We start from the raw sequence: 55,381 nt of genomic DNA on the forward strand, positions 1-55,381 counted from the left end.
CGGCTCCGTGCCCGCTGTCCTTGCCCGGCGGCGCTGCGCTTGCGCGGGCCTACTGGCAGTCAGACCCGGACAGGTAGGCCGGGTAAGGCGCAGCCGCCACCCGGCACAAAACCGGCTCCGTGCCCGCTGTCCTTGCCCGGCGGCGCTGCGCTTGCGCGGGCCTACTGGCAGTCAGACCCGGACAGGTAGGCCGGGTAAGGCACAGCCGCCACCCGGCACAAAATCGGCGCACGTGCTCCATGCCTCTGCGGAGGCATTTTTTACGTCCGTCTGGCAAACCTGACAAATAACCTGGCAAGAGCAAACAAACGCCCCGGCGCCGCGGGCTGGTAGCTTAAGGGTGACAAAGCCGACATTCGCAGCGGCAAAAGACAACACAACTATAAGATGAGGTCATCATGGCAAACGGCTTGAAATTTTCCCCTCGTAAAACCGCGCTGGCGCTGGCCGTGGCGGTGGTTTGCGCCTGGCAATCCCCGGTCTTCGCTCACGGCAGCGAAGCGCACATGGTGCCACTGGATAAAACGCTGGAGGCGTTTGGCGCTGACGTGCAGTGGGACGACTATGCGCAAATGTTTACCCTGATAAAAGACGGCGCTTACGTCAAAGTGAAGCCCGGCGCTAAAACCGCGATCGTCAACGGCAAAACCCTTGATCTGCCGGTGCCGGTGGTGATGAAGGACGGTAAAGCCTGGGTCTCCGATACCTTTATCAACGACGTGTTCCAGTCCGGTCTCGACCAGACCTTCCAGGTGGAAAAGCGCCCTCACCCATTAAACTCGCTCTCGGCAGCGGAAATCAGCGACGCGGTGACCATTGTCAAAGCCGCGCCGGAATTCCAGCCTAATACCCGGTTTAGTGAAATTTCCCTGCATGAGCCGGATAAAGCGGCGGTATGGGCCTTCGCCCTGCAGGGCACGCCGGTGGATGCGCCGCGCACTGCCGATGTGGTGATGCTGGATGGCAAACAGGTGATGGAGGCCGTGGTCGATCTGCAACACAAAAAAATCCTCTCATGGACGCCGATCAAAGGTGCCCACGGCATGGTGCTGCTCGATGATTTCGCCAGCGTGCAGAACATCATCAACGCCAGCAGTGAATTCGCGGCGGTGCTGAAAAAGCACGGGATTACCGATCCTGGAAAAGTGGTCACCACCCCGCTCACCGTTGGCTACTTCGATGGCAAAGATGGCCTGCAGCAGGATGCGCGCCTGCTGAAGGTGGTCAGCTATCTCGATACCGGCGACGGCAACTACTGGGCGCACCCGATTGAAAACCTGGTGGCGGTGGTCGACCTGGAAGCGAAGAAAATCATCAAAATCGAGGAAGGCCCGGTGATCCCGGTGCCGATGGAACCGCGGCCGTATGATGGCCGGGACCGCAACGCCCCGGCAGTGAAACCGCTGGATATTACTGAACCGGAAGGCAAAAACTACACCATTACCGGGGATACCATTCACTGGCGGAACTGGGATTTCCACCTGCGTCTTAACTCGCGCGTCGGGCCTATCCTCTCGACGGTGACCTACAACGATAACGGCAAAAAACGCCAGGTGATGTATGAAGGTTCCCTCGGCGGGATGATCGTCCCCTACGGCGACCCGGACGTCGGCTGGTATTTCAAAGCCTATCTGGACTCCGGCGATTACGGCATGGGCACCCTGACCTCGCCGATTGTACGCGGCAAAGACGCGCCGTCGAATGCGGTGCTGCTGGATGAAACCATCGCCGACTACACCGGCGCGCCGACCACCATCCCGCACGCTGTCGCCATCTTCGAGCGCTACGCCGGGCCGGAATATAAGCACCTGGAGATGGGCAAGCCCAACGTCAGTACCGAGCGCCGGGAGCTGGTGGTGCGCTGGATCAGCACCGTCGGCAACTACGACTATATCTTTGACTGGGTATTCCACGACAACGGCACCATCGGTATCGACGCCGGCGCCACCGGGATTGAGGCGGTGAAAGGCGTGCTGGCGAAGACCATGCACGACCCCAGCGCCAAAGAGGATACCCGCTACGGAACGCTGATCGACCATAATATTGTCGGCACCACCCACCAGCATATCTATAACTTCCGCCTCGACCTCGACGTGGACGGCGAAAACAACACCCTGGTGGCGATGGACCCGGAGGTGAAGCCCAACACCGCCGGCGGCCCGCGCACCAGCACCATGCAGGTGAATCAGTACACGATCGACAGCGAACAGAAAGCGGCGCAGAAATTCGACCCGGGCACGATTCGCCTGCTGAGCAACACCAGCAAAGAGAACCGCATGGGCAACCCGGTCTCTTACCAGATCATCCCTTACGCCGGCGGCACCCATCCGGCGGCGACCGGCGCAAAATTCGCCCCGGACGAGTGGATCTACCATCGTCTGAGCTTTATGGATAAACAGCTGTGGGTGACGCGTTACCACCCGAGCGAACGCTATCCGGAAGGCAAATACCCCAACCGCTCCGCTCACGATACCGGGTTAGGCCAGTATGCGAAGGACGATGAGTCGCTGACGCACCAGGATGACGTGGTGTGGATCACCACCGGCACCACCCACGTGGCGCGGGCTGAAGAGTGGCCGATCATGCCCACCGAATGGGCGCACGCCCTGCTGAAGCCATGGAACTTCTTTGACGAAACGCCGACCCTCGGCGAGAAGAAACAGTAATCTTAACCCACGGTGAAATCGAGCAGGATTTTACCGCCTCTTCCCGGCTGGCCGGCGGCGGCAATCGCCTCCCGCCAGTCGTTCAACGCCACCCGCCGGGCCGGCGGTTGCGTGGTCGTCGGCAGCCGCTGCCAGATCTCCTCGAACGCCGCCCGCCATGCCGCCACGCTGAGGCCAGGCAGCGCCTCCCGCAGATGAAACTTGCGCACCGCCGCGCTGGCGCGCGTCTGGATCAGCGGCCGTCCGGATAATAAGCCATAGGAGATCAGGATCGACGATGCGGGCAGCACCGACAACAGCGTGTTCCCCAGCTCCCCGCCCACCGCGTCAAACACCAGATCGCTGTGCTGGCTGACCTTCTCCACCAGCGCCCGGTCGGCCTCGAGGATCGGATAGATCCCGGCCTGCTCCAGACGCGCCCGATGCTGCGGCGAGCGAATAATCCCGCTTACCGAACGGGCGCCCATGGCCAGCGCCCACTGCCCCAGCAGGCTGGCGCAAGAGGAGGCGGCGGCGGTCAGCACGATCTGTTTCCCGGCAACCGGCCAACGTCTGAGCATCAGCATCGCGGTCAGCGGATTGATATACCCGCGGGCGGCCAGCAGATCGTCCACCGCCGCGGGAACCGGCACCAGCCAGGTCTCATCCAGATCGATAAACCGCTGCCAGGTGCCGCCCCCGCGCAGGGGCAGCACCCGCTGGCCCGCGGTCAGCCGGCTGCCGAATGGCGCGGCGACCACCTCGCCAAGGCCTTCGTAGCCGGGCACGGCCGGCAGTCGGGTACGGTGGCGATAGGCGCCGGTAATGGGGATCAGATCTGAGGGATTCACCGGGGCATAGCGCATCCTGACCCGCACCCGTCCGCCGGCCAGCGGCGCCAGCGGGGTGCGTTTCAGCGATAGCACCGCGGCCGGCGGCCCGTAGCGGTCATAAACAATGGCGTCATTGAACATCGACAGGCTCCAGACAACGAAAGGCGGGATCATAGCAGATCCCGTCCGCAGCCGCTTACGCCGGTGGCCAGACCTGGGGGAACAGTGGCGAATCCAGCGGGTCGCCGTCCCGCAGAGTCAGTTCGGGGAACGGCGGCGAGGTCACGCCGCCGCGGTCGGCAAACGCGGCGTCATCCCCCACCCAGCGGGCGGAGAAGACCCGTCGCGCCCGCGCCCCGGGGTTGCCGCGGGCGCCATGGACGGTGCGAAAATGGAAGGCCACCGCGTCCCCCGGCTCCAGCGCCCAGCTGACGATATCGTACTCATCCTCATGGGCGTCGATATCCGGCAGCGCGCTGAACCGGGTGTGCTCGTAGAGCTTTGTACCATTGAAGCGGGTGGGACTGTACTCCGCCTCCCAGCGATGCGACCCGCGAATGCAGCGCAGCGAGGTGGCCTCCGCTACCGGGTCCAGCGGGATCCAGAAGCTGACATTCTGCCGGCCGGAGACGCAATAGTACGGCTGATCATGATGCCAGGGGGTGACCGTGCTGCCTCCGGCGGGTTTGACCAGCGTATGCTCATGGAAAAATTTCGCCGTCTGCGACTGCATCAGCGCCGCGGCGATCTCCGCGGCCGCCGACTGGAAGACAAACTCGCTAAACGCCGGGATCCGCGACCAGTTGCAGTAATCCTGAAAGAAAGGCGGCGAGCCATCTTTGGGGATCACCGTGCGCGCATGACCATATTCGCTGGGGCTGGCCATCAGCGCCGTGACCCCCTCGGCAAGGCGCTCAACCCAGGGGGTAAAAACGCCCTTCAGTAATACCACGCCATCCGCCTGCCAGCGGTCGACAGTCGCTTGATCGATATGGGGAGAGTGTTGATTGTGCATCGCTTGGGTTCCTGTGTGGGTGGATCAGGTAAGCGGTTCTGCGGGCTCGGCGCGCATCCAGGCGCACAGCTGGCCCAGCATCGTCATACAGCGTTCGGTCTGGTCGATGCTGATGTACTCATCGGCCTTATGGCCCTGGGCCATGCTGCCCGGCCCGCAGACCAGGGTCGCGACGCCCATCTCATCGAACAGCCCCCCTTCGGTGCCGAACGCCACGGTGGAAAACCGATCGCTGCCGCACCACTGCGCCAGCCAGCGGGCGAAGTCGGACTGCGGATCGCTGAGCAGCGGCGGGTAGTGGCTCAACAGCTGAAACTGGATGTCGCTCCCGCCGCCGACCCGGCGCATCTCCGGCAGCAGCCGGCGGCGGGCGTAGGCCGCCAGCGCCTCGGTGACCGCTTCGGGGCGCATCCCCGGCAGGTAGCGGATCTCAAAATCAAAGCGGCAGGACTGCGGGACGATGTTCAGCGCGGCGCCGCCCTGAATGGTGCCCACCTGCAGAGTGCTGAAGGGCGGCGAGAAGCGGCTGTCCTGCTGCCGGGCCAGACGCGCGCCCAGCCGATCCAGGCGATTAATCAGCCTGGCCGCGTAGCGGATGGCGTTCACGCCCTGTGGAGCATAGGCCGAATGGCAGGCCTGGCCCTCGATACAGCAGCGCATGGCCAGTTTGCCTTTATGACCGAACACCGGCTGCATCTCCGTCGGCTCGCCGATGAGGCACAGCGCCGGTTTCTCCGGCGAGGCCTGCAGAAACGCCACCAGGCTACGCACGCCGAGACAGCCGACCTCTTCATCATAGGAGAAGGCCAGATGCAGCGGCATCCGCAGCGGCGCCGCCAGAAAGTCATCCACCGCCGCCAGCACGCAGGCGAGAAAGCCCTTCATATCGGCGCTGCCGCGGCCGTAGTAGCGGCCATCGCGCTCGGTCAGGCTGAACGGCGGCACGCTCCAGTCCTGCCCGTCCACCGGGACCACGTCGGTATGGCCCGAGAGCATCACCCCGCCGCCGCCGGACGGCCCCAGCCGGGCGTAGAGATTGGCCTTTCCCCCCGACGGGTCATAAAAGCGGCGGGACGCCACGCCGCGGGCGGCGAGAAAATCGGCGATCCAGTCGATCATCGCCAGGTTCGAATGGCGGCTGGTGGTATCAAAGGCCAGCAGCGCGGCAAGGATCGCTCCCGGCGTGTTATTCATCGCCAGGCACGCCATAGGCCGGCGCCTCGCGCGGGTCGAGCGCCCGGGTAATATAGGCCTCCATTTGCGGCTCCCACGCCAGCCACAGCTGCTCAAGGGCCGCCAGCGGATCCGCCTCCGCCCAGTCAATGCGCAGGTCGACCACCGGCCACGGGTAATCATCCACCACCTTCACCGCCGCCGAGTGGACCGGGCCGGCCTCGCCCCCGGCGACGATCCCGGCGCGCAGCCCGGCCAGAAGCCGGCTGGCCAGCTCACCGGTGGCGGCCTCAAAGGCGCCCACCATAGCGGCGATCACGCCCTGACTGGCCAGCATATTGCCCGCCGCCACGCAGTTATCCCCCGCCAGGGCGCCGCCGATCCCGAGGGTGAACTCCCCGCTGAACACCGCTGTGTCGCCGTTGGCGTCAATCGCTGCGACCTGGCGATATTCGCGGAAGCGATCCTCCGCCAGAGCCTGCTTCATGGCCTGCTCAACGCTGGCCCCCGCCTCGATCGCGCTGAGGATCTGCGGCCCCAGCGACGGCAGGGTAATATTCTGGCTGGAAACCGCCCCCACGCCGGGCAGCAGCCACGGACAGCGCGACCCGACGGCCATGCTCGATGAACTAATGGCGATGCCCAACTGACCCGTTTCCGGGCAGCGGGCGGTAAGGGAGAGGGTCATTCTGCCGCCTCCCCCTGCCAGTCGTCGGGGATCACCGCCGTGACGTCAATCTCCATCAGCCACTGCGGCTGCGCCAGGGCCGACACCACCACTCCGGTGGAGATGGGGAAAACCCCTTTCAACCATTTGCCCACCTCCTGATAGACCGGCTCGCGATAGCGGGGGTCGATCAGATAAGTGGTGGTCTTGACGATATGCGAGAGGTCGCTGCCGGCCTCTTTCAGCAGCTGTTCGACATTCTTCATCGCCTGCTCCGCCTGGGCCCGCGGGTCACCGAGGCCGATCAGGTTGCCGGCGAAATCGGTGCCGACCTGGCCGCGAACGTAGACGGTATTCCCCGCCCGCACCGCCTGGCACAGATCGTTATTCAGCGCCTGGTTCGGGTAGGTCTCTTTGGTGTTAAACATGCGAATACGGGTATGGGTTGGCATCAAAGCACTCCTTCAGGAATCGGTTATCAGGACGGCTGGTAGCGCTGATACTGGCGCTGAATGGCGATCTGGTCGGCAATATATTTGGCATCGTGCCAGACGCCCCAGATAAAGGTGGACCCGCGCCGCGACAGCCACGGCAGGCCGAGGAAATAGACCCCCGGCTCCGTCGACACGCCGCGGTGATGCTGCGGCCGCTGCGCGTCATCGAAGGCGTTGACCTTCAGCCAGCGATAATCGGTGGTATACCCGGTCGCCCAGATGATGGCGCCGATCCCGGCCTCGGCCAGGTCGAGGCTAAGCAGCGGGTCGCTGACGCAGGCCGGGTCGGGCAGAAAATCACGGGCGGAGGGCTCTTCGGGCAGATCCAAACCGTTGCGCGCGACCCAGTCGTCGGCGGCGTCGAGCAGCGCAAGATAGGAGGCATCGCCGCGGCGGATATTCTCCGCCAGGTCGGGGTGGAACAGCGCCCTGGCGCCGTCAAAGCCGCGGGTCTGCCCCACCAGGGTGACCCCCTGATGCGCCAGCTGGCGAAAATCAACGGTATGGCCGCCGCGCGCGCCGCTCACCGCGATTGTGACATGCTCTTTCCCCGGCGCATTGGCTGCAGCGTCCCACATCCCCAGCACGCCGAGCCACCAGCAAAAATCGCGCTGGCGATAGCGACGCGGCGGCCGGTCGTGCGCCCCCACCGACAGCCACACCGCGCGTCCGGCACGCTGTAGCTCATCGGCAATCTGCACGCCGGAGGATCCGGCCCCCACCACCAGCACGCCGCCCTCCGGCAGCTGCTGCGGATTAAAATAGTGCGCCGAATGGAGCTGCTGAATAGCCTCACTCTGCGGGGCGATGGCCGGGATCGTCGGGCGCTGAAAGGGTCCGGTAGCCGCCACGATCCGCTGCGCCTCAATTACCCCCTCGGAGGTGTCGACACGAAAGCCCGGCCGCCCGGCGAGGCGTTCGGCGCTGTACACTTCCACCCCGGTGCGGATCGGCGCATTGAAGCTGCGGGCATAGGCGGCAAAATAGTCCGCAACCTGCTCTTTGCCGACAAAGCTGTCCGGCGGGCAGTCAGGGAACACCATCCCCGGAAACCGATCGTGCCAGGCCGGGCCGTTGGCCACCAGCGAATCCCAGCGCCCGCTGCGCCAGGCCTGGGCAATACCCTGTTTCTCCAGCACCAGATGGGGGATATCCAGCCGGGTCAGATGCTCGCTCATGGCGACGCCCGCCTGCCCCGCGCCGACCACCAGGGTATCGATCTCGGTTATCTGTTCAGTCATTTCTCTATCCTTCAAGCACAGTTGCCGACGAGGTCGCCGGAATTGACGGCTTTCAGGTTATTTAACTGTGACGAATTGGTAAAATATTATAAAACGATCGACTGAATAGAATTTTACGAGGCTGAGTGACGACAGAAAAATAACGCCTGCCGGATCGACAGGCATTATTTCAGCCGTGAGAGGGGGTTAATTCGATACTGCGACAATAATCCATAAACAGTTGCGTCGGCCGCGTCGGCTCATTATTAGCGAGGTGCGCCATAATTAAGGTTGAGGCGGGCATGTCGTCGGCAATATCCCGCTGCACCACCCTTTCGCCATCGTAGGTCATATCGCAGCAGGGCCGGGTGACCAGCACCGAAAAACCGAGCCCCTGGCCGACCATACAGCGCACCATTTCGATAGAGGGGGAGCTGTAAGCCACTTCCGGGTGATAGCCCTTTTCCTTAAAGATGGAGATGAAATAATTTTTACTCGGGACCGCGTCGAGGAGGATCATCGGCTCGCGACTCAGCTCCTGCAGCGTCACCTGCGCCTTTTGCGCCAGCGGATGCGCGGCGGGCAGCAGCGCGTAGGGTTTATGCGGAGCATTAAGCCGCTCTTTATTGATCGAGTGGCCGAGCTCCAGATCGTAGACCAGCGCCAGGTCGAAGCGGCCGCGGTGCAGGCCATGCATCAGCTCATGCTGTTCGCCGTCATACAGATGCAGCGTAATTTCCGGATAGCATTTCTTAAACCCGGCCACCAGCTTCGGCATATACAGCGGGGCCACCGACTCAAAGCAACCGATGGAGATCATGCCAGAAACCAGCTCTTTATCCGCTCGCGAATTCTGCTCAAATTCCCACGACAGGCGCAGCAGTTCCTTCGCTTTATCGTAGATCCGCCGACCGCTGGAGGTGAGCGAGACGCCCTGCGCGTGGTGGCGAATAAACAGCTGCTGGTCGAAGGTGCTCTCCAGATTCTTAATGGCAATGGAAATTGACGGCTGCGCAATGTGCAGCTGGCGGGAGGCCTCGGCGATACTCTCCGTCTCCACCACGGTGACGAAATATTTGAGCTGCTTCAGGGTAAATCGGTTCATAGCATCACCATTGATAAAATATGGTCCGGCGCACGCGGGGAATAGTTTTCCTCTAAGTCCCAAGCAATCCGCGTGCCACCCGCGAAGAATGGCGGCGCATTGCCCGCCAGGGGGCGATATTATTTTTTCTCCTCCCGCGCCGGCGCGGTTTATTTCCCCGTTTGCACCATCATGCATCACGCTGCACATTGAGCAGGCAGCGGTCGCCCCAGTTTCGCGCAAAATAACCTGTCCGCATAAAATGGCGTTATTAAATTACAGCTATTGTTTTTAAATTGTTTACGCAAAGTATCCTGATAATCACTTTAAATTCCATATCGTTAATAACGCTGTATAGTTTTTTTAAACTTAAAGACCAAAAATTTACTAATTGCCTCTGAAAGCATCCTGCCAGCATAGTGTATTCGCACGATGAACACCGGCGGCTCCCCATTAATGCACAGCCGAGCCGCTTTCATTTAGGTTAATTATGACGAGTGAAATAGCCCATGACGTTTAACTGGAACTACATGTTAAGTCTGCTCAGCGATGCCGATTTTTGGTGGGCCACCTGGACCGTCATTAAATTAAGTCTGCTGACCTGGGGCTGCAGTATTGTGCTCGGATTTATTCTGGCGCTGGCTAAACAGTCGCCGCGCGGCTGGTTATCCACCCCTGCCCGGCTGTATATCTGGTTATTTCGCAGTATGCCGCTGCTGGTCCTGCTGATTTTTGTCTACAACATGCCGCAGGCGCTGCCCTCCTTCGCGCCGGTGCTGAACGACCCCTTCTGGGCCGGCCTGCTGGCGATGGTTCTCAGCGAAGCGGCCTATATCGCCGAGATCCATCGCGGCGGGCTGCTCTCCATCCCCCGCGGGCAGAGTGAAGCCGCGCGAGCCCTGGGTTTACGCTACGCCGGGATCCAGTGGCGGGTGATCATTCCCCAGGCGCTGCGCGTCGCCCTGCCGGCGCTGGCCAATGAGTATATCGCCATCGTGAAGCTCAGTTCGCTGGTGTCGGTGATCTCCCTGACCGAAATATTGATGGTTGGCCAGCAGCTCTACTCGCAGAACTTTCTGGTCATGGAGACCATGACCGCCGTGGCGTTTTATTACATCTTTATCGTCACGGTGTTCGATTTTCTGCTGAAACGGCTGGAGAACTACCTCGATGTCACCCGACGCGACACCGCCCGGCCGGTGGATGCCGAGATGCAGCAGTTGGCGACCGCCCGCCGCCCGGCGATGGCGCGCAGCGTCTCCCAGGGCCAGGAGCCGGCGCTGCAGGCCTCTAAGCTGCATAAGGCCTACAACAACGTCGAAGTGCTGGGAGCGGTGAGCCTGCAGATCCAGCCCGGCGAAGTGGTGTCGGTCATCGGCCCGTCGGGCTCGGGAAAAACCACCCTCATTCGCCTGCTGAACGGTCTTGAGCAGATCGACAACGGCGAAATTCAGATTAACGGCCAGCCCTTTATTCATCTCGACCGTCAGGGGCAGCAGAAGCCGCGCTTTATGGAGAATGCCGAACACCGTCTGAATATCGGCATGGTGTTCCAGAGCTTCAACCTGTTCCCGCATCTGACCGTGTTCGGCAATCTGCTGCTGGCCCCGCGCTATCACCATCTGGCAAGCGACGCGGAGCTGCGCCAGCACGCCTGCGAGCTGCTGCACAAGGTGGGCATGCTTGAACACGCCTGGAAGTATCCGCACCAGCTCTCCGGCGGTCAGCAGCAGCGAGTGGCAATCGCCCGCGCCCTGATGATGCGTCCGCAGATCATGCTGTTCGATGAGCCCACCTCGGCGCTGGATCCGGAAAAAGTGAATGAGGTGCTGCAGGTTATCGAATCCCTGGCCCATGAAGGCATCACCATGGTCATCGTCACCCACGAGATGAACTTCGCCTTCAAAGTGTCTGACCGGATCGTGTTTATGGAGAAAGGCCGGGTGGTGTGCGATGACACGCCGCAGGCGATGCGCAGCGGGCAACACCCGCGGGTCGAGGCCTTTCTGAAAGATGTTTCTCTGGCTTAACTATCGGGACGTGAAGAGGAAAAACTATGATTGCGCAGTGGCAAATTGAGCAGTTTCATCAGCAGGGTTATCTGGTGGTCGAAGGGGTGCTTTCCGCCGCCGACATCGCCACTCTGCAGAGCGATTTTGACGGCTGGGTCGAGGAGAGCCGCCGCCACGCGTCGGCGTGGGGGGAAACCCTCGACGGGCGGCCGCGCTTCGATATTGAGCGCGACCATGCTCCCGACCATCCGTCGCTGCGCCGGGTCGCCTCCCCGACGGAGATCTCCGAGGCCTATCGCCATACTGCGCTCAACTCGCGGATGGCGACCATCGCCGCGCAGCTGATCGGCGGCAGCGGCACCCGCTTTCACCACAGCAAAATTAACTCCAAGCTGCCGCACACCGCCACCGAGGTGAAATGGCATCAGGATTTCCTCTTCACCCCGCACAGTAATGACGACATCATCACCGCCCTGCTGATGGTCAGCGAGGTGACGCCGGAGAATGGCCCGCTCAACGTGGTGCCGGGCAGCCATCAGGGGCCGCTGTGGTCCCACTGGCAGGAGGGGCGCTTCACCGGAGCGGTGGATGACGAGGTGGTGACGACTCACTGCCAGCAGCCGCAGGCCTGTTTTGGCCCGGCGGGCTCAGTCTGCTTTATGCATACCCGCCTGCTGCACGCCTCCAGCCCCAACGAAACCGCCCTGCCGCGCACCCTGTTCATCAGCGTCTACGCCGCCGAGGATGCGCTGCCCTTCGGCGAAAACCCGCTGCCGAGCCGCCATGCCGGCCAGCTGGTGGCCGGGGAAGAGAGCGGTCTGGTGCGCAGCACCGATAACCAGCTTCGTCTGCCGCAGAAGCCGCGCGGCGCTTCGTTTTTTGTTCAGCAGGCCGGTGCCGATCGCGCCAGCATGTAATTCGCCCACACTCCGGAGGTTTTATGACACGCTTTTTCGCACCACGCCCGCTGGCTCTGCTGCTCTGCGCAGCGGGGGCTCTGACATCCCTGAACGCGCTGGCCTTCCAGCAAAGCGGCAAGATCACCGCCGGTTCGGACATGACCTTTTTCCCTTACGAGTATATGGAGAACAATAAGCCGGCGGGGTTTGATATTGAACTGCTCGACGGCCTGGCGAAGAGCATGGGCCGCGAGGCGGTGAATATCGATACCCGCTTCCCCAACCTGATCCCCGGGCTGCAGGGCGGGCGCTTCGATATCACCAACTCGTCGATGTACATTACCGCCGAGCGCCTGAAGGTGATCGACATGGTGCCGTACCTGAAAAGCGGGGAAGCGATCCTCGCCCGTAAAGGGAGCGACTATCAGCCAAAGACCCCGGAAGACTTCTGCGGGCATAAAATCGGCTCGATGGGCGCCACCTCGTGGCTGGCGCAGTTGCAGAAGCTTTCCGCCGACTACTGCGTGAAGAAGGGGCTGAAGCCGATTGCGCTGAGCGTCTATACCACCGACCCGCAGACCACCCAGGCGCTGCTGTCGCGCGCAGTGGATGCGCAGATCACCGACGCCGCCGTGGCGCGCGGAGTGGTGGAAAAGCTGGGCGACCGGGTGGTGATCGCCTCTGACACCCTGATCTATCCGGTGCTGAACGGCTTTGGCGTTAAAAAAGGCAACACTGAGGTGAAAACCGCCCTTGAAGAGGCGCTGAAAAAATACAGCACCACGCCGGAATACGCCGCCCTGCTGAAGAAATATCACTTCCAGGCGCCGACGGCAGAGGATCTGCAGACCCTGATGCCAAAAGCGGAGTAATGCCCATGCGCGATACCGATGAAGAGCAGATCCGCATCGACCTGGCGGCCACCTTTCGCATCATTGCCCATCTTGGCATGCATGAGGCGGTGGCCAACCATTTCAGCGCCGCGCTCTCCGCCGACGGGAAGACGTTTTTACTGAACCCGAAGTGGAAACACTTTTCGCGCATCCGCGCCAGCGATCTGCTGGTGCTGAACGCCGATGATGAAAGCTGCGCCGCGCGCCCTGACGTCGATGCCACCGCGTGGGCTATTCACGGGCAAATCCATCAGCGGCTGCCGGACGTGCGGGTGGTGCTGCATCTGCACCCGGTGTACACCACCAGCCTCGCCTGTCTGGCGACGCCGCAGATCCTGCCCATCGACCAGAACACGGCCCGCTATTTTAACCGGGTCGCCGTCGATACGCTGTACGGCGGGATGGCGGACACCGCGGCAGAAGGGGCCCGGCTGGCGGGGCTGCTGGCGGATAAACGCCGTCTGCTGATGGGCAACCACGGGGTGCTGGTGACCGCCCCGACCATCGGCGAAGCGTTCGACGATATCTGGACCCTGGAGCGCGCCTGTCAGATCCTGATCACCGCCTGGTCAACCGGCCAGCCGCTGAAGGTGCTGTCAGACGCGGTGGCGGAAAAAACCGCCCAGGACTGGGAGAAGATTGCCGATTTCTCCCGGCAGCACTTTGCCGAGATGAAGCAGTTGATGATCGACCTCGATCCCTCCCTGGTGGACTAACCCCGCGCCAGCCCGGGTCAGCCCGGGCCGTCGCTGGCCGCCGCCAGCAGCGGCACGATGATATCGCTGAGCGGCGTCGGTATGCCGTGCTGACGCCCGCGACGCTGCACCACCCCGTTACGAATATCCCACTCCAGCGGTCGGCCATGCAGGCGATCGATCAGAATAGAGGTGCTCAGGTCGGCAGGCGCCCGATGAAAACCGGCGATGATCTCCTCCGGCACGCTGTCGCTCAGGACGGCCCCTTCCGCCCGCGCCACCTGCAGGCATTCGCGCAAATAGGCCAGTCCGAGAGCGGTGATCTCCTCCCGGGCGAACATCCCGGCGCGTCGTCCGGTCAGCACCATCAGTCCGGCGACGGCGTTCTGCAGCAGTTTACGCCAGGCCACGGTGGTAAAATCGGCCGCCAGCTCCACCGCGCAGCGGGTTCCCGCCAGTGCCTGCTGCACCCGCTCCGCCCCCGGCAGGTCCGGCAGCGTCAGTCGCGGCGCGGCGCGCAGCCAGACGGAAGCATCGGCGTCGCGCTGCGCCGGAAACCAGACCACCGACGGCAGCACCGTCGCGCCGCCGGTCAAAGGGGCAAACTGCTGGCGCTGCTCGACGCCGTTTTGCAGCACGCATACCACGGTGTCCGGCGAACACAGAGCCGTCAGCCAGGGGGCGATGGCCTCCGTCTGGGTGGCCTTCACCGCGACAAACACCAGGTCGAAGGGGGCGGCTATCGCCGTCGGGTCGGTGAGCACCGGGCCGGGGACCACGATCTCACCCTCATCAGTGCGCAGCACCAGCGACGAATGGGCAGTGCGCCCGCAAACCACCGGCGCCCTCCCCACCGCAAACAGAGCGGCGGCGATAGTCGTGCCGATGGCGCCGGGACCAATTAGTGCAACTTCAGGAAATGCTGTCATGCCGAAGACCTCCTCATCATTCACCGCCCTGCGCGGGCAAAGATTGCCCTCCACAGTAGCGAGAAAGCGCGGAGGTCGGCAAGCGGGATGTCGGGAAAAGCGATGCGCCTTCCCCGACGGAGGGCTAGTAACGCACGCAGACCGATTTGGTTTCGCACCAGCCATCGAGCCAGTCCGGGCCGAAATCGCGACCGGTACCGGACTGCTTCATGCCGCCGAACGGCAGGTTGGCGTCAATCAGGGTATGGCTGTTGACCCATACCGTCCCGGCCTGCAGGCGGTCGGTATAGTTGAGAGCCTGGGTCAGGTCGCGGGTCCAGACGCTGGCGGTCAGGCCGAAATCGCTGTCGTTGGCCAGGCGCAGCGCCTCCTCGCCGTCAGCCACCCGCACCAGGTTCACCACCGGGCCAAACACCTCCTCGCGGGTAAGGCGCAGCCCGGCGTCCGGGTTGACCACCAGCGTCGGCGGAATATAGTACCCCCCGGCATCCGGCCCGGCGCTGCCGCTGATTAGCTCCGCCTTCTGCTGGCGGGCCTCTTCGAGGTAGGCCGCCACCTTGTCGCAGTGGGCCCGGGAGACCACCGGGTTGATCTGCGCCGTCTCCTGCATCCCCGGTCCCACCTGCAGCGATTTCACCGCCTGTTCGAAACCGCTGACCAGGGTGTCAAACAGCGGCGCTTCAATGTAGATCCGCGAACTGGCGGCGCAGACCTGTCCCTGGTTGAGGAAGCTGCCGGTCATCAGCCCCTCAATGACCCACTGGGGATCGGCGTCTTTGAGCACAATCGCCGGGTTCTTGCCCCCCAGCTCCAGCGTCACGCGGGTCAGACGGTCGGCGGCCACCCGCGCAATCTGTTTCCCGGTGGCCGTCGAGCCGGTAAAGCTCACCTTCGCCACCTGCGGATGTGAGGTCAGCGCCGCGCCGCAGCCGGCGCCGCTGCCGGTGACCACGTTGAACACCCCGTCAGGAATGCCCGCCTGGGTCGCCAGCTCCGCCACCCGCAGCAGGGTCAGCGGGGTGGTTTCCGAGGGTTTGATGACGATCGAGCAGCCCGCCGCCAGCGCCGGCATCACCTTCCACATACCGATCATCAGCGGGAAATTCCACGGAACGATGCCCGCCACGACCCCCACCGGCTCTTTTTTGGTCCACGCCTGGTAACGGGCCCCTTGCGGGAACGGGATCGAGACGTCCAGCGTCCGGCCGCTGATTTTGGTGGTCAGCCCCGCCGTGTAGCGCATCCAGTTCAGGGTGCAGCCGACCTCGAAGGCGCGGGAGATGGCGATGGATTTACCCTGCTCAAGGGTCTCCAGCTGCGCCAGCTCCTCACCGTGCGCCTCCACCAGATCGGCAAAGCGCAGCAGGATGCGCTCACGGTCGGCCGGGGTGCGACCGGCCCAGCGGCGATCGACGAAGGCGCGCCAGGCGGACATCACCGCCCGGTCGACATCCGCCGGGCTGGCGTCGGCGGTGGTGGCGATCGCCTGCCCGGTGGCCGGATCCCAGACGGTTAACCGGTTTTCGCTCTGCGCGGCGCAGGGAGCGCCGTCGATATACAGGCCATGCTGACGGTCTAAAAACTGCTGGACGCTGGCAAGCAGCGCTATCTGAGAGGTGGACATACCCTTTCCTTATTCTTCGCGGATAGTGCTTTCAGTCTATGTCCGGTTGGCAGCTGGCGCTTTTTTCTCTGTGACATTCGTTTGCGCCGCTGTGACAGTCGCCGCAATTCCGTCGCCTGCCCTGAAAGAAATGTGCCGCAGGTAATAGTTCTTTCATATACCCGCCATCGCGCCCTTGCCTGAGGCGGCATAAATGCAACAATGCAGAAACATTATTATTACAGGAGAACGGCGAATGATGACCACGGCTGAGGGGGGGCTGGCCTACCAGCGCTGGCTGGCGACGATCAATCAGGTCTGCGGCCATTTCGCCGCCCGGCCGCTGGAGGGACGCTTTCACGGCGACATTGACGCCCGCTACGCCGGCAGTCTCAAGGTCAGTACGGTCACCGCCGCCGGCGTCAATCTCTACCGCACGCGCAATGAGATCAAACGCGATAACGACGCCTGGTTCTATACCGTGTTTCAGCTCGCCGGCGAAGCGGTGATCGAACAGGACGATCGCCAGGTGACCCTGGCGGCGGGGGATATCACGCTGATCGACGCCGCCCGCCCGTGCTCTATCGTGTGGCAGCAGACCTCGCGTCAGGCTTCGCTGCTGCTGCCGCGCCAGCGGGTGGCGCCGACGGGCGAGATCGCCACCGCCTGCCGGCTGGACAAGTCTCTGCCGATGGTGCAGCTCAGTCAGCGCCTGCTGCTGGAGAGTATGGGCGGCACGACGCTCTCCGCCAGCGAGAGTGAGGCGGCGCTGGACGCGATCGCCTGCCTGTTGCGCCCGGTGCTGCGCCAGCGCGAGCCGATCCCGTCCCGGCGGGACCAGCAGTTTCAGAAGATCATTGCGTTAATCGACGCGTCCATTCAGTCGGAACACCTGCGGCCGGAGTGGCTGGCCAGCGAGACGGGAATGTCGGTGCGCAGCCTCTACCGGCTGTTTGCCGACAAAGGGCTGGTAGTGGCGCAGTATATTAAGAACCGGCGGCTGGATCTGTGCGCCCGGGCGTTACAGAACGTCCATGACGACGAAAAGCTGGCGGGGATCGGCTACCGCTGGGGCTTCAGCGACCACAGCCATTTCTCCACCGCCTTTAAGCAGCGCTTCGGCGTCTCGCCGGGCGAATACCGTAAGCGCTGCCGCTAACTATTTGCGCAGCCACTGGCCGTTCAGCCCCTGGACGTACTCCCCGGGCTGAGCGCGGGCCACCAGCTTCTGTCCGGCCATTTTCGCTACCTCATCCACCGGCAGATTGTTGTCATCCGCCAGCTGCTGGTAGCTTTCACTGCGCGCGGCGTTAATCTGTTTCACCAGCGCCAGCGTCTCTTTATCCTGACGCAGCGGCGCCAGATAGCCGTTCAGCGTCTCCCCCACCCGCCCCTGCTGGCGCGCTTCGCTCAGGGTCAACGCCAGCGCGGGCGCGCTGAGCAGAGTCAGCGCCAGCGCCGCGGTTAACAGTCGTTTTCTCATCGTCGCCTCAGAACAAATCGCTGCGGGATTTCAGCAGGTTTTCCACATCCTTATCGACCTTGATATGGATCTCATGCTCAATTTTGACATTCATATTGATGGTGATGGGCTCTTTCGACGCCGCAATTTCGATACGCGGCGTACAGCCGGCAAGCAGCATCGACGCCACTATGGCCAGTAACAGCTTCTTCATTTAGGTTCCTTACATGTCTTACCGTCCGTACAGCGCCGCACGGGCAGCGTGGCATTTTGCTCAAGCCACGCCTGTAAATTGTCGCCGAAGCGTAAACTGCGCCACAGATCGAAAATATTCTCCTCATGAGCGTAGTTTAAATGCACGGTACTGCTTTTCCCGTCCACCCGGCTGGTGCCGTTGATGGCGGCCTTAAGCGTCAGCACGCCCAGATTGGTGAGGTTAATCTGCGTCGATGAACGGGAGATCTCCATATAGCGCAGCCAGTTGATCGCCGCCCCGGCGGAGACGTTGTCCGCCACCAGCGCATCGGCGGTGTCTTTGTCGAGCCGCAGCGTCATCGGTCCGTCATTGCGCAACCAGCCGTCGTGGATAATCCATTGATTGTTCTCCAGCCACAGCGGCAGCGCGCCGCTCACCGCCCCGGACATGGCGAACTGCTTCACCTTGACCGCGCTGGTCAGTTCGCTGCTGGAGATGTGCTGCAGACGGATCAGCGCCGGGTCGCGCTGCGGCATGCGCAGCTGCAGCAGGGTCAGCTTGCCGCCTAACAGATCGACGCTGACGTCGCTAAGCTGCAGCGGATTGGCCTCGCTCCATGGCCAGGTGCCCTGCAGGTCCGCCGTCAGGTTGCGCGCGGTGACCTGGTTGACGATTTCGCCAATGCGCAGGGAGACCGGACGGCGGGTGCCCAGCTGCCAGTGGCCATCGCTGAAGCGGAACGGCAGAACGAAGTCGACGCCATTGATCTGGTTATCCGGCATCCAGGCGCTGCCGCCCTTCAGGACGCCATGACCGCCCGCCTCAAATCCCTGCCCGGCTGCCGCCGAGAAGGCCACCTGCGCATAGAGACTGCCTTCGCGCAGGTTCATCTTCCAGTCCGGCGGCACCAGCGGCTGGAATACCGTCAGCGACTGTTTAGGCCACCAGGCCTGGCCGCGCAGCCGTTCGCCATCCCAGCGCCCGGTCAACCGCACCGGGCCAATGGTATCGGCGTGCAGCGCGCCGGTGAACTGGAACCACGTCGGGTCCCGGCCGTCGACAGCGAATTTCAGCGTCGACGCCGGGAGATAGCTGCCGCCGGAGAAGGTGGTTTTTGCCGCATCCAGCGACAGCGCGCCGGTCAGCCGCGGATGCTCAGCGTCGCGCAGCCAGCGAATCGGCTGCTCGAGGGTCAGACGCGGCGTGCTGACCCGCATCGTGCCGTACTCGAGCTTATCGAAGCCAGTGGAGAGGCTGCTCAGCGTAATGGCATTGTCCCGCCACTCACCGCTGCCCTTCACATCCCAGCGCGCCTGCATTGGCGTGAAATGCCCCTCGCCCCAGTAGCGCCACTGCCAGCGGCCGCTGTCGGGCAGAAAATCGTTCGCCAGGCCGTCCAGGTGCAACGTAAAGTCGCCCATCTGCTGCTCATGGGCGCGGAGGATCGCCTGCAGGCGGCCATCGACGCCCTGCTGGGTAACCTTCACCCCGGCCAGCGGCCAGCGGATTTCGTCAATGTTCAGCGCGTCGATCACCCGCCCGCGCGAACGCAGTAGCGCCCCGGGGTGAAACGCCAGCTGCGGGCTGACCAGCGACCCGCTGAGCTGAGCCGGCAGCGCGGCGTAAAAGATCATCTCCCCCAGCTTGGCCTCGCCGGTGAGCCGCAGCGGCAGGTCGCTGTTATCCATGCTTAACTTGCCCGGACCGATATTCAGCACCGCGTTGCCTTTGCCGGCATGCCCCTCGGTGAGCACATTTAAGCGGCCGCTGACAATCATCTGTTCCGTGCCCTGCTGCCAGTTACCGACCGACAGCGCCACGCGGCCGCTCAGCGGATACGCCTCGTAGCGGGTGCGCCAGCGGCCGTCGCTGATGGTGATCCGTTCCGGGGTGATCTCCCACGGCAGGTCGAGAATGGGCTCCACCTCGCCGCGCGGAGTGACCAGCAGCTGGCCGCGATTATGCTGCCACGCCAGCTCGGCATCGATCCATTCTGCGGTCTGCGGAAATTCGAAGGTGCCCTGCATCTGGCCATCGACCGGCAGGCCATCCGGCACCAGCGGCAGATGGAAGGTCCCCACCAGCTTCACCGGCGGCTGATCGTCAGTCAGCCGGGCGCTGAACTGGCTGACAGTGAGCGCCTGGCCGCGCAGGCGCGCCTGCAGGCTCAAATCATTCCCGGCGAAGCCGATATCCTGCTGCGCAGGCGTCAAGGACATCACCAGCCGCCCCTGCCATTTTTCCCACGGCGACAGCCGCAGGTTCTCAATGGTTAACCAGCTGTAGGGCAGCATTGATTGCCATTCGGCGAGGGTGCGAGGCGACCCCGGCGCGGGATCGCTGGCCGGCAGTTTGCTCAGGCAGGCGCTGTTGATCTCCAGCTGGCCAATATGCAGCCGCCAGCGGCTGGGGCGCGACAGACGGGCATCGGTCACCCGGGCGAGCTCACAGTCGCCCACCAGATAGCGCAGATCGGGGATCAGCAGGGCGGAGCGCGTAAGACGCGGGCTCTCCTGCAAAGCGATATGAGTGCCCACGGGCAGCCAGATGCCCGCCAGCGTCGGCACCCAGTGGGTCAGCGTCAACAGCAGGGTTAGCGGCAGTAACACCAGCGCTAGCACCAGCGCGATGGCGGCTTTATATTTACCCTTCATGGGCAGTTAATATCCTGATTCAACATAAGTAAAAGCCGAAAGGCGCCCATTGTGACACGTTCGACCAGTGAGTGAAAGTTTGCGACCTGTTAAAGCATAGTTGCCAGCCGGTATCGCGGCGCGGCGATCGCTCGTCACTATTTAGCTTTTGTTTAAGCGCTACCTGCCACACTCCAGCCAGTTCGGTTTTGCTTGCGGGAGAGACAGTGTCGTTAATTATCTCGCTCATTGAGAGCGCACAGGGCCACTATCCATTGGTATTACTGATGGTTTTCCTGCTCACCTTCACTAAATCCTGCGCGCTGGTGTCGCTGGCGATCCCGGGCACCTCCGGCCTGCTGCTGCTGGGGACATTCGCGTCCGCCAGCCTCGGTCATTTCCTGTTAATGTGGTCCAGCGCCAGCCTCGGCGCCATCGGCGGATTCTGGCTCTCGTGGTGGTTAGGCGTTCGCTATCGTCACCGCCTCACGCAGTTGCGCTGGCTGACCGCCGAGCGGCTGGCCCGCAGCCGACTCTTTTTTCAGCGCCGCGGGCTGTGGGCGGTCTTTTTCAGTCGCTTCCTCTCTCCCCTGCGCGCCACCCTGCCCCTGGTCAGCGGCGCCAGCGGCCTGCCGCTGTGGTCGTTTCAGCTGGCTAACGTTACCTCCGGTCTGCTGTGGCCGTTTCTGCTGCTCTCCCCCGGCGCTTTAAGCCTGAGTTTGTGGTGAAAAAACTTTGTCTTTCAAAGAGATTCCGCAAATCCGCGATATGCTCTAGAATTAGGATAAGCACCTGCTATTTAAACTATTTTTTAATAATTGTACGATTATTTTAAATATGCTACCGTGACGTTATAATCACTGGAGAAAAGTCTTATGAAAATCGCGGTTTACAGTACGAAGCAGTACGATAAAAAGTACCTGCAGCACGTTAATGATACCTACGGCTTTGAACTGGAATTCTTCGACTTCCTGCTGACAGAGAAAACCGCCAAAACCGCCCACGGTTGCGAAGCGGTATGCATCTTCGTCAATGACGACGGCAGCCGTCCGGTGCTGGAGGAGCTGAAGGCCCACGGCGTGAAGTATATCGCCCTGCGCTGCGCCGGGTTTAACAACGTCGACCTCGAGGCGGCGAAAGCGCTTGGCCTGCGCGTCGTGCGCGTCCCGGCCTACTCGCCGGAAGCGGTCGCTGAACATGCGATCGGCATGATGATGTCGCTTAACCGCCGCATCCACCGCGCCTACCAGCGTACCCGTGATGCCAATTTCTCCCTCGAAGGCCTCACCGGTTTCACCATGTACGGCAAAACCGCCGGGGTGATCGGCACCGGGAAAATTGGCGTGGCGATGCTACGGATCCTTAAAGGCTTCGGCATGCGTCTGCTGGCTTTTGATCCGTACCCAAGCGCCGCCGCGCTGGAGCTGGGGGTGGAATATGTTGACCTGGCCACGCTGTACAAGGAGTCGGACGTGATCTCCCTGCACTGCCCGCTCACCGACGAAAACTACCATCTGCTCAATCGCGAGGCCTTCGATCAGATGAAGGACGGGGTGATGGTGATTAACACCAGCCGCGGCGCGCTGATCGATTCCCAGGCGGCCATCGATGCCCTGAAGCACCAGAAAATCGGCGCGCTGGGGCTGGACGTTTATGAGAACGAACGCGATCTGTTCTTCGAAGACAAATCCAACGACGTGATCCAGGACGACGTCTTCCGTCGCCTCTCCGCCTGCCACAACGTGCTGTTCACCGGCCATCAGGCGTTCCTCACCGCCGAGGCGCTGATCAGCATTTCGGAGACCACCCTGGGCAATCTGCAGCAGGTCGCCAACGGTGAAACCTGCCCGAACGCTATCGTCTGATTCCTTTCCCTTTTGTGCTCCTCTCCCCGGGGGGAGCACATTCAGATAATCCCCACAGATCCCCGCTGCGATACCGTTACACTGGCTTTATTTTATTAGTAATGTGAATGTTTTGGAGTAAAAATGAACAAATTTGCGGCATTACTGGCGGCAGGGTTGCTGCTGTCCGGCTGTGTCTATAACAGTAAGGTGTCCACCGGCGCGGAACAGCTACAGCATCATCGTTTCGTGTTGACCAGCGTCAACGGCCAGGCGGTGAACGCGGGCGACCGGCCGCTGGAGCTGAGCTTCGGCGAGAAGATGGCTATTACGGGCAATATGTATGTTTCGGGCAATATGTGCAACGGCTTCAGCGGGGAAGGTAAGGTGTCGGACGGCGAGCTGAAGGTTAAATCGCTGGCGATGACCCGGATGCTGTGCCAGGATGCCCAGCTCAATACCCTTGACGCGACCATTGGTAAGATGCTGCGCGAGGGCGCGCAGGTCGATCTGACGGAAAACCAGTTGACGCTGGCGACCGCCGACCAGACGCTGGTCTATAAGCTCGCCGACCTGATGCACTAGCCGGCGTGGTGAACCCGCTGCGGGGCTGCCATTAATAGCCGCAGCTTCCGCCCGCCAGCGCCTGCTCGCTGCAGCGTTTACCGTTCGGCAACGCGCACATGCCGATCGCCGAACCATCGAGCTGACGAGCCACCGATAACGAGCCGCCTATCATGGCGCAGTTGGCCTGACCGGCGTCGCTCATCGCAGCCCGCATTCCTGGCGTGACGTGCGCCGCCGTGGCCTGCTGAACGGGTTCACTACTGCACGCCGACAGCAACAGCGCCGCACATCCCACTAATATCGCAGCTCGCATTTTCTCTCCCCTCGGAAACGTCTTAAAAAGCAAACCCAAGAATAATAGGCAGCGTGGCGCGCGGCGTCGAGAGGGGAAGTACGTATTTATGCGTCTCATTAACATTTTCTAGCAAATTTCTGCCTAAAGGTTGATCTCCCCCGGGTTCGCCACCGGACAATCGCTGGCCTTCACGCCCTGGAAAGCTACTTTCTCCGCGAACCGCGCAAAATATTGATCTGGTCACGGGTGGCCGCCGCATTGAGGACACAAATGCAAAAATGGCGGCATCAACGGTTTGCTAAACTACCTCTTATATAATTACAGGGCGCGTCGCGGTTTTACGCGTCCATTCTTTTGCGCAATGTAAGGGTGTCTTCCTATGATTACTATTGATGGTAATGGCGCGGTCGCTTCCGTCGCGTTTCGCACCAGTGAAGTTATCGCCATCTACCCGATCACGCCCAGTTCAACGATGGCGGAACAGGCCGACGCCTGGGCCGGCAATGGGCTGAAAAACGTCTGGGGCGATGTGCCCCGCGTGGTCGAAATGCAGTCGGAGGCAGGCGCCATTGGCGCCGTACATGGCGCGCTGCAGACCGGCGCCCTCTCCACCTCCTTTACCTCATCGCAGGGCCTGCTGCTGATGATCCCCACGCTGTACAAACTGGCCGGCCAGCTGATGCCGTTTGTCCTGCACGTCGCCGCCCGCACCGTCACCACCCACGCGCTGTCGATCTTCGGCGACCATTCCGATGTGATGGCGGTCCGCCAGACCGGGTGCGCCATGCTGTGCGCCAGCAGCGTTCAGGAAGCGCAGGATTTCGCGCTGATCTCGCATATCGCCACTCTGCAAAGCCGGGTGCCGTTTATTCATTTCTTTGATGGTTTCCGCACCTCGCACGAAATCAACAAAATCGCCCCGCTAGCGGATGACACGATTCGCGCCCTGCTGCCGCAGGAAAAAATCGCTGAGCATCGCCAGCGCGCGCTCAATCCGGAACACCCGGTGATCCGCGGGACCTCGGCCAACCCTGACACCTACTTCCAGTCGCGGGAGGCCACCAACCCGTGGTACGACGCGGTTTATGATCATGTCGAGAAAGCGATGGATGACTTCGCCGCCGCCACCGGCCGCCAGTACAAACCGTTTGAGTTTTACGGCCATCCGCAGGCGGAGCGCGTCATCGTCATTATGGGCTCGGCCATCGGCACCTGCGAAGAGGTGGTCGATGAACTGCTGAGCCGCGGCGAGAAAGTCGGCGTACTGAAGGTCCGCCTCTATCGTCCGTTCTCCGCCGCCCACCTGTTGGCAGCGCTGCCGGAGAGCGCCCGGGCGGTGGCGGTGCTGGATCGCACCAAAGAACCTGGCGCGCACGCGGAGCCGCTGTATCTCGACGTGATGACCGCCCTGGCGGAAGCCTTTAACTGCGGCGAGCGCGAGACGCTGCTGCGGACCATCGGCGGCCGCTACGGTCTCTCTTCCAAGGAGTTCGGTCCGGAATGCGTGTTGGCGATATTCCATGAGCTGCAGGCCGCCCAGCCGAAGCCGCGCTTTACCGTCGGCATCTATGACGACGTGACCAACCTGTCGCTACCGCTGGGCGAAAATACCCTGCCGGCAGAGGCCAAGCTCGAAGCGCTGTTCTACGGCCTCGGCAGCGACGGCAGCGTGTCGGCCACCAAAAACAATATCAAAATCATCGGCAACTCCACCCCGTGGTTCTCCCAGGGGTACTTTGTCTATGACTCGAAGAAGGCGGGCGGCCTGACCGTCTCCCATCTGCGGGTCAGCGAAAAGCCGATTCGTTCTTCGTATCTGATTTCGCAGGCCGATTTCGTTGGCTGCCACCAGCTGCAGTTTATCGATAAGTACCAGATGGCCGAGCGGCTGAAGCCCGGCGGCATTTTCCTGCTCAACACGCCGTACAGCGCCGATGAAGTCTGGTCCCGCCTGCCGCAGGAAGTGCAGGCCACCCTGAATCAGAAAAAAGCGCGTTTTTACGTGGTCAACGCGGCGAAGATCGCCCGCGAATGTAGCCTCGGGGCGCGCATTAATACCGTGATGCAGATGGCCTTCTTCCATCTGACTCACATCCTGCCTGGCGACAGCGCGCTGGCGGAACTGCAGGCGGCCATCGCCAAAAGCTACAGCAGCAAAGGCCAGGAGCTGGTGGAACGCAACTGGCAGGCGCTGGCCCTGGCCCGCGAGTCCCTGGCGGAAGTGCCGCTGCAGCCGGTGAATGCCAGCAGTCCGAACCGCCCGCCGGTGGTCTCCGACGCCGCGCCGGATTTCGTCAAAACGGTCACTGCCGCCATGCTGGCCGGCCTCGGCGATGCGCTGCCGGTCTCCGCCCTGCCGCCGGACGGCACCTGGCCCATGGGCACCACCCGCTGGGAGAAACGCAACATCGCCGAAGAGATCCCGATCTGGAAGGAAGCGCTTTGCACCCAGTGTAACCACTGCGTTGCCGCCTGCCCGCACTCGGCAATCCGCGCCAAAGTGGTCGCGCCGGAGGACATGGAGAACGCCCCTGCCAGTCTGCACTCGCTGGACGTTAAATCCCGCGATATGCGCGGGCAGAAATACGTTCTGCAGGTCGCCCCGGAAGACTGCACCGGCTGCAACCTGTGCGTGGAAGTGTGCCCGGCAAAAGATCGCCAGAACCCGGAGATCAAGGCCATCAATATGATGTCGCGTCTGGAGCATGTGGAAGAGGAGAAAGTGAATTACGATTACTTCCTCAACCTGCCGGAAATCGACCGCAGCAAACTGGAGCGTATTGATATCCGCACTTCGCAGCTGATCAGCCCGCTGTTTGAATACTCCGGCGCCTGCTCCGGCTGTGGCGAAACGCCGTATATCAAACTGCTAACCCAGCTGTATGGCGACCGGATGCTGATTGCCAATGCCACCGGCTGCTCATCCATTTACGGCGGCAACCTGCCCTCGACCCCGTACACGACCGATGCCAACGGCCGCGGCCCGGCGTGGGCCAACTCGCTGTTTGAGGATAACGCTGAATTCGGGCTCGGCTTCCGCTTAACCGTCGACCAGCATCGCCAGCGCGTGATGCGCCTGCTGAGTGAATTCGCCGACCAGCTGCCGGCAGAGTTGAACGCGGCGCTGCATGCCGAGGCGACGCCGGAAGCGCGCCGCGAACAGGTGGCAGCCCTGCGTCAGGCGCTGGCCGGCGTGCAAGGCGCTGAAGAGCTGCTGACCGATGCCTACGCGCTGGTGGAGAAATCCGTCTGGCTGATCGGCGGCGACGGCTGGGCCTACGATATCGGCTTCGGCGGTCTGGACCATGTGCTGAGCCTGACGGAAAATGTCAACATTCTGGTGCTGGATACCCAGTGTTACTCCAACACCGGCGGCCAGGCGTCAAAAGCCACCCCGCTGGGGGCGGTCACTAAGTTTGGCGAGCATGGTAAACGTAAGGCGCGCAAAGATCTTGGCGTCAGCATGATGATGTACGGTCATGTCTATGTGGCGCAGATTTCGCTGGGCGCGCAGCTGAACCAGACGGTGAAAGCGATTCAGGAAGCGGAAGCCTATCCGGGGCCGTCGCTGATCATCGCCTACAGTCCTTGCGAAGAGCATGGCTACGATCTGGCGCTCAGCCACGATCAGATGCGTCAGCTGACCGCTACCGGCTTCTGGCCGCTCTACCGCTTCGACCCGCGTCGGGCGGAAGAAGGTAAGATCCCGCTGGCGCTGGACTCCCGCCCACCGTCAGATGCCCTGGCTGAAACGCTGCTCAATGAGCAACGCTTCCGTCGCCTGAATGCGCAGCAGCCGGAAGTGGCGGAGCAACTGTGGAAAGACGCTGCCGCCGACCTGCAGAAGCGCTACGACTTCCTCGCCCAGCTGGCGGGCAAAGCGGAGAAATCACCGAGCGAGAGCTAAGATTATTTTCCTCCCGCAGCCATAAAAAAAGCCCGAACATAAAGTTCGGGCTTGTCGTTTTACCGATAAACAAAATCATTCCGCAGAATGAGACGGCAAATAAAAATGCTTGGCATGACAATAAAGGCATATAACGCCCGAATAATACGCGATCAAACTGAATATGTATAATTTTTATTTTGTATATTATTTGTAGATATATTCACCACAATTATCACCATTACTTCAGAAGTATTTTATTTAGATTTTACTTATATCGTAACAATTGAGTCTTACCATATCTCAGACCGCTCCTTTAGCATGAGTTCACTTCCTTCCCGGAAGCTAGAACATAAAAACAGTTAAAGGAATTTCTTCATGAAAAGAAAAGTACTGGCCCTCGTTATTCCGGCTTTATTAGCCGCTGGCGCTGCGCACGCGGCGGAAATTTATAATAAAGACGGAAATAAATTAGATGTCTATGGCAAGGTAGACGGTCTGCACTATTTCTCCAGCGACTCGAAAAAAGACGGCGACCAAACTTACGTTCGCTTTGGCTTTAAAGGCGAAACCCAGATCAACGATATGCTCATCGGTTACGGCCAGTGGGAATACAACGTTCAGGCCAACAATACCGAAAGCGCCGGCGATCAGGCGTGGACCCGTCTGGCCTTCGCCGGTATCAAAGTGGGCGATTACGGTTCTTTCGACTACGGTCGTAACTACGGCGTGCTGTACGACGTCGAAGGCTGGACCGATATGCTGCCGGAGTTCGGCGGCGACTCTTACACCTATGCGGATAACTTTATGGCAGGCCGCGCCAACGGCGTCGCGACCTACCGCAACAGCGATTTCTTCGGTCTGGTGGATGGTCTGAACTTCGCCCTGCAGTATCAGGGTAAAAACGAAGGCCAGAACGCCCAGGATATCAACGTCGGCACCAACAACCGCAGCAGCGACAGCGATGTTCGCTTTGACAACGGCGACGGTTTCGGTCTCTCCACCTCCTATAACTTCGGCATGGGCATCAGCGCGGCTGCGGCCTATACCTCTTCTGACCGTACCAACGACCAGATGACCCGGACCAACGCCCGCGGCGATAAAGCCGAAGCCTGGACTGCCGGCCTGAAGTACGACGCCAACGATATCTACCTGGCGACAATGTACTCTGAAACCCGCAATATGACCCCGTACGGCAATGACGGCGTGGCTAACAAGACGCAAAACTTCGAAGTCACTGCTCAGTATCAGTTCGACTTCGGTCTGCGTCCGGCTATCTCCTACCTGCAGTCCAAAGGCAAAGATCTCTATAATACCGGCAGCTACGCCGATAAAGATCTGGTCAAATATATGGACGTCGGCGCCACCTATTACTTCAACCGTAATATGTCCACCTACGTTGATTACAAAATCAACCTGCTGGATGACAACGACAGCTTCTACAAAGACAACGGTATTTCTACCGACAACATCGTCGCGCTGGGCCTGGTTTACCAGTTCTGATGCGCCAGCCCGCCGGTTCCGGCGGGCTTTCTCTCTCTTTGCATCGCAGCAGCTAAAACAAAACAATATATCCCACAGCTTAAAATAGCCGTCCGTTTAGTGATATAGTCGTGCTCAGTCAGTGCCTGCCCGAGGACGTCCATCATGCATCATCACCCGGTAAAATCTTCCCGAATTATCTCTGTCGCCTATGATGACGCCTCCGCCACGCTGGAAATCTGTTTTTATCACCAGCCGCCGTTGCAATATACCGGGGTTCCACCGCGTATTTTTCGTGACTTTTTACAGGTGGTGTCAAAAGGCCGATTTTATGACGGCGTGATAAAGGGAAAATTCCCCGAACGCAAGCCACGTTAATGTCAAAGTGTGACTGCGGTCATGATACAAAACGTGCCATAATGCCGTACAATATGAGGGGATACTTAAACAGGAGGTTTTATGAGCAGAATGATTCTTGTCCCCATCGATATCTCTGATAAAGAATTTACTGAACGCATTATCAGTCACGTTGAATCGGAAGCGCGGATTGACGACGCTGAGGTCCATTTCCTCTCCGTTATCCCTTCCCTGCCTTATTATGCCTCACTGGGAATGGCCTATACCGCCGAACTGCCTGGTATGGATGAGCTGCGCGAAGGGACGGAAACGCAGCTTAAAGAGCTCGCGAAGCAGTTCTCTATCCCGGAAGATCGGAAACATTTTCACGTTGCCGAAGGATCGCCAAAAGATAAGATTCTGGCCCTCGCCAGGTCGCTACCCGCCGACCTGGTGATCATCGCTTCGCACCGGCCGGATATGACCACCTATCTGCTGGGCTCCAACGCCGCCGCGGTGGTCCGCCACGCCGAGTGCTCGGTGCTGGTCGTTCGCTAACGCCTCAGCCCGCCGCCCGGCGGGCTTTTTATTTTTACTTCTGCCCCTGCCCGCAGCGGAAAGTGCCGGAAAGATGCTGACATTCCGCCCCTGAATCCGTACCATACACGCCACGGTTGTCTGTCAGACCTCATTAATTGCTACGCGCCAGCGCCACGTTGTCCAGCGGCTGGCAGAACGCGTGCTCTTCTGATGCCACACTATGAATTGAGCCACTATTGCATGCTGCAAAATCAAGAAATCAGCAAAAATGTACAACATCAATAAGTTGTGCCCCCTCCAACCAACTAAATTTATTTTATATTTACATACAGCCAGCCCCCACAGCGCCGGCCGCTGGCCCTGGTACCTGAATCCACCCGGGAATGGATGAGGCAGGCTATTCGAGGAAAAGAGGTGAATGAGATAATTGCAGATGGTGCGGTACCTGCTGATCATTTCACATGGCACCCCGTTTTCCGAGCGGTGGACAACGTTAGGAATCAGGGGGCGTAATTGATTGAGGCTATTAAAATCCAATAACCTGATAATACCCGCACTATGCTGAAAGCAGACCTTGGTGTTCTGATTGCCTTTTGCTTCGGGAATGCCCTCAAAGCGCATAAGTTAAGGAAGTTGCTCAGGCTCCGACGGCATCTTTAGGGCTGGTTGATAAAAAATCAAAATTGTGAACTACTTTCACCGATAATAAATTCAACGTAATAAAAAACCGCCGGCGCGAGTTTCAATCAGAAGTCATCTATTATCACGTTAAGATAGGTAAGATAACGCAACTGTACCGATCAGCTACTCTTTGAAACCAGGTTTGCCATTTCTGGCCCGCCATTCTTTCACTTCCTTAACAACCCTTTCCGGACTATCCTCTCGGCCCTTTGGAGGATAGAAAATTACATCAGAACCATCAGGGTGTTCAGTGATACGTTCAAACTCTAAAACATTTTGCACATCTTCATCTTCGGTTGTATTATCCGGTTTAAATATCTTTTCCACAAAAGCTAAAAACTCAGATTCGGTGTAATCAGAAATGCTTTTTTTATTGTCCATCATTTACCACCATTGCTTAGTGAACTTCAACATGGCTTTTTGTGCATCATAACTCGCCAGTTCTCAATACCATACACATCACCGGTATTTTAATAGCTTTTGCGTGTTCTAATTCATGTTTAAGCCTTCCCCCGACATGCTCATTTTACGAATGAACGACCATCTTTCTAACTTGATACTCCCTAAGCTAGCTTGTCAAACCGCTCAGTTAGCTCAGTGGTATCAGAAACCGCCTTCCAGAAAGCTCTCCCGAATGAATGAAAGTTCGAAAACTCACAGCCACGAAATGTATCAGCAATCACACCGGGAACAGGAGAGCCTAACTCGTCTCCAGTTTTTTTCAGCCAACCATGACTAGCCTGCTCCCCTTAACCAGTGATTTTGCCAGGTAAATCTCTAGAGCTTGCCAACATAACATCACTTGGCTCGACTCCCATTGCAAGAGCATCAGGCTGATAGATCTCTCAGTACACAAAATCCAGGTAGGCTAGCAGTATTTACGGTTGAGATGGACGAAATCTTATGGTTCCACGCGCAATGCCTGGCTTTCCGGACTCATACTTGCATTTTCTCATTGCTGATCTTGTTTCTCTAAAAAAGATCTCAGCACCAGTTGTCTCAACAGAAGTTACTTCCCCTTTTTCATTTACTGAGGCAGCGTAATTTACAGTGCCACTAATCCGATTAGCCATGGCAGAAACTGGATAATAAGGATTAGGGCAACTTATCCGCACAGGCACAACTTCTTCTTTATTTTCTGCAGCAAGTGCCAAGTTTGATATAAGAACAGCGCAAACCAGAAGTAATGTTTTTTTCATAACCGATACCAATTGTTGTTTTCCTTATGTCTATAGATCCCTAATACGCCTTTTTCATGCAACGCCGGAGGATGCGGCTCCACTTCTACATCCCCGCTGGTATGGAGGGGATTATATATCACAGCCGGGTTAGCTGCGCGCTTTGCGTTCTGCGGGGGATTGAGGCATCGCCATTCTTCCGCAGGGCTACTCCTTCCCTATAACGCTTCCATTCACCTATATTCCATTAAAAAATGAGGAGTTTCGACTTATCATTTAGGGTCAAGTAAAGTAAACACCTCTCTTACAGCCAGATTTCCAATCTTATGTGAGCCCCAAAACCCGGCACTGATTGCCGGGTATTTTATTGCTTCCCAGGTGCTTTTACGGTTTCTCACGCCCGGCACATCTCCGGCGAGTTACCTCTCACCAGCGCCTCAGCAAAAGGCCTCGGTATGGCATTAGCAGCAGGAAACCGGACGATACAATTGCTCGGCCCTGCCCTGGACGCGCTCAAAGCGCAGCATGAACTGACAGCTGGACATCCGGTCGCCACTATCACGTTTCACCACAGGGAATACGGCTCAAGCGAGGAACAGAATTTGCGACTTGTTTTCATGCCGCGGAGACGGAAAGGCGAGCAAAAACCCTGCTACTCGCACAGCAGTATAGGCAGCAGATGGGAAGCTGCAGTAAAACGCGCTGGCATTCGCCGCAGGAATCCGTACCATACGCGGCATACTTTTGCCTGCTGGCTCCTGACGGCTGGCGCAAACCCGTCTTTTATAGCCAATCAGATGGGGCATGAAAACGCGCAAATGGTGTACGACGTTTATAGTACATGGATAGAAGAAATGAACGGCGACCAGGTTTCTATGTTGAATTCCCGGCTTGGGCTTTAACACATTTTGCCCCCTATATGCCCCTTTAAGATTTTGAGAATGTTAATAATGCAAGAAAATCAAGAAATTACAAAGAAAGAGAAATACAACATCGATAAGCTGCAGAAACGTCTGCGCCGCAACGTCGGTGAGGCGATCGCCGACTTCAATATGATTGAAGAAGGCGACCGCATTATGGTTTGTCTGTCAGGCGGCAAGGACAGCTATACCATGCTGGAGATCCTGCGTAACCTGCAGAAAAGCGCACCCATCTCCTTCTCGCTGGTGGCGGTGAACCTCGACCAGAAACAGCCCGGGTTCCCGGAGCATATTCTGCCGGCTTATCTTGAGCAGCTGGGCGTTGAATACAAGATTGTCGAAGAGAATACCTACGGCATCGTCAAAGAGAAGATCCCGGAAGGGAAAACCACCTGCTCGCTCTGCTCTCGCCTGCGCCGCGGCATTCTCTACCGTACCGCCAGCGAACTCGGCGCCACCAAGATTGCCCTCGGCCATCATCGCGACGACATCCTGCAGACGCTGTTCCTGAATATGTTCTACGGCGGCAAAATGAAAGGAATGCCGCCGAAGCTGATGAGCGATGACGGCAAACACATCGTCATCCGCCCGCTGGCCTACTGCCGTGAAAAAGACATCGAGCGTTTCTCCCAGGCCAAGGGCTTCCCGATCATTCCATGCAACCTGTGCGGGTCGCAGCCTAACCTGCAGCGCCAGGTGATCGCCGATATGCTTCGCGACTGGGATAAGCGTTATCCGGGACGCATTGAAACCATGTTTAGCGCGATGCAGAACGTGGTGCCTTCGCACCTGAGCGACGTTAATCTGTTTGATTTTAAAGGCATCACCCACGGTTCTGAGGTGGTGGACGGCGGCGATCTGGCGTTTGACCGGGAAGAGATTCCCCTGCAGCCTGCCGGCTGGCAGCCGGAGGAAGAGGACGCCCGGTTAGATGAGCTGCGTCTGAACGTAGTGGAAGTGAAGTAACCCGAAAGCGTCTCAGGCCGCCGCCTGAGACGCGCTATTCTGCCCTTACTTCAGCAGTCGTACGCGGCAGGCTTTGCCTTTGATCTTGCCGTTTTGTAACTGCTTATACGCTTTCTGCGCCATATTCTGGCGGATCGCCACATAGACGTGGGCCGGGTGGACGGTAATTTTGCCGATATCGGCGCCATCAAACCCCATATCTCCGGTCAACGCCCCCAGCACATCCCCCGGGCGCATTTTCGCCTTTTTTCCGCCGTCGATGCACAGCGTCGCCATCTCCGCCGTCAGCGGCGTGATAGCGTTGCCCGTCGGCGCCGGCAGCCAGTTAAGGGATAATTGCAGCATGTCGGCCAGAATGGTGGCGCGCTGCGCCTCTTCCGGCGCGCAGAAGCTGATAGCCAGGCCTTGTTCGCCGGCGCGGGCGGTGCGGCCGATTCGGTGAACATGCACCTCCGGATCCCAGGCCAGCTCGAAGTTCACCACCAGCGCGAGAGATTTGATGTCCAGGCCGCGGGCGGCGACGTCGGTCGCCACCAGAACCCGGACGCTGCCGTTCGCGAAGCGCACCAGCGTTTGATCGCGGTCGCGCTGCTCGAGGTCACCGTGCAGCGATAATGCGCTCTGCCCGGCGGCGTTGAGCGCATCGCAGACCGCCTGGCAATCGCGCTTGGTATTGCAGAACACCACGCAGGACGCCGGCTGATGCTGGCTGAGCAGACGCTGGAGCAGCGCAATCTTGCCGTGACGGGAAACTTCAAAGAACTGCTGTTCGATAGCCGGTAGCGCATCGACGCTGTCAATCTCAATCGTTTCCGGATGACGCTGCACCCGACCGCTGATCGCCGCGATCGCCGCAGGCCAGGTGGCGGAAAACAGCAGCGTCTGCCGGTCAGCCGGCGCGAAGCGGATCACCTCGTCGATGGCGTCGCTGAAGCCCATATCGAGCATGCGGTCCGCTTCATCCATCACCAGGGTCTGCAGCGCGTCGAGAGAGACCGTCCCCTTCTGCAGATGATCGAGCAGACGGCCCGGGGTGGCGACGATAATATGCGGGGCGTGATGCAGTGAATCGCGCTGAGCGCCAAACGGCTGCCCGCCGCAGAGCATCAAAATCTTGATGTTCGGCAGGCAGCGCGCCAGACGGCGCAGCTCGCCGGCAACCTGATCGGCCAGTTCACGGGTCGGACACAGCACCAGCGACTGGGTCTCAAAGCGCGACGGATCGATATGCTGCAGCAGGCCCAGCCCGAAGGCGGCCGTTTTTCCGCTGCCGGTTTTTGCCTGCACGCGCACATCTTTCCCCGCGAGGATCGCCGGCAGGGCGGCGGCCTGAACCGGCGTCATCGACAGATAACCCAGCTCGTTAAGGTTGGCTAATTGGGCGGCAGGTAAAACAGTCAGGGTAGAAAAAGCGGTCACAATGTATTCTCGTATTAAAGGACAGACGATCTGCAGGCGCGTATCCTCGCAGATCTCCGCGCCTGATGCGACAATTTAATCGGCTCTTCATCAGGCGGCGGATCGGGCTGCGGCTGCGGACGCGGTCGCGGATCGGGTAAAGGAACCGGATCGTTCGGCTCGGGCGAGATGGGGATGGACTGGGCTGTCAGCCCTGAAGCGTAATGCATAGTGGCCTCCCGGAAAGTGATACGGGCGTACCCGCAGGCGTAAACGGCCTGAAGACCGTCGGGTGTCTTAGTAAGCGTAGAAGCTGGTCAGGAGAGCGCAAAAAAAAAGCCGACTCAACAAAGTCGGCGTCGTACGAATCAATTGTGCTATGCAGTAATTCAAAAAAGGAAGTAAGACAATATGGAGCGCAACGCCCATCGCTTGACGTTGCATTCACCTGCGAGAGAGATATTGCCCTGAATGGGTAGAGGGTTTATTGATTTCGCTCAAACATTGCCGGGTTTTCCCGGCATCGTCGCCGCCAAAAGGCGATTCTTTACAACCATTTACTGCGATGTAACCACCACGCAACACCACCGATGACAACGACTAACATCAGGCAAAAGAGGCTAAAGCCCAGATGCCAGCTATTGCCAGGGATCCCGCCGAGGTTGACGCCGAACAGGCCAGTTAAAAAGGTGCTGGGCAGAAACACCATCGCCATCAATGACATCGTATAGGTCCGCCGCGCCAGCGACTCCTGCATAATCTGGGCGATCTCATCGCTCATGATCGCCGTCCGGGCAATGCAGCTGTCGATCTCGTCCAGCCCGCGCCCCAGCCGCTCGGCGATATCCTGCATCCGCCGCCGCTGATCGTCGCTCATCCATGGCAGGCGTTCGCTGGCCAGCCGGGCGTAAACATCGCGCTGCGGCGCCATATACCGACGCATCACAATCAGCTGCTTACGCAGTAGCGCGAGAAAACCGCGCGGCGGCACCTGCTGATCGAGCAGGTCGTCTTCGAGGTCGATAATTCGGTCGTGCAGTTGTTCAATAAACTCACTGGCATGATCGGTCAGCGCGTCGCAGACTTCCACCAGCCAGCTGCCGCCATCCGTCGGCCCATTGCCCTCCTTCAGGTCGCCCAGCACATCGTCCAGCGCCAGCACTTTGCGCTGACGAGTGGAGACGATCAGCCGCTCATCCATATACAGACGCATCGCCACCAGCTGGTCTGGCCGTTCATCGGTGCTGCCGTTGATGCAGCGCAGGGTGATCAGCGCCCCGTCGCCGATCCGCGTCACCCGCGGTCGGGTGCTCTCGCCCGCCAGGGCATCGCGCACGTTATTGGGCAGCAACGGGGTGGCCGCCAGCCAGTCGGCGCTGTCGCTATGGGTATAGTTGAGATGCAGCCAGCAGGGCTTCTCTTTGTCGATAATATCGTTATCGGCGAGCGGCTTCACGCCCCCCTGCCCGTCGAGCACCCACGCGAAGATCGCGTCCGGTATCTGCAACTCCGAGCCTTTAATCGCGTCCACTCAACCTCCGTTAATCCATGCCTGTCGCATTGCGCGCGCTCTGTATAAGGTACGCGAAAGGGCGCTTTTTCGCTATTTATTGCCCGGTGAAAGAGGCTAATCGCTTCATTAAAAAGCGCTTTCCCCCTGGCCGCGCCCGCTTTCCTCATTTAACGTTAAAGTGTAGTGAAATCAAGTTCTTCAGGTTTTCCACGGTTCAGTGCGACCTTTTGCGGTTTATTTTGCAGCTTTTTGCTGTATTATGCCATTTATTGCGTCAATTTGCGGAGTATCTCGTCATGCATAAGCTCGCGCGACAAAAACACATCCTTGACCGGCTGAGTGAAACCGGTCAGCTGAGCATCAGCGAACTGGTTGATGCGCTGCAGGTGTCGGCCGATACCATACGCCGGGATCTCAGTGAGCTGGAAAACCAGGGGGTACTGCAGAAAAGCCACGGCGGCGCCATCGCGCTTAACGTCCCGGCGATGACGCGCCAGGGAAGAAACGCCCTGCTCCCCGGAACGAAACAGCGTCTGGGCCAGCAGGTCGCCGCGCGCATCCCCTCCGGCTCGACGCTATTTCTCGACGCCGGCAGCACACTGCTGGCCGTCGCTACCCAGCTGAAAGGCCCCATGACCGTGATCACCGCTTCGCTGGATATCGCCCAGCTGTTCAGCGACCGCGCCGATATCCAGCTTATCCTGCTTGGCGGCCAGTGGGACAGTGAACAGCGGCTGTTCGCCGGCAGCGCCACGCTGTCGCTGGTGGCGCGCTACCGCGCCGATATCGCGATTCTCGGCGCCTGCGCGTTGCATGCCGAACTGGGCCTGAGCGCCAGCCAGGAGGCCGATGCGGACGTAAAACGCGCCATGCTCGCCGCCAGCGCGGAACACTGGCTGGTGGCGGACCATACCAAAGTCAACCATTGCGAACCCTGGCTGGTGGCCGGTCTCAGCGACATTCACCATCTTTTCCTCGATCGTCCCTGGCCTGAGCTGGGTGATGATCCTGCCCTCTCTGTACATATTGCTGACGCTTAACAACGTGGAGAATCTGATGAGTAACAACACGATAAATATCGCCCTGATTGGCTATGGCTTCGTCGGTAAGACTTTCCACGCGCCGCTTATCCGTTCGGTGCCGGGCCTGAACCTGGCCTTCGTCGCCTCGCGCGATGAAGAGAAAGTCAAACGCGACCTGCCGGACGTCACGGTGATCGCTTCCCCGGAAGCGGCGGTCCAGCACCCGGATGTCGATCTGGTGGTTATCGCCTCCCCCAACGCCACGCACGCGCCGCTGGCCCGCCTGGCGCTGAACGCCGGCAAGCATGTGGTGGTGGACAAACCCTTTACCCTTGATATGCAGGAGGCCCGGGAGCTGATCGCCCTGGCGCAGGTTAAACAGCGGCTGCTTTCCGTCTTCCATAACCGCCGTTGGGACAGCGACTATCTCGGTATCCGTCAGGTTATTGAGCAGGGCGCCATCGGCACGGTGAAACATTTTGAGTCCCATTTCGACCGGTTCCGCCCGGAAGTCCGCGTCCGCTGGCGCGAGCAGAACGTCCCCGGCAGCGGCTTATGGTTCGATCTGGGGCCGCACCTGATCGATCAGGCGCTGCAGCTGTTTGGTCTGCCGCAGTCGGTACAGGGCAATATCGCCACCCTGCGCGACGGCGCGGAGGTCAACGACTGGGCGCATGTGGTCTTAAACTACCCGGCGCATAAAGCGATCCTCCACTGCAGCATGCTGGTCGCGGGGGGCTCCTCGCGCTTCACGGTGCATGGCGATAAAGGCAGCGTTGTCAAAGCGCGGGCCGACCAGCAGGAGAGCCAGCTGCTGGCGGGTGTGGTACCGGGAAGCGCCGGCTGGGGCGAGGATGAGGATGAGCTGGTTATCTATGACGCCTCGCTGCAGACCCAAACCCAGCCTACCCCGCCGGGCGATCAGCGCCTGTACTATATGCAGATCCGCGACGCGCTGAAGGGCCTGATCGCCAATCCGGTGCCGCCGGTGCAGGCGCTGGCGGTGATGGCCGTCCTGGAAGCGGCGGCGCGCTCTGCAGAAAGCGGCGTGGCGCAGACCCTCGACCTGACCGACGACGAGCGCAACGCGCTGCGCTAAGCCTGTCGCTACTCCGGTTATCTGCGCGGCCCGCAGGTAACCGGATCGCCACCCCGACTGTAGAAATAATCACTGCCTGTCAGCAGATTATCCTTTCTTTATCCTGCGTTTTTGCCTAAAGCACCGCTGGAAATTTCAGCCAATTGGGAGGAGGATAGAGAACAGATCGATCGTGATGAGAACAAGGTTGCTGACGCTGTGGACGCGGTGACCGCAATACCGGACAGGAGAAGCTCATGTACTACACGTTAGGAGATACCACTCTCCATTTTTATCGCTATCAGTGCAAATTCTACGTCGCCCACTGGGAAGGAGGGAACGTGATGGACGAAAAATTTAAACCGTTTATCGAGCAGATCACTGAGAAGACCGGGCTGGACGCGAAGCGCGTCGAGACCGCCGCGCGCGATTATTTTACTAACGTGGATTAACAGGCAGCCTGTTGCGGTATACCGAAGGCCAGGCCGACGCGCCTGCCGTTGATCTCCCCCCTTCCGCCGCCACGGCCCTCATTCCCGCTGGCGGCTCTCCTTCCCCACCGGCGATAAACAGGATAACGACCAGCCAGAACCCCAGGCTGTCTGCCCCACGCTTTTGTCAATTTCCAGACCGATAACGTGAGATGTCATTTATCGTAATTATCTATTTCCCCGTGATTTTTAGTCGAAACAATATCGCCCTGCCGCCAGGCAGGGCGTCGGCGACTACCGCTCCTCCAGCGCCGCCACCGGCTCCGGCGCGCTTTTCCTGCGCAGCAGATAGCCTGCGGCAAGGATCAGCAGCCATACCGGGATCAGGCAGACGGAGATGCGGATGTCCGGGGTCAGATACATCACCCCGAGGATCCCGGCGAGAAACAGCAGACACAGCCAGTTTGTCAGGGGATAGGCGAAACTCTGGAAAGCCGTTACCTTCCCGGCCCGCTGCATGGCGCGACGGAACTTAAGATGAGTGATGCAGATCATCGCCCAGTTGATGACCAGGGCGGCTACCACCAGGGCCATCAGCAGGGCAAAGGCTTTCCCGGGCATCACATAGTTAATCACCACGCAAAGCGCCGTGGCGACGGCGGACACCGCCAGGGCGGTCAACGGGATCCCGCGGTGGTTCACCCGCAGCAGCGCGCGCGGGGCGTTGCCCTGCTGAGCCAGGCCGAACAGCATCCGGCTGTTGCAGTAGACGCAGCTGTTGTAGACCGACAGCGCGGCGGTGAGCACCACCAGATTGAGGGCGTTGGCCACAATATTGCTGTCAATGGCGTGAAAGATCAGCACAAAGGGGCTTCCCCCTTCCACGACGTTCCGCCACGGGTAGAGTGACAGCAAGACCGCCAGCGACCCCACATAAAAAAGCAGAATACGGTAGATCACCTGGTTGGTGGCTTTGGGAATGGTTTTATGCGGTTCGTCGGCTTCCGCCGCGGTGATCCCCACCAGCTCAAGCCCGCCGAAGGAGAACATGATCACCGCCATGGCCATCACTAAGCCCGTGATACCGTTAGGGAAAAATCCCCCGTCCTGCCACAGGTTGGCCACCGTCGCCGCCGGCCCGCCGTGACCGCTAAATAACAGATAGCAGCCAAAGGCGATCATGCTGATGATGGCGGCCACTTTGACAATCGAGAACCAGAACTCCAGCTCGCCATACACTTTGACGTGCGTCAGGTTGATGGCGTTGATCGCCACGAAGAAGATTGCCGCCGACAGCCAGGTGGGTACCTCCGGCCACCAGTACTGAATATAGATCCCCACCGCCGTCAGCTCCGCCATGCTTACCAGCACGTACAACACCCAGTAATTCCAGCCGGACATAAACCCGGCGAAGGGCCCCCAGTAGCGGTTGGCGAAATGGCTGAACGACCCCGCCACCGGCTCCTCTACCACCATTTCGCCAAGCTGACGCATGATAAAGAAGGCGATAACCCCGGCGATGGCGTACCCCAGCAGGACCGAGGGGCCTGCCATACGGATCGTTTGCGCGATACCTAAAAACAGTCCGGTGCCGACCGCCCCCCCGAGGGCGATCAACTGGATATGGCGGTTTTTTAACCCGCGCTTTAACTGATGCTCTTGCTGCGTTGTCATCTCTGACCTGCCCCTGTCTGTAAAAAGTCACTTTCGCCGGTAGCAACTTTCAGGCCAGTGGATCGCCGCGGAGCGTCAGACCAAAATTAATCCATTGAATGATATTGAAATATTATTTTCTAGTTCGTTCTGAAAGCTGGTCATCGCGGCGCTGACCTGGCGCATAACGCGCGAAAATTGGCCAGATGACGCACAGATCATGAGAAAACCAGTGACTTAATGCATGAAGCTGACCCGTTTTGGTGCATCCGGTTTGCCGCCGTCGGGTCAGGCTTCACGCCAGGCAAAAAACTGTTAGGCTGGTAGCCACTTTTACGTTCCGCTAGTGGCCACTATGTACAACATCGACGACTATGATCTGAAAATTCTTACCCTGCTGCAGGCCAATGGCCGTTTGACCAATCAGGAGCTTAGCGAGCTTATCGGCCTGTCCGCTTCCCAGTGTTCGCGCCGCCGTATCGCCCTTGAACAGGCGCAGCTTATCCTCGGCTACCATGCGCGTCTGGCGCCGGATGCCGCCGGGCAGGAGATGCTTGGCCTGATTGAGGTGCGCCTGCTGAATCACACCCCACAATGCGTGGAGAGCTTTCATCAGATGCTCAGTGAAGTGGACGCCATTCTGGACGCCTGGAAAACCACCGGCGACGCCGATTATCTGCTGCGGGTAACGGTCCCGGACCTGCCCGGACTGAGCCATTTGATCAGCCATATTCTGGCGCAAAACAAAGGGGTGGCTCATCTGAAAACCGCCGTCGTGCTCAACCGCCTGAAGGAGAACGGCCAGCTGATGCCGGGCACGCCCTCGCTGCGCTGAACCGGAGCACAGTGCCCTGCGCTGGTGCAGATGCGGGGCCAGTCAATGCGTGATAAGCAGTAAATTCGCACAACTTACGCATTTCACAACCATTATGCGCACGACACGTGCGATTTTCTCTTTCCGACAGAACAACAGGTTAGGCTAAACCACGGCTATTTTTTCCGCAACCAATCGCCCGGGCCCGCTCCTCTGGTGCGATTTTTGCAAACAAGAGCTTATCCTTGTTAACGAAAAGATAGTGCTTATTTATGGATAACGTCCTTTCCCCTGAAAAACTGACCCACACCTGGCTGGAGGATGCCCTGGCGCTGCTGTTCGGCACGCTGATGATCTCCTTTGGCATTATCCTGTTTCGCCAGGCCGGCGCCCTGACCGGCGGGACAGCAGGCATGGCCTTTCTGATCCACTACGCCACCCACCTGCCGTTCGGCGTGGTTTTCTTCGCCATTAACCTGCCCTTCTACTGGCTCTCCGTCCGGCGGATGGGCGCCGCCTTCACGCTGAAAACCTTCTGCGCGGTCGGACTGGTGTCGCTGTTCTCCGACCTGCACGGCTACTTTATCCATGTCGATCGCCTGAACCCCTATTACGCCACCCTCTTCGGCAACATCATGGTCGGTATCGGCTTTGTGGTGCTGTTCCGCCATAAAGCGAGCCTCGGCGGCGTCAATATTCTGGCCCTCTATCTGCAGGATAAAAGCGGCATCCGCGCCGGTAAATTCCAGATGGTGGTGGACGCCTGCATCGTCACCGCCTCGCTGTGGGTGGTTAGCCTGCCGATGCTGCTGGTCTCTGTCCTCGGCGCCGTGATTTTGAATTCGATTATCGCCATGAACCACCGCCCAGGACGCTACGCGGTGTAATGGCTTCACCTTTAACGGTCATTTCAGGAGTAACCACTGTGTTCCAGAACGTTGACGCCTACGCGGGCGATCCTATCCTGTCGCTGATGGAAGCCTTTCAACAGGATCCCCGGGCAGACAAAGTTAACCTTAGCATCGGGTTGTACTATAACGAGCAGGCCATCATTCCTCAGCTGGAGGCGGTCCGTCAGGCCGCTGACCGGCTGCAGAGCCAGTTGCACAAGGCCAGCCTTTATCTGCCGATGGAGGGACTGGCTCCCTATCGCCGCGCGGTCCAGACGCTGCTGTTTGGCGAACACCATCCGGCGTTGCGTGCCGGACGCATCGCCACCATCCAGACGCTGGGCGGCTCCGGCGCGCTGAAGGTGGGTGCTGATTTCCTCAAGCGCTACTTCCCCGACTCCGCGGTCTGGGTCAGCGATCCAACCTGGGAGAACCATGTGGCCATCTTTGCCGGGGCGGGTTTCGAGGTGCATACCTATCCCTGGTTCGACAGCGCCACCCGTGGGGTCAATTTCCCCGCTATGCTTGCCGCCCTCCAGCAGCTCCCGCCGCGCAGCATCGTGCTGCTCCATCCTTGCTGCCATAATCCGACCGGGGCCGATCTCGCCCCCGAGCAGTGGGATCGGGTGATTGAGGTGTTGATCGCCCGGGAGCTGATCCCGTTCCTCGATATTGCCTACCAGGGTTTTGGCCGCGGGCTGGATGAAGATGCCTATGCCATACGCGCCATCGCCAGCGCCGGGCTGACGGCGCTGGTCAGCAACTCGTTCTCGAAGATTTTTTCACTGTACGGCGAGCGTGTCGGCGGCCTGTCGGTGGTCTGTGACAACGCCGATGCCGCCGGGCGCGTGCTGGGCCAGTTGAAAGCTACCGTACGCCGCAACTACTCCAGCCCGCCGGGGTTTGGCGCCCAGGTGGTGTCGCAGGTGCTCAACGATCCCGAGCTGAATGCCCTGTGGCAGGGGGAAGTGGAGGCCATGCGCACCCGCATCAGCGCCATGCGCGTCGCGCTGGTGAAGGCTCTGCAGGCAGCCCTGCCGGCGGTGGATTTTTCCTATCTGCTGACCCAGCGCGGCATGTTCAGTTACACCGGCTTTAGCGTCGATCAGGTAGACGTTCTGCGTGAAGAGCATGGCATCTATCTGATTGCCAGCGGTCGCGTCTGCGTGGCCGGGCTCAACCACGGCAATATTGCGCGGGTAGCCAGCGCCTTCGCCGCGGTCTGCGCACGCTGATCCGCTTTCCCGCTGGCCGGGGCAACCCCGGCGCGGTATAGCAGTTATTCGCGACGCAGTCGGCGAGCCAGGCGGGTGCCCAGCGTCTGAATAAGCTGAACAATAACAATCAGCACCAGGGCGGTGGTGAGGGTGGCAAAGGCGTCGAAACGCTGATAGCCGTAGGTGATCGCCAGGTCGCCGATCCCGCCGCCGCCCACCGTTCCCGCCATGGCGGTCGCGCCAAGCAGACCGATGGTCGCGGTGGTAAGGGCCAGAATCAACGACGCCGCCGCCTCCGGCAGCATGAAATGCCAGACGGTCTGCAGAGGGGTAGCGCCCATGGCGTCTGCGGCCTCAAGGATCCCCTCATCCACCTCCAGCAGCGAGCTCTCCACCAGCCGGGCAATATAGGGGGCGACAAAAACGATCAGCGGCACGATGGCCCCCGCGGTGCCGATAGTCGTGCCCACCAGCAGCCTGGTGAAGGGCAGGATCACAATCAGCAAAATGATAAACGGCAGCGAGCGCAGCACGTTAATCAGCGGATTCAGCGCCTGATGCACCACCGGGTTGGCCACGATGCCGCCAGGACGGCAAACCACCAACACAATTCCCAGCGGGACGCCAAGCAGCGCGCCAAAGCCCAGTGAGATGGCGACCATAATCAGGGTATCATGCAGCGCCAGCAGAAACTGCTCGCCGGTAATGGCGGTATCAATTAGATCAAACATGGATGATTTTCACTCCTGCGTCGGCCAGATGGGTGATGGCGCGTTCGGTTTCGTCAGGCTCGCCGAGGAGTTGCACAATCATAAATCCCAGTATCCGGCCCTGAACTTCGGACATGCTGGCAAACAGGATATTCACCTCGACAGCATACTCGCGGATCAGGCGGTTAATGATCGGCTGCCGGGCCGTCGCGCCGATAAATTCGAGGCGTAAAGCCCGGGCGCCGTTGTCGCGCTGCAGGAGCGACGCCACCCGCTGCGGCAGGCGATCGTGCACCACCGACTGCACGAAACTGGCGGTGACCGGATGCTGCGGCTGGGCAAAGAGATCGAAAACCGTCCCCTGCTCAACAATGCGCCCGGCCTGCATCACCGCCACCTTGTGACAGATTGTCTGGATCACTGACATTTCATGCGTAATCAGCACAATGGTGATGCCATAGCGGCGATTAATCTCCTGCAGCAGCAATAAGATCTGTACCGTGGTATGGGGGTCGAGCGCCGAGGTGGCTTCATCGCACAGCAGCACCGACGGGTTGGTGGCCAGCGCCCGGGCGATACCGACCCGCTGCTTTTGCCCTCCCGACAGCTCATTCGGGTAGCTGTGCATTTTGTCGCTCAGGTCGACAAACGCCAGCAGCTCCGCAACCCGCGCCTGGATAAAAGCCTTGTCGCGTCCCTGCAAAATAAGCGGGATAGCGATGTTATGAAATACCGTTTTCGAATTCAGCAGATTAAAATTCTGAAAGATCATGCCGATATCTTTTTTGATCGCCTGCAGGCGCTGGCCGCTGCAGTCCTGGAGCGACTCACCGTTCAACACCACCTCGCCCTCACCCGGCGTTTCCAGACGATTAATCAGCCGCAATAAGGTGCTTTTCCCTGCGCCGCTGTAGCCAATAATGCCGAAAATATCGCCCCGGTCGATACTGAGATTAATATCCTGCAGGGCCAGAACCGGATGCCCTTTTCTGTTAAAGGTTTTACTGACATGGCGAAATTCTATCATCGCGTTATTCATTTTAAATAATCAGGCAGCAGGTAACCATCATACTGCGGATGGCTGAGAATATATTTTTTGAAATCGGCAGAGTGATAGCCGTCGATGATATCTTTGGCAAACTGCGCCTTCTGATTTTTACCGGCAACGGTCACAACGTTAATAAAATGGCTGGTGGCGGCCTCCAGCTTTAATGCCGAGGTAAGCGCCATGCCGCTGGAGACGGCGAAATTGCCCTGAATCAGGCCATAGTCGACGTCCGGCAGCGCGCGAACCTGCTGGGCATTGTCCATCTCCTTAAGCACGATGTTATAGGGGTTGGCAACGATATTACGCTGCGAAAAGGTGGCGGGATCGCTGTCCGGTTTAATCTTCACCCAGCCGAGACTTTCCAGCACCAGAACCGCGCGATATTCGTTCGACGGCTGGTTTGGCACCGACACCACCGTGCCAGCTGCCGGGGTGCCCAAGGTCGTCAGCTTGCCGCCGTACAGACCCATCGGCGGCGTGGGTACCTGCACAATGCCGACATTATCGGTCCCCAGTCGCTCATTGATCGCTTTCAGGTATACCGGATGCTGCATAATATTCGCTTCGATATCGCCGCGAGCTACCGCGTCATTGACCTGAATACCGTCGCTGAAATCTTTATATTCGATTTTATATCCTTTACTCAATAAATAGGGGGCGACCCCTTTTTCAAACTGCTCTTTATACGGCCCGGGGTTAAAGCCGATACGAATAATTTGATCGGCGGTGGCGTAAAAGGAGGTAGCGGATAACAGGGCGAGCGTCATTCCGAGCGCAACTGACTTGTTCATAAGGTATTTTCCAGGAAGGTTGGCGATATTGAGCGATTAAATCACAGCCGAAAGCGGGTTGTAAGCCAGAACGCCGGATTTCCTTTTGCTTATTCCTCATAAACTTTTGCCATCCCGACATATCCTAAAAACAATAATCCTTTGCATATATTGTTATTTAGCCAGGCGCAATAAATCCCTTAAAGATGGCAGATTATTGATAACGTAAACCGGGAAAATTATGCCTGATTTCGCTGCTTCACCGCTGGTGGACGCCCTGGAAGAGAATCTGTTCAGCCTGCTGGAAAAACTGGCCGCGGAGGTCAACACCGACGCGCTGCCGTTGATCGACCTCTCCAGCGGCAGTCCGGATCAGCCCACTCCGCCGGAAGTGATTGACTCGCTGCAGAGCGCCATTCATCGTCGTGAAAACCATGGCTACCCGTCGTTCTGGGGCAAGCCGCAGGTCCGCGAAGCGATCGCCCATTTTTATCGCCGCCAGTATGATGTGGAAATCGATCCGCACAGCGAAGTCGCGGTATTTCAGGGCTCGCATATCGGTATTGGCGGCATCCCGCGGGCGCTGCTCCGTCCCGGGCAATACCTCATCTCCACCGATCCCTGCTATCCCATTTACCGCTCAGCGGCGCTGCAGTCCCAGGCGGCGTTTTATGGCCTGCCGCTCAGGGCTGAGAATCAGTTCCTGCCGGATTTTAACGACCTCCCCCGGGAGGTGGCTGACCAGGCCGGGCTGGTGGTGCTTAACTATCCGCATAACCCCACCGGCGCGCTCGCCACGCCGGCGCTGTTCGCCAGCGCCCTGCAGTTTGCCCGCCGTCACCAGGTGCCGATCCTGCACGATTTTGCCTATGCGGCCATCGGCAGCGCGGCCAGCGATGCGCCGCTGAGCCTTTTCTCTCAGCCCGGCGCGAAAGCGTGGGGAGTGGAGACCTACACCTTCTCCAAGACCTTTAATATGGCCGGCTGGCGCTTCGGCTTCGCGGTCGGCAACGCCTCGATTATCCGGGCGTTTAAAAAACTGCACACCCACAGCTACAGCACGGTGTTTGGCGCCATTCAGGATGCGGCGATCGCCGCGCTCAGCCTGCCGGCAGAACGGATTGCGCAGCTGACGGCGGTGTATCATCAGCGCCGGGAGTGGGTTCTGCGTCGACTGGCCGCACTGCGCTGGCCGGTTCGTGCCGCACAAGGTACTTTCTTCCTCTGGCTGAGCGTGCCGCCCGGGTACCGTTCACAGGAGTTTGCCCGCCTGCTGCTGCAGGAGGCGCATATTCTGGTGGCGCCAGGCACTGGTTTTGGCGATGGGGGTGAAGGGTTTATTCGCATCAGTCTGACGGCTGGGGACGACGCGCTGCGCAAGGCGCTGGACCGTCTCGCCCGGCTGGCGCTGTTTTAGCGCCCGCCTCGCGGAGTCGTTACACCTTCAGGTAGCCCGCCATGCGTTGAATACGCGCGGCGGAATAGTCATAGCAGGCGCTGGCGGGTTTACCCAGTACGCGATATTTGGCGCCATTGTAAAAGGCGGTCTTATTCTCCTCTTCCAGAAAGCGCCGGGAGACGGTGTCGCTGAAAATACGGTCGCCATCCGACTGCGGCTGATAGCGGCTGGATTTGACGCTCTCCCACGCCACGCCGATCGGTTTATGGTCATAGCCGGTCATACAGAACAGCCGGTTGGAGGCCAGCAGATCGGCCTCGATGGTTTTAAATTCCGCCGCCGTAGCGGCGCAGGTTATGCTTAACAGGCAGGCCGAAGCCCATCGGTAAATTGTCATTATTCAGGCGATCCCAGAGAGTTTCCTCCATTCTAAGCGGCTGAAAATTCTGGACGTTCACTTTCACCTATCGTTGCCAGCAAAATCCGCAAAATAATTTACACTCAGACTCCTCGTGCGTTGTCTTAACAACCTGCAGGCCTTCTCAGCGCAGGTCATCCGCCGGGCCAGACAACGAGACGCCGGCGGGAAGGATATAGTCGTCTTTAACGATTAAACGCCCAGCGGGTCCCGCTGGTCAGCGCCCGCTCGAAGGCGGGACGGCCGGGGCCCGCCAGCCAGCCGGCGAAGGTATGCAGCTGCGGGTGCAGCTGGCGCAGGGCGTCGAGGTCGGCGTGCCCCGCCAGCCGCCCGTCGTCCACCAGCCCGGTCAGCTTGTGCAGAAAAGGGCTGGCGGCCAGCACCTCGTCGGAAAATCGCGAATAGGGGATCGGCCGTCCCGCCGCCGCGGAGAATAACGCCTCGAGCTGACGACCGGTCACGCTGTCGCTGGCGATATCGAACGTCTTGCCGGCAAACCGCGCCGGCGCGGCAAAAATCGCTGCGACAAGCTGGCCGATATCCTCCACTGCAAGCACCTGCATCCTCCCCTCCGGCAGCATAAAAAAGTGAAAATGACCTTCATCAAGGCCAAAACCGGGCATCACCAGCAGCTCCATAAAGGTGGCGGGCCGCACGATGGTCGCCGCCAGCGGCAGGCGGCGGATATGCCGCTCAATTGCCGCTTTGGTGTCATAATGCGCTACGCCGGTCGGCGTCTCCCCCGCCGCGCTGCCGGAGCTGTACACCAGATGCTTCACCCCGCACTCGACGGCAAGGTCGGCGATGGTTATCCCGTAGCGCACCTCCTGCTCATCGGTTACCGTCCCGCCCGGCGAGCTGGGCTGCACGCTGAAGACGCCGTCGACCCCGGCCATCGCTGCCCGCATTGCCGCCCGGTCTTCAAAGGCGCCCACGACCAGCTCCGCTCCCCGCGCCGCCAGCGCGACAGCCCCGGCGGAGAAAGGATCCCTGACCAGCGCCCGCACCCGCCAGCCGCGGTGCAGCAGCGCCCGCGCCACCGAGCCGCCCTGCTGGCCGGTGGCGCCAAAAACCAATACGCTCTGGGCATTATTCATCACCATTCCTCCTCGTCAGCAGATCGTTGTCCGGCGTCTCGCCAGCGATACTCCCCTGGCCTGTCCTCCTCCAGCCAACCGCAGGAGGGTCCGGCGAAATGCCCGGTGAACCATTGGGCATGATGGCTTTCGCACCACGCCATCATCTCGCGTCGCGAGCGTTCCGCCTGCCGGGGATCGCCGCAGAACGCCGAGCTCCAGTGCGGATGGGTAAACTGGCGCGGGGAATGCAGAAGATCGCCGGAGAAACAGGCGTAGTCATCGCCTGAGGAGAGGATCAGTGCGGCATGGTCCGGACTGTGGCCGGGGGTAGGGATAAAGGCGATCCGTCCGCCGACCAGCGGCCTGGCCGCCACATCCACGGTCTCCAGCTGGCCAGCCTCGATCACCGGCAGCAGGCTGTCGAGCCACAGCGCCCGGTAGCGTTCGCTGTTCTTCACCCGCGTGAGCTCTTTTGCCGAACACAGGTAGCGCACGTTGGGAAACAGCGGCGCCCAGCGATCGTCCCGCCAGACGGTATTCCATCCGACATGGTCGGTGTGCAGGTGGGTCAGTAGCACCAGGGTCACCTCCTCCGGGTTCACTCCCGCGGCGCGGAGATTCTCCAGATAGGGCGTATTAAGTTGATGATAGAGCGGATTGCCGCCGCGCTCCCGACCATTGCCGGTGGCGGTATCGATAACGATCAGATCGTGGGGAGTCTGTACCACCCAGCTGTGGATTGACAGCGCGATTGGCTGATTATCGGCGTCCGCCTCCGTCACAGGGAACGCCGCGAGATAGAGCGCCGCCGACTGCAGGCTAATCTCGCGCTCCGGCACTTTGAATATCAGGCTGTCGCCTGTCTGGTAAGTTTGCATCACTCCCTCCGCGCGCATTGCGCTGGTTGATTTACCGGGGTGATATTCACTATGCTGCCGGGATAACCCACATTCAAATTGATTATCATAATGAAGAAAATCATTGAAAATGATTTTAGTCGTATCGATCTGAATTTGTTGACGGTCTTGATGGTGCTGTACCGCGAAGCCAGCGTTACCCGCACCGCAGAGGCGCTGCATCTTGGCCAACCCGCCATCAGCGGGGCGCTGAAACGGCTGCGCGAGATGTTTGACGATCCGCTGTTCGTGCGCAGCGCCAGAGGCATGCAGCCGACCCCGCGGGCGCAAGCGCTGATGACTGAGCTGCAGCCGCTGATGGAACACCTGCATTCGGCAATGTTTGGCGCCGGGGAGTTTTCCCCCGCCAGCGCGCAGCAGCTTTTCCGCGTCGGCCTCAGCGACTGGAGCGAACACTGGCTGATGCCGCAGCTGTTGCCCGGACTGATGCAGGAGGCGCCCGGGGTGTCGCTCCAGACACTCGCCGCCGCCCCCTTCCAGGTACGCCAGCTGCTGGAGGCGGATCGCATTGATGTCGCGGTGTCCCTCAACAAGCAGAGCCGCGGGGGAGATCGTCAGCGAACCAGTGATGAGCATGGGGGTGACCACCCTGTGGTCGCCGCAGCAGATCCCCTGCCGCGGGCCGTTGTCGGTGGGCGATTTCGTCGCCTGGGAACATGTGATGGTGGCCTATCGCGAAACCGGCCACGGGGAAATAGACCGCCAGCTCGCCAGTCAGGGACTCGCGCGGCGCGTGCGCTTCGCCACGCAGAATTTCTCCACCTTTCCCCTCCTGCTGACCACCCTGCCGCTCTTCGCCACCGTCCCCCAGGGGCTGGCGCAACGCTGGCAGGCGCAGTATGCGCTGCGCGCGGACGCCCCGCCGGTGGCCTACCCGGAATTTACCCTGTGTATACTGCGCCACAAACGCCGGGCGCAGGATCCGGCGCTGAACTGGCTGATAGAGAGGATAAAACAGGCCATGCGCGGACCATAGCGGTAGCGAATACCACCGTCATCAGGCCTCGCTGAGCGGGGGTTGCAGAACGCGCCTGCTCCAGTCGTAAAACGCGCGCACCGCCGGCGGCAGATAGCGGTTTTGCGGATAGACCAGCGACAGGGGAAGATCAGCCGCGGCCTGCTCCAGACAGGCGACCAGCGCGCCGCTCTGCAGCCAGGGTTGCGCCAGATAGCTGGCGACGCGGATCAGGCCCAGCCCCTGAACGCCGGCCTGGATATAGGCATCGGTATCGTCGACCACCAGCGTCTCCTGCATGCGGATCGCGCAGTCGCCGTCATCGAGGGAGAAAAGCCAGTCGATGGTCCGCCCGGTACGGTGGTTCAGGTATCCCACCGCCCGGTGCTGGTGCAAATCGTCGATGCTCTGCGGCCGGCCGTGAGCCGCTATCCAGGCCGGCGAGGCGAGGACCATCCAGCGGTAGCGGGCCAGAGGGCGCGCCACCAGGGTGGTGGAATCTTCGATTTGCCCGGTACGGATCACGCAGTCGAATCCCTCCTGGATGATATCTTCCACGTTGTCGCTTGAGCAGAGGATCAGCTCCAGGTCGGGATACTGCTGCAGAAACTCGCCGATCCTCGGCAAAACGCAGTGCCGGGCGAGAGATTGCGGCATCCCCACCTTGAACCGCCCGGCGGGCTGGGCCGAGCGGCCGGGAAAGGAGGCTTCCATCGCCGTCATTTCGGCCAGCAGCCGTTTACACTCCTCGTAATACCGACGCCCCTCCGCCGTCACGCTGAGCTTGCGGGTGGTGCGCTGAAGAAGCTGCGCCCCAAGCCAGGCTTCCAGCTCCTTCACTACCCGCGACACCGTTGAGCGCGGCTGCCCCAGCGCCTCCGCCGCCCGGGCGAAGCTGTGGGCATCCACAACCGCAACATACAACTGCATGGCATCCAGTCTGTCCATTTGGTGCTCCCCCGGTGGTTATTATCCCATTATGACGAACAGTCTAACCCGAAATCCTGTTCTTATCGAATGATGCCCTCCCCCCTACACTGAGCATGTAGCCAGTGAATACAAGGCTTAACTGAGCAAGGAGTTAAAATGAAAACTGATGATATTAATCTTGAGGAAAAGGTATTAGTTCTGGGAGCGGGACAACTGGGCGCCGCCGTACTGGATGCGCTGGTGCCAGCGGTGATCCAGCGCCAGGGCGCGGTCTCGGTGATCGTCTCGCCGGCGGCCTGGGATGAAACCGGCCAGCTGCGTTCGGCAAGCCACCGGGCGCTGGCCGACGCCGGGGCCGACTTTATCGCCGTCGACATCGCTGGTCGTTCACTGGAGGCCCTGACCAGGGCTTTTCGCGGGTACAGCACCGTGATTAACTGCATGGGCTTTGTCGCCGGTCCGGGGACGCAGCTGAAAATTACCCGCGCGGTGCTGGCCGCCGGAGTGCCTCGCTATTTTCCCTGGCAGTTTGGCGTCAATTACGATGTGGTCGGCAAAGGCAGCGGCCAGCCGGTCTGGGACGAGCAGTATGATGTCCGGACCCTGCTGCGCGCGCAGCAGGCCACGGAGTGGGTCATTGTCTCCACCGGCATGTTTACCAGCTTTCTCTTCGAGCCAGACTTCGATGTGGTGAATTTATCCAGCCGAACCCTTCACGCCCTTGGCAGCTGGGACACCCAGGTGACCGTCACCTCGCCGGCGGATATTGGCCGCCTGACCACCGCGATTTATCTGCATCAGCCGCGGATCGTCAACGAGGTGACGTTTGTTGCCGGCGAAACGACCTCTTACCGGCAGCTGGCGGACACCGTGGAGCGCGTGACGCAGCAGACGTTCAGCAAAGCCGTTCACACCCTGCCCGCCCTGCTGGACCAGCTGCGGACAGACCCGGATAACGCCATGCTGCGCTATCGCGCCGCCTTCGCCCGGGGGGATGGCGTGTGGTGGCCGATGGGCGACACCTGGAATACCCGCCACCATCTGCCGACCCAGGACATTGCCGGCTGGCTGCAGGCCGCGCGCTGATTTTCTCTCACAGGACAGAATGACGATGAACAAGCTGATTCCACTGATCGTATTGAGTTGCCTGCTGCCGCTGGCGGTCAACGCCAGGACCCTCACCGCCACCGGCGATACCCTGGACCACGCGGAAAGCAAAATTCGCCAGCAGGCCGCCCGCGAGGGCGCAACCGCCTATCGGATCATTGAGGCGCGAATGGGTAACAAAGTGCACATCACGGCGACACTCGATAACTGAACCACCGCTATCCAGCTCAGGGAGGAGCCGCCGCCAGCCCGCGCGCCAGATCAGGCGCTCATTCTTTCCCGTCGACGGTCGCGGCCCGGCGGCGCGCCGTACAGGCGAGCGTATTCCCGGGTGAACTGCGACACGCTGATATAGCCCACTTCGCCGGCCGCCTGCGCAATGCTCATCCCTTCCGCCAGCATCAGGCGGCGGGCGTGGATCAGGCGCAACTGCTTCTGAAACTGCAGCGGCGACAAGGTGGTCATGGCGCGGAAATGACGGTGAAAGACCGAAACGCTCATCCCGGCAGCGTCGGCCAGCGCGTCGACGCTGACTGGCTGCATAAAATCCCGGCGCAGCACCGCCACCGCCCGGCGGATCCGAGCAGAATGGCTGTCTGCGACGCCCAGCGCCCGGATGGCCGCCCCGTGAACACTCTGCAATAGCCAGTAATGCAGTTCCCGCCGCAGCCCTTCGCCTAACACCGCCAGCGCCCCCGGTTGATCAAACAGTCTTGCCAGCCGATAAGCGGCGTCCGTCACGTCGGCATTCATCGGTTCGATACCGACGCGGGGCGCCTCATCCGCCCCTGACGGTCCCACCTCCTGCAGCTCGCGCAGGATAGCCAGATCCAGCTCCAGCACCAGCGCGTAATAGGGAAAACGCTGACTGGCCTCGGTGATCTGGCTGGTGGTGGGGACATCCGCGGCGATCACCATCGCCTCCCCCGGACCATAGTCGAAACTTGCCAGGCCGGTGGTCACGCTTTTGCGCCCCTGCAGCAGCATGGCCACCAGCGGCCTGGCGATGGCCGCCTGCAGATCGCCGGGGTGCAGGGCCCGCACCAGAGTGATGCCGGGAACCGGGGTAACCGCCACCCCGCTGCTATCGACATGAGCATCGGCATACCGGCGGCAGAGAGCGAAGAGTTCGTCGCGCATAAGATCCTTTCAGGCAAGTTTTAAAGCCTCAGTATGCGCTATTTCCCACCAGAAGAGAGGGTATTGAGAGGAATGGGCAAAAAATAACAAGGATTGGGCAACCCGGTCTGGTAGGCACCCCCTATTGTAAGGCCTCCACACACCAGAGAGGATCGAACATGACTAAGATTGCACTTATCACCGGCGCTAACCGCGGCCTTGGCCGTCAGACCGCACTGGATATCGCCCGCCAGGGTGGGGACGTCATCGTCACCTGCCGCGGCAATATTGAACAGGCGGAAGCGGTGGTGGCCGACATTCACGCTCTCGGCCGCAAGGCCATCGCCCTGCCGCTGGATATGGCGCAGACCGCCAGCTTTCCGGCCTTCGCCGACAGCCTGCGCGCTGCGCTGGGCAGCGTCTGGGGACGGGACACCTTCGACCATCTGATCAATAACGCGGGACACGGCGAATTTGCCCCGCTGGCCGAAACGCGCGAGGCGCAGTTCGACGGGCTGTTTAACGTCCACGTTAAGGGGGTGTTTTTCCTCGTTCAAACCCTGCTGCCGCTGCTGGCTGACGGCGGACGGATCGTTAACTTCTCCTCCGGACTGACCCGCGTCTCTTATCCTGGCTTCTCCGCCTACGCCGCGGCCAAAGCGGCTGTGGAGATGCTGAGCGTATACATGGCCCGCGAGCTGGGCGGGCGCGGCATCACCGTCAATACCGTCGCCCCCGGCGCTATCGCCACCGACTTTGGCGGCGGACTGGTGCGGGACGACGCGGGGGTTAACGCGCAGTTTGCCGCGATGACGGCGCTGGGACGGGTGGGCGTTCCCGAGGATATTGGGCCGATGATCGCCAGCCTGCTGCGCGACGATAACCGCTGGGTGACCGCCCAGCGGATCGAGGTATCGGGCGGACAGACCATCTGACCAGTCAGGCCAGGCTGTCGATCGCCATAAAAAAGCGGTCTTCGGTGAGAATCTGTCGCGCCTCCGGGGACTGGCGCGCCTGACGGATCAACCAGCCGCCGTCCGGGGCCAGGCTCAGATAAAACACCTCCCGGGAGCCTGCCCCGCCAGGTGTCTCAAGGCTCAGAGTCACGACCCCCTTTTCCACGCCATCCCACAGCTGCTGCGGCACGATATTGACGCTGCGCTCGCCGTTTTGCAGGCGGAGAGTGGGGATATCGTAGCGGCAGATGCCGCTATTGAGGCTGTAGCCAAGGGGGCTCAGATCGTGGAGGTGGCGGGTCGAAACCACCACCTCGATGCCCGTTCCGTCAAACCACTGATTCACCTGCCGGGCGAGCGCCGCCATCTGCTGGCGAAACATGGCGATATCCGCGGCGGCCGCCCCATCGAAGGTGGTTGTCCGCGGCGGATTTTGCTGGTGCTGTAGTTTCTTAAAAAAACGCTCCCTTGCTGTCACGTTATCTCCCTGTGCTGTGATGAAACCGGTGAGGCTGGATGAGGATGGTTACCGCCAGTTCGCTGGTTAACGAAGATTACGGGCCAATCGCCACGATGGACCCGCCGCAGAAATTTGTTTTCGACGTTACTTCGCCGCTTCAGGCCTGAGCCTTAGCTGGTTAGTTTCGGCGGTAAAAATGCGTGGCTTGTCAGGATCCAGTTCCTCACGCGCCAGCACCTGCTTCCAGGTATTTCTTTCTGTATCCGGATGGCGGAACAGGCCGACAACCGCCACGAACTTCGCCTGCGTTTCCAGCGGCATATTGAGACTGGCGTCCCCTCCGGGGTTG

Annotated in this window: 53 protein-coding genes and 4 pseudogenes (1 of these 57 cut by a window edge); 27 read left to right on the top strand and 30 right to left on the bottom strand. The window is 60.2% G+C overall.

Annotated features, from left to right (window positions below):
- Window positions 1-398 precede the first annotated feature (398 nt).
- Entirely contained in the window at window positions 399-2,666 is a 2,268-nt protein-coding gene (tynA, locus tag AC6CWS_RS22495; RefSeq protein WP_048334930.1) for a primary-amine oxidase, read from the top strand.
- Between the two features lie 2 nt (window positions 2,667-2,668).
- Here the strand turns inward: tynA and AC6CWS_RS22500 are convergent, their stop codons facing one another.
- From AC6CWS_RS22500 to AC6CWS_RS22530, 7 genes are all read right to left on the bottom strand, one after another.
- On the bottom strand, window positions 2,669-3,652 hold the full coding sequence (locus tag AC6CWS_RS22500) for a zinc-dependent alcohol dehydrogenase family protein (protein ID WP_074442594.1): 984 nt from the start codon (window positions 3,650-3,652) through the stop codon (window positions 2,669-2,671).
- 22 nt (window positions 3,653-3,674) lie between these two features.
- On the bottom strand, window positions 3,675-4,493 hold the full coding sequence (locus AC6CWS_RS22505) for a phytanoyl-CoA dioxygenase family protein (RefSeq protein WP_044522619.1): 819 nt from the start codon (window positions 4,491-4,493) through the stop codon (window positions 3,675-3,677).
- Window positions 4,494-4,517: 24 nt separating this feature from the next.
- Entirely contained in the window at window positions 4,518-5,687 is a 1,170-nt protein-coding gene (gene argE / locus AC6CWS_RS22510; protein ID WP_065882213.1) for an acetylornithine deacetylase, read from the bottom strand.
- A complete protein-coding gene (locus tag AC6CWS_RS22515; RefSeq protein ID WP_044522615.1) occupies window positions 5,680-6,354 on the bottom strand; it encodes a DUF1028 domain-containing protein in 675 nt (224 codons plus the stop codon). The genes argE and AC6CWS_RS22515 overlap by 8 nt, the downstream gene beginning before the upstream one ends.
- The gene (locus tag AC6CWS_RS22520; RefSeq protein WP_004190423.1) at window positions 6,351-6,785 is read right to left on the bottom strand and encodes a RidA family protein; all 435 of its coding nucleotides are present in this window, start codon (window positions 6,783-6,785) and stop codon (window positions 6,351-6,353) included. Before AC6CWS_RS22520 ends, AC6CWS_RS22515 begins: the two co-directional genes overlap by 4 nt.
- Before the next feature lie 26 nt (window positions 6,786-6,811).
- A complete protein-coding gene (locus tag AC6CWS_RS22525) occupies window positions 6,812-8,068 on the bottom strand; it encodes a flavin-containing monooxygenase (protein ID WP_023289443.1) in 1,257 nt (418 codons plus the stop codon).
- Window positions 8,069-8,237: 169 nt separating this feature from the next.
- Window positions 8,238-9,152 carry a LysR substrate-binding domain-containing protein gene (locus AC6CWS_RS22530; RefSeq protein WP_004204026.1) on the bottom strand — a complete coding sequence of 305 codons (915 nt, stop codon included), beginning with the start codon at window positions 9,150-9,152 and terminating at the stop codon, window positions 8,238-8,240.
- 488 nt (window positions 9,153-9,640) lie between these two features.
- Between AC6CWS_RS22530 and AC6CWS_RS22535 the strand changes: the two genes are divergently transcribed.
- Genes AC6CWS_RS22535 through AC6CWS_RS22550 form a run of 4 tightly spaced genes read left to right on the top strand, consistent with a single transcriptional unit; the run spans window position 9,641 to window position 13,651 of the window.
- Window positions 9,641-11,161, top strand: a complete 1,521-nt coding sequence (locus tag AC6CWS_RS22535) for an amino acid ABC transporter permease/ATP-binding protein (RefSeq protein WP_023318097.1) — start codon at window positions 9,641-9,643, stop codon at window positions 11,159-11,161.
- Window positions 11,162-11,187: 26 nt separating this feature from the next.
- Window positions 11,188-12,060 carry a phytanoyl-CoA dioxygenase family protein gene (locus AC6CWS_RS22540; RefSeq protein WP_065882212.1) on the top strand — a complete coding sequence of 291 codons (873 nt, stop codon included), beginning with the start codon at window positions 11,188-11,190 and terminating at the stop codon, window positions 12,058-12,060.
- 23 nt (window positions 12,061-12,083) lie between these two features.
- Window positions 12,084-12,914: an ABC transporter substrate-binding protein gene (locus AC6CWS_RS22545; protein WP_023289439.1), complete on the top strand. Its 831-nt coding sequence runs from the start codon at window positions 12,084-12,086 to the stop codon at window positions 12,912-12,914.
- 5 nt (window positions 12,915-12,919) lie between these two features.
- The gene (locus AC6CWS_RS22550; protein ID WP_032452631.1) at window positions 12,920-13,651 is read left to right on the top strand and encodes a class II aldolase and adducin N-terminal domain-containing protein; all 732 of its coding nucleotides are present in this window, start codon (window positions 12,920-12,922) and stop codon (window positions 13,649-13,651) included.
- A 17-nt stretch (window positions 13,652-13,668) separates the two neighbouring features.
- Here AC6CWS_RS22550 and AC6CWS_RS22555 read toward each other — a convergent pair whose 3' ends face one another.
- Window positions 13,669-14,559 (bottom strand): oxidoreductase, encoded by an 891-nt coding sequence (locus AC6CWS_RS22555; protein WP_023289437.1) that lies wholly within the window; start codon window positions 14,557-14,559, stop codon window positions 13,669-13,671.
- Between the two features lie 124 nt (window positions 14,560-14,683).
- Window positions 14,684-16,183: an aldehyde dehydrogenase family protein gene (locus AC6CWS_RS22560; protein ID WP_023289436.1), complete on the bottom strand. Its 1,500-nt coding sequence runs from the start codon at window positions 16,181-16,183 to the stop codon at window positions 14,684-14,686.
- A gap of 235 nt (window positions 16,184-16,418) precedes the next feature.
- Here AC6CWS_RS22560 and feaR point away from each other — a divergent pair, with 235 nt between their 5' ends.
- Window positions 16,419-17,321, top strand: coding sequence for a transcriptional regulator FeaR (feaR, locus tag AC6CWS_RS22565; RefSeq protein WP_065882210.1), 903 nt, complete (start codon window positions 16,419-16,421; stop codon window positions 17,319-17,321).
- On the opposite strand, the gene AC6CWS_RS22570 is transcribed toward feaR, so the two are convergent.
- The 3 genes from AC6CWS_RS22570 to AC6CWS_RS22580 are packed head-to-tail and all read right to left on the bottom strand — an operon-like array spanning window position 17,322 to window position 20,474.
- Window positions 17,322-17,645 (bottom strand): YdbL family probable chaperone protein, encoded by a 324-nt coding sequence (locus AC6CWS_RS22570; protein WP_004204018.1) that lies wholly within the window; start codon window positions 17,643-17,645, stop codon window positions 17,322-17,324.
- A 7-nt stretch (window positions 17,646-17,652) separates the two neighbouring features.
- The gene (locus AC6CWS_RS22575) at window positions 17,653-17,838 is read right to left on the bottom strand and encodes a YnbE family lipoprotein (RefSeq protein ID WP_004204017.1); all 186 of its coding nucleotides are present in this window, start codon (window positions 17,836-17,838) and stop codon (window positions 17,653-17,655) included.
- Window positions 17,835-20,474: a YdbH family protein gene (locus AC6CWS_RS22580; protein WP_065882209.1), complete on the bottom strand. Its 2,640-nt coding sequence runs from the start codon at window positions 20,472-20,474 to the stop codon at window positions 17,835-17,837. Before AC6CWS_RS22580 ends, AC6CWS_RS22575 begins: the two co-directional genes overlap by 4 nt.
- Window positions 20,475-20,680: 206 nt before the next feature.
- On the opposite strand from AC6CWS_RS22580, the gene AC6CWS_RS22585 reads away from it, so the two are divergent.
- The 3 genes from AC6CWS_RS22585 to hslJ all read left to right on the top strand — a co-directional run bounded on the left by AC6CWS_RS22585 (window position 20,681) and on the right by hslJ (window position 22,882).
- Window positions 20,681-21,181 (top strand): DedA family protein, encoded by a 501-nt coding sequence (locus AC6CWS_RS22585; protein WP_023289432.1) that lies wholly within the window; start codon window positions 20,681-20,683, stop codon window positions 21,179-21,181.
- Window positions 21,182-21,328: 147 nt separating this feature from the next.
- On the top strand, window positions 21,329-22,318 hold the full coding sequence (locus AC6CWS_RS22590) for a 2-hydroxyacid dehydrogenase (RefSeq protein WP_032452619.1): 990 nt from the start codon (window positions 21,329-21,331) through the stop codon (window positions 22,316-22,318).
- 123 nt (window positions 22,319-22,441) lie between these two features.
- Complete coding sequence (hslJ, locus tag AC6CWS_RS22595) at window positions 22,442-22,882, top strand: heat shock protein HslJ (protein WP_065882208.1); 441 nt, start codon at window positions 22,442-22,444, stop codon at window positions 22,880-22,882.
- Window positions 22,883-22,913: 31 nt separating this feature from the next.
- Here hslJ and AC6CWS_RS22600 read toward each other — a convergent pair whose 3' ends face one another.
- Window positions 22,914-23,177: a putative hemolysin gene (locus AC6CWS_RS22600; protein ID WP_008805145.1), complete on the bottom strand. Its 264-nt coding sequence runs from the start codon at window positions 23,175-23,177 to the stop codon at window positions 22,914-22,916.
- Between the two features lie 361 nt (window positions 23,178-23,538).
- Here AC6CWS_RS22600 and nifJ point away from each other — a divergent pair, with 361 nt between their 5' ends.
- From nifJ to AC6CWS_RS22625, 5 genes and pseudogenes are all read left to right on the top strand, one after another.
- On the top strand, window positions 23,539-27,066 hold the full coding sequence (gene nifJ, locus AC6CWS_RS22605; RefSeq protein WP_498256440.1) for a pyruvate:ferredoxin (flavodoxin) oxidoreductase: 3,528 nt from the start codon (window positions 23,539-23,541) through the stop codon (window positions 27,064-27,066).
- 357 nt (window positions 27,067-27,423) lie between these two features.
- Window positions 27,424-28,548, top strand: a complete 1,125-nt coding sequence (gene ompK37 / locus AC6CWS_RS22610) for a porin OmpK37 (RefSeq protein WP_065882205.1) — start codon at window positions 27,424-27,426, stop codon at window positions 28,546-28,548.
- Window positions 28,549-28,692: 144 nt separating this feature from the next.
- The gene (locus tag AC6CWS_RS22615; protein WP_023289427.1) at window positions 28,693-28,905 is read left to right on the top strand and encodes a KTSC domain-containing protein; all 213 of its coding nucleotides are present in this window, start codon (window positions 28,693-28,695) and stop codon (window positions 28,903-28,905) included.
- 81 nt (window positions 28,906-28,986) lie between these two features.
- A complete protein-coding gene (gene uspF, locus AC6CWS_RS22620; RefSeq protein WP_065882201.1) occupies window positions 28,987-29,421 on the top strand; it encodes a universal stress protein UspF in 435 nt (144 codons plus the stop codon).
- A 327-nt stretch (window positions 29,422-29,748) separates the two neighbouring features.
- Window positions 29,749-29,916 (top strand): annotated as a pseudogene (locus AC6CWS_RS22625) (SOS response-associated peptidase); the annotation flags it as partial.
- A gap of 291 nt (window positions 29,917-30,207) precedes the next feature.
- Here the strand turns inward: AC6CWS_RS22625 and AC6CWS_RS22630 are convergent.
- From AC6CWS_RS22630 to AC6CWS_RS22640, 3 genes and pseudogenes are all read right to left on the bottom strand, one after another.
- Complete coding sequence (locus AC6CWS_RS22630) at window positions 30,208-30,468, bottom strand: bacteriocin immunity protein (RefSeq protein WP_077253408.1); 261 nt, start codon at window positions 30,466-30,468, stop codon at window positions 30,208-30,210.
- A gap of 179 nt (window positions 30,469-30,647) precedes the next feature.
- Window positions 30,648-30,821, bottom strand: a pseudogene (locus AC6CWS_RS22635) (pyocin-S2/colicin E7-DNase domain-containing protein); the annotation flags it as partial.
- 141 nt (window positions 30,822-30,962) lie between these two features.
- On the bottom strand, window positions 30,963-31,283 hold the full coding sequence (locus AC6CWS_RS22640) for a TonB family protein (protein WP_080901495.1): 321 nt from the start codon (window positions 31,281-31,283) through the stop codon (window positions 30,963-30,965).
- 446 nt (window positions 31,284-31,729) lie between these two features.
- Here AC6CWS_RS22640 and AC6CWS_RS22645 point away from each other — a divergent pair.
- Both AC6CWS_RS22645 and ttcA read left to right on the top strand, forming a co-directional pair.
- A pseudogene (locus tag AC6CWS_RS22645) lies at window positions 31,730-32,164 on the top strand (tyrosine-type recombinase/integrase); the annotation flags it as partial.
- A gap of 48 nt (window positions 32,165-32,212) precedes the next feature.
- On the top strand, window positions 32,213-33,148 hold the full coding sequence (ttcA, locus tag AC6CWS_RS22650; protein WP_064154710.1) for a tRNA 2-thiocytidine(32) synthetase TtcA: 936 nt from the start codon (window positions 32,213-32,215) through the stop codon (window positions 33,146-33,148).
- A 45-nt stretch (window positions 33,149-33,193) separates the two neighbouring features.
- On the opposite strand, the gene dbpA is transcribed toward ttcA, so the two are convergent.
- From dbpA to zntB, 3 genes are all read right to left on the bottom strand, one after another.
- Complete coding sequence (gene dbpA / locus AC6CWS_RS22655; RefSeq protein WP_065882198.1) at window positions 33,194-34,567, bottom strand: ATP-dependent RNA helicase DbpA; 1,374 nt, start codon at window positions 34,565-34,567, stop codon at window positions 33,194-33,196.
- A 14-nt stretch (window positions 34,568-34,581) separates the two neighbouring features.
- Window positions 34,582-34,776, bottom strand: coding sequence for a proline-rich small protein YnaL (gene ynaL, locus AC6CWS_RS22660; protein ID WP_071592553.1), 195 nt, complete (start codon window positions 34,774-34,776; stop codon window positions 34,582-34,584).
- 317 nt (window positions 34,777-35,093) lie between these two features.
- Window positions 35,094-36,077 carry a zinc transporter ZntB gene (gene zntB, locus AC6CWS_RS22665; protein ID WP_025713230.1) on the bottom strand — a complete coding sequence of 328 codons (984 nt, stop codon included), beginning with the start codon at window positions 36,075-36,077 and terminating at the stop codon, window positions 35,094-35,096.
- Between the two features lie 278 nt (window positions 36,078-36,355).
- Here zntB and AC6CWS_RS22670 point away from each other — a divergent pair, with 278 nt between their 5' ends.
- From AC6CWS_RS22670 to AC6CWS_RS22680, 3 genes are all read left to right on the top strand, one after another.
- Window positions 36,356-37,099 (top strand): DeoR/GlpR family DNA-binding transcription regulator, encoded by a 744-nt coding sequence (locus tag AC6CWS_RS22670; protein WP_032452613.1) that lies wholly within the window; start codon window positions 36,356-36,358, stop codon window positions 37,097-37,099.
- Window positions 37,062-38,180 carry an oxidoreductase gene (locus AC6CWS_RS22675; RefSeq protein ID WP_065882196.1) on the top strand — a complete coding sequence of 373 codons (1,119 nt, stop codon included), beginning with the start codon at window positions 37,062-37,064 and terminating at the stop codon, window positions 38,178-38,180. Before AC6CWS_RS22670 ends, AC6CWS_RS22675 begins: the two co-directional genes overlap by 38 nt.
- A 236-nt stretch (window positions 38,181-38,416) precedes the next feature.
- Window positions 38,417-38,611: a hypothetical protein gene (locus AC6CWS_RS22680; protein ID WP_004203980.1), complete on the top strand. Its 195-nt coding sequence runs from the start codon at window positions 38,417-38,419 to the stop codon at window positions 38,609-38,611.
- Between the two features lie 273 nt (window positions 38,612-38,884).
- On the opposite strand, the gene AC6CWS_RS22685 is transcribed toward AC6CWS_RS22680, so the two are convergent.
- A complete protein-coding gene (locus AC6CWS_RS22685) occupies window positions 38,885-40,264 on the bottom strand; it encodes an amino acid permease (protein WP_043522066.1) in 1,380 nt (459 codons plus the stop codon).
- A gap of 334 nt (window positions 40,265-40,598) precedes the next feature.
- On the opposite strand from AC6CWS_RS22685, the gene AC6CWS_RS22690 reads away from it, so the two are divergent.
- The 3 genes from AC6CWS_RS22690 to AC6CWS_RS22700 all read left to right on the top strand — a co-directional run bounded on the left by AC6CWS_RS22690 (window position 40,599) and on the right by AC6CWS_RS22700 (window position 43,182).
- Entirely contained in the window at window positions 40,599-41,078 is a 480-nt protein-coding gene (locus AC6CWS_RS22690; RefSeq protein ID WP_023289419.1) for an Lrp/AsnC family transcriptional regulator, read from the top strand.
- 251 nt (window positions 41,079-41,329) lie between these two features.
- Window positions 41,330-41,944 carry a YitT family protein gene (locus AC6CWS_RS22695; RefSeq protein ID WP_004176405.1) on the top strand — a complete coding sequence of 205 codons (615 nt, stop codon included), beginning with the start codon at window positions 41,330-41,332 and terminating at the stop codon, window positions 41,942-41,944.
- 38 nt (window positions 41,945-41,982) lie between these two features.
- Window positions 41,983-43,182, top strand: a complete 1,200-nt coding sequence (locus AC6CWS_RS22700) for an amino acid aminotransferase (RefSeq protein ID WP_065882194.1) — start codon at window positions 41,983-41,985, stop codon at window positions 43,180-43,182.
- A 44-nt stretch (window positions 43,183-43,226) separates the two neighbouring features.
- On the opposite strand, the gene AC6CWS_RS22705 is transcribed toward AC6CWS_RS22700, so the two are convergent.
- The 3 genes from AC6CWS_RS22705 to AC6CWS_RS22715 are packed head-to-tail and all read right to left on the bottom strand — an operon-like array spanning window position 43,227 to window position 45,713.
- Window positions 43,227-43,895: a methionine ABC transporter permease gene (locus AC6CWS_RS22705; protein WP_044522560.1), complete on the bottom strand. Its 669-nt coding sequence runs from the start codon at window positions 43,893-43,895 to the stop codon at window positions 43,227-43,229.
- Window positions 43,888-44,901 (bottom strand): methionine ABC transporter ATP-binding protein, encoded by a 1,014-nt coding sequence (locus tag AC6CWS_RS22710; protein WP_032429140.1) that lies wholly within the window; start codon window positions 44,899-44,901, stop codon window positions 43,888-43,890. The genes AC6CWS_RS22705 and AC6CWS_RS22710 overlap by 8 nt, the downstream gene beginning before the upstream one ends.
- 8 nt (window positions 44,902-44,909) lie before the next feature.
- A complete protein-coding gene (locus tag AC6CWS_RS22715) occupies window positions 44,910-45,713 on the bottom strand; it encodes a MetQ/NlpA family ABC transporter substrate-binding protein (protein ID WP_032452608.1) in 804 nt (267 codons plus the stop codon).
- A gap of 220 nt (window positions 45,714-45,933) precedes the next feature.
- Here AC6CWS_RS22715 and AC6CWS_RS22720 point away from each other — a divergent pair, with 220 nt between their 5' ends.
- Window positions 45,934-47,109 (top strand): aminotransferase class I/II-fold pyridoxal phosphate-dependent enzyme, encoded by a 1,176-nt coding sequence (locus tag AC6CWS_RS22720; RefSeq protein ID WP_101994640.1) that lies wholly within the window; start codon window positions 45,934-45,936, stop codon window positions 47,107-47,109.
- A 19-nt stretch (window positions 47,110-47,128) separates the two neighbouring features.
- Here AC6CWS_RS22720 and AC6CWS_RS22725 read toward each other — a convergent pair whose 3' ends face one another.
- From AC6CWS_RS22725 to AC6CWS_RS22735, 3 genes are all read right to left on the bottom strand, one after another.
- Window positions 47,129-47,488 (bottom strand): hypothetical protein, encoded by a 360-nt coding sequence (locus tag AC6CWS_RS22725; protein ID WP_023289413.1) that lies wholly within the window; start codon window positions 47,486-47,488, stop codon window positions 47,129-47,131.
- A gap of 206 nt (window positions 47,489-47,694) precedes the next feature.
- Window positions 47,695-48,606: an NmrA/HSCARG family protein gene (locus AC6CWS_RS22730; RefSeq protein ID WP_065882190.1), complete on the bottom strand. Its 912-nt coding sequence runs from the start codon at window positions 48,604-48,606 to the stop codon at window positions 47,695-47,697.
- Window positions 48,606-49,469: an MBL fold metallo-hydrolase gene (locus tag AC6CWS_RS22735; RefSeq protein WP_074442606.1), complete on the bottom strand. Its 864-nt coding sequence runs from the start codon at window positions 49,467-49,469 to the stop codon at window positions 48,606-48,608. Before AC6CWS_RS22735 ends, AC6CWS_RS22730 begins: the two co-directional genes overlap by 1 nt.
- Window positions 49,470-49,556: 87 nt before the next feature.
- Here AC6CWS_RS22735 and AC6CWS_RS22740 point away from each other — a divergent pair.
- Window positions 49,557-50,481: pseudogene (locus tag AC6CWS_RS22740) on the top strand (LysR family transcriptional regulator).
- A 21-nt stretch (window positions 50,482-50,502) separates the two neighbouring features.
- Here the strand turns inward: AC6CWS_RS22740 and AC6CWS_RS22745 are convergent.
- Window positions 50,503-51,408 carry a LysR family transcriptional regulator gene (locus AC6CWS_RS22745; RefSeq protein WP_065882180.1) on the bottom strand — a complete coding sequence of 302 codons (906 nt, stop codon included), beginning with the start codon at window positions 51,406-51,408 and terminating at the stop codon, window positions 50,503-50,505.
- A gap of 138 nt (window positions 51,409-51,546) precedes the next feature.
- On the opposite strand from AC6CWS_RS22745, the gene AC6CWS_RS22750 reads away from it, so the two are divergent.
- Both AC6CWS_RS22750 and AC6CWS_RS22755 read left to right on the top strand, forming a co-directional pair.
- Window positions 51,547-52,476 (top strand): aromatic alcohol reductase, encoded by a 930-nt coding sequence (locus AC6CWS_RS22750; RefSeq protein ID WP_065882176.1) that lies wholly within the window; start codon window positions 51,547-51,549, stop codon window positions 52,474-52,476.
- 25 nt (window positions 52,477-52,501) lie between these two features.
- On the top strand, window positions 52,502-52,708 hold the full coding sequence (locus AC6CWS_RS22755; protein ID WP_032452602.1) for a YdgH/BhsA/McbA family protein: 207 nt from the start codon (window positions 52,502-52,504) through the stop codon (window positions 52,706-52,708).
- A 50-nt stretch (window positions 52,709-52,758) separates the two neighbouring features.
- Here AC6CWS_RS22755 and AC6CWS_RS22760 read toward each other — a convergent pair whose 3' ends face one another.
- The gene (locus tag AC6CWS_RS22760) at window positions 52,759-53,637 is read right to left on the bottom strand and encodes an AraC family transcriptional regulator (protein WP_064154719.1); all 879 of its coding nucleotides are present in this window, start codon (window positions 53,635-53,637) and stop codon (window positions 52,759-52,761) included.
- Between the two features lie 158 nt (window positions 53,638-53,795).
- Here AC6CWS_RS22760 and AC6CWS_RS22765 point away from each other — a divergent pair, with 158 nt between their 5' ends.
- On the top strand, window positions 53,796-54,551 hold the full coding sequence (locus tag AC6CWS_RS22765) for an SDR family NAD(P)-dependent oxidoreductase (protein WP_032452600.1): 756 nt from the start codon (window positions 53,796-53,798) through the stop codon (window positions 54,549-54,551).
- Between the two features lie 4 nt (window positions 54,552-54,555).
- Here the strand turns inward: AC6CWS_RS22765 and AC6CWS_RS22770 are convergent, their stop codons facing one another.
- Window positions 54,556-55,050 carry a hypothetical protein gene (locus AC6CWS_RS22770; RefSeq protein WP_065882171.1) on the bottom strand — a complete coding sequence of 165 codons (495 nt, stop codon included), beginning with the start codon at window positions 55,048-55,050 and terminating at the stop codon, window positions 54,556-54,558.
- 126 nt (window positions 55,051-55,176) lie between these two features.
- Window positions 55,177-55,381: the final stretch of a type VI secretion system lipoprotein TssJ gene (gene tssJ / locus AC6CWS_RS22775; protein WP_065882168.1), read on the bottom strand. The gene runs 338 nt beyond the window's last position; the window shows 205 of its 543 coding nt (coding positions 339-543); the start codon falls outside the window, past its right edge — the gene reads right to left on this strand; it ends in the stop codon at window positions 55,177-55,179.

The sequence above is a fragment of the Klebsiella sp. M041 genome (assembly GCF_059759695.1).

Excerpts from the sequence above, each read along its gene's own strand:
- argE (WP_065882213.1), bottom strand. The coding sequence starts at position 5,687 with ATGAATAACACGCCGGGAGCGATCCTTGCCGCGCTGCTGGCCTTTGAT.
- AC6CWS_RS22590 (WP_032452619.1), top strand. The coding sequence starts at position 21,329 with ATGAAAATCGCGGTTTACAGTACGAAGCAGTACGATAAAAAGTACCTG.
- AC6CWS_RS22750 (WP_065882176.1), top strand. The coding sequence starts at position 51,547 with ATGAAAACTGATGATATTAATCTTGAGGAAAAGGTATTAGTTCTGGGA.
- ynaL (WP_071592553.1), bottom strand. The coding sequence starts at position 34,776 with ATGCATTACGCTTCAGGGCTGACAGCCCAGTCCATCCCCATCTCGCCC.
- AC6CWS_RS22640 (WP_080901495.1), bottom strand. The coding sequence starts at position 31,283 with ATGAAAAAAACATTACTTCTGGTTTGCGCTGTTCTTATATCAAACTTG.
- AC6CWS_RS22720 (WP_101994640.1), top strand. The coding sequence starts at position 45,934 with ATGCCTGATTTCGCTGCTTCACCGCTGGTGGACGCCCTGGAAGAGAAT.
- nifJ (WP_498256440.1), top strand. The coding sequence starts at position 23,539 with ATGATTACTATTGATGGTAATGGCGCGGTCGCTTCCGTCGCGTTTCGC.
- ompK37 (WP_065882205.1), top strand. The coding sequence starts at position 27,424 with ATGAAAAGAAAAGTACTGGCCCTCGTTATTCCGGCTTTATTAGCCGCT.
- AC6CWS_RS22745 (WP_065882180.1), bottom strand. The coding sequence starts at position 51,408 with ATGGACAGACTGGATGCCATGCAGTTGTATGTTGCGGTTGTGGATGCC.
- AC6CWS_RS22560 (WP_023289436.1), bottom strand. The coding sequence starts at position 16,183 with ATGTCCACCTCTCAGATAGCGCTGCTTGCCAGCGTCCAGCAGTTTTTA.
- AC6CWS_RS22725 (WP_023289413.1), bottom strand. The coding sequence starts at position 47,488 with ATGACAATTTACCGATGGGCTTCGGCCTGCCTGTTAAGCATAACCTGC.
- AC6CWS_RS22500 (WP_074442594.1), bottom strand. The coding sequence starts at position 3,652 with ATGATCCCGCCTTTCGTTGTCTGGAGCCTGTCGATGTTCAATGACGCC.
- AC6CWS_RS22575 (WP_004204017.1), bottom strand. The coding sequence starts at position 17,838 with ATGAAGAAGCTGTTACTGGCCATAGTGGCGTCGATGCTGCTTGCCGGC.
- AC6CWS_RS22670 (WP_032452613.1), top strand. The coding sequence starts at position 36,356 with ATGCATAAGCTCGCGCGACAAAAACACATCCTTGACCGGCTGAGTGAA.
- AC6CWS_RS22685 (WP_043522066.1), bottom strand. The coding sequence starts at position 40,264 with ATGACAACGCAGCAAGAGCATCAGTTAAAGCGCGGGTTAAAAAACCGC.
- AC6CWS_RS22505 (WP_044522619.1), bottom strand. The coding sequence starts at position 4,493 with ATGCACAATCAACACTCTCCCCATATCGATCAAGCGACTGTCGACCGC.
- AC6CWS_RS22705 (WP_044522560.1), bottom strand. The coding sequence starts at position 43,895 with ATGTTTGATCTAATTGATACCGCCATTACCGGCGAGCAGTTTCTGCTG.
- AC6CWS_RS22525 (WP_023289443.1), bottom strand. The coding sequence starts at position 8,068 with ATGACTGAACAGATAACCGAGATCGATACCCTGGTGGTCGGCGCGGGG.
- tynA (WP_048334930.1), top strand. The coding sequence starts at position 399 with ATGGCAAACGGCTTGAAATTTTCCCCTCGTAAAACCGCGCTGGCGCTG.
- AC6CWS_RS22580 (WP_065882209.1), bottom strand. The coding sequence starts at position 20,474 with ATGAAGGGTAAATATAAAGCCGCCATCGCGCTGGTGCTAGCGCTGGTG.
- AC6CWS_RS22695 (WP_004176405.1), top strand. The coding sequence starts at position 41,330 with ATGGATAACGTCCTTTCCCCTGAAAAACTGACCCACACCTGGCTGGAG.
- AC6CWS_RS22545 (WP_023289439.1), top strand. The coding sequence starts at position 12,084 with ATGACACGCTTTTTCGCACCACGCCCGCTGGCTCTGCTGCTCTGCGCA.
- AC6CWS_RS22680 (WP_004203980.1), top strand. The coding sequence starts at position 38,417 with ATGTACTACACGTTAGGAGATACCACTCTCCATTTTTATCGCTATCAG.
- AC6CWS_RS22675 (WP_065882196.1), top strand. The coding sequence starts at position 37,062 with ATGATCCTGCCCTCTCTGTACATATTGCTGACGCTTAACAACGTGGAG.
- AC6CWS_RS22555 (WP_023289437.1), bottom strand. The coding sequence starts at position 14,559 with ATGACAGCATTTCCTGAAGTTGCACTAATTGGTCCCGGCGCCATCGGC.
- feaR (WP_065882210.1), top strand. The coding sequence starts at position 16,419 with ATGATGACCACGGCTGAGGGGGGGCTGGCCTACCAGCGCTGGCTGGCG.
- AC6CWS_RS22520 (WP_004190423.1), bottom strand. The coding sequence starts at position 6,785 with ATGCCAACCCATACCCGTATTCGCATGTTTAACACCAAAGAGACCTAC.
- AC6CWS_RS22710 (WP_032429140.1), bottom strand. The coding sequence starts at position 44,901 with ATGATAGAATTTCGCCATGTCAGTAAAACCTTTAACAGAAAAGGGCAT.
- AC6CWS_RS22630 (WP_077253408.1), bottom strand. The coding sequence starts at position 30,468 with ATGATGGACAATAAAAAAAGCATTTCTGATTACACCGAATCTGAGTTT.
- AC6CWS_RS22570 (WP_004204018.1), bottom strand. The coding sequence starts at position 17,645 with ATGAGAAAACGACTGTTAACCGCGGCGCTGGCGCTGACTCTGCTCAGC.
- hslJ (WP_065882208.1), top strand. The coding sequence starts at position 22,442 with ATGAACAAATTTGCGGCATTACTGGCGGCAGGGTTGCTGCTGTCCGGC.
- AC6CWS_RS22615 (WP_023289427.1), top strand. The coding sequence starts at position 28,693 with ATGCATCATCACCCGGTAAAATCTTCCCGAATTATCTCTGTCGCCTAT.
- AC6CWS_RS22765 (WP_032452600.1), top strand. The coding sequence starts at position 53,796 with ATGACTAAGATTGCACTTATCACCGGCGCTAACCGCGGCCTTGGCCGT.
- AC6CWS_RS22755 (WP_032452602.1), top strand. The coding sequence starts at position 52,502 with ATGAACAAGCTGATTCCACTGATCGTATTGAGTTGCCTGCTGCCGCTG.
- AC6CWS_RS22535 (WP_023318097.1), top strand. The coding sequence starts at position 9,641 with ATGACGTTTAACTGGAACTACATGTTAAGTCTGCTCAGCGATGCCGAT.
- AC6CWS_RS22530 (WP_004204026.1), bottom strand. The coding sequence starts at position 9,152 with ATGAACCGATTTACCCTGAAGCAGCTCAAATATTTCGTCACCGTGGTG.
- AC6CWS_RS22515 (WP_044522615.1), bottom strand. The coding sequence starts at position 6,354 with ATGACCCTCTCCCTTACCGCCCGCTGCCCGGAAACGGGTCAGTTGGGC.
- AC6CWS_RS22600 (WP_008805145.1), bottom strand. The coding sequence starts at position 23,177 with ATGCGAGCTGCGATATTAGTGGGATGTGCGGCGCTGTTGCTGTCGGCG.
- uspF (WP_065882201.1), top strand. The coding sequence starts at position 28,987 with ATGAGCAGAATGATTCTTGTCCCCATCGATATCTCTGATAAAGAATTT.
- ttcA (WP_064154710.1), top strand. The coding sequence starts at position 32,213 with ATGCAAGAAAATCAAGAAATTACAAAGAAAGAGAAATACAACATCGAT.
- AC6CWS_RS22715 (WP_032452608.1), bottom strand. The coding sequence starts at position 45,713 with ATGAACAAGTCAGTTGCGCTCGGAATGACGCTCGCCCTGTTATCCGCT.
- AC6CWS_RS22760 (WP_064154719.1), bottom strand. The coding sequence starts at position 53,637 with ATGCGCGACGAACTCTTCGCTCTCTGCCGCCGGTATGCCGATGCTCAT.
- AC6CWS_RS22540 (WP_065882212.1), top strand. The coding sequence starts at position 11,188 with ATGATTGCGCAGTGGCAAATTGAGCAGTTTCATCAGCAGGGTTATCTG.
- AC6CWS_RS22550 (WP_032452631.1), top strand. The coding sequence starts at position 12,920 with ATGCGCGATACCGATGAAGAGCAGATCCGCATCGACCTGGCGGCCACC.
- AC6CWS_RS22730 (WP_065882190.1), bottom strand. The coding sequence starts at position 48,606 with ATGAATAATGCCCAGAGCGTATTGGTTTTTGGCGCCACCGGCCAGCAG.
- AC6CWS_RS22690 (WP_023289419.1), top strand. The coding sequence starts at position 40,599 with ATGTACAACATCGACGACTATGATCTGAAAATTCTTACCCTGCTGCAG.